The organism is Planococcus sp. 1R117A (genome assembly GCF_051417975.1).
In the GTDB taxonomy this organism is placed as follows: domain Bacteria; phylum Bacillota; class Bacilli; order Bacillales_A; family Planococcaceae; genus Planococcus; species Planococcus shenhongbingii.
In genome coordinates, this window is record NZ_JBPRLO010000009.1 from 1 (window position 1) to 56,843 (window position 56,843).

The window sequence follows — 56,843 nt, forward strand, 5'->3', positions numbered from 1 at the left end:
GTAGTGTTTTGCTCGGATCGCTTTGCGACGATCCTCGCAGAAAATTCGTTGTCGCGCCAAGGCGCTTCAACAATTTTTGTTGACGTTTTGCTGTTCAGTTTTCAAGGTTCATTGTGCGTCGCCGTCTTTGTTTGTGTTGTTCGTTGTTGCTTGGCGACTTTTATTATATTAAAGCATGTTTATATTCCTGTCAACACATTTAAGAAAGTTTTTTCTGAAGTTCTATTTTCTTTTTTCTTTCCTTTCACTTACCTGCCGTGAAAGCCCGTCCTTATGCGCTTCTCCAACAAATCCACACCCAACGTTTCTCTTCTATAATTCCATCATCTGTGAGCTTTATCGTTTTCTAAAAATTCATTCTTTATTGCATTTTTATTATTACTTTTCTTATTCACTTCCCCTTGCAACTTAGCAAACAATAAAAAAGCCTTAAACTTCTCTAATATAGAAGAAGTTTAAGGCATACTTTTATTTTTTCACTTTTGCTTGCATCCCAGCTTTACGTGCCGCTCGTCTTTCTTCCAGTCTCTGACGATCAACATCTGACTGTGCATTGTATTTCGGCAAAACTAATAACTGATAAGCGTTGACTGCTAAAAATGGGAACAGCAATAATGTAACCCAGCTATCAATATTTCCTTCCTCAACCATTAATGCCGGAAGCCATTCAACTGTCGTAATTACAATCATGAAGAATAGAGCCGAGATAAACGTTTCTTTATTGGTCCATTTCGCTTTGAAGTACGCTGTTGTAAATGCGGTAATAAGCAAAATCGCCAACAGCACTCCATACAGCCAAACCTGTCCAACCGTTTCTGCGTTTGGTGCAAATCGGAAGACAATTAAATCCAAAACCACTACCACGATAATCAAAACTTGAACCCAGTTCCACAGCCGCAGCGTGCGGAAAATATTCATCCCGATTTGATGCACCGTCAAATAGGCGAAAAAGCACAGTTGACTGATAATGCTCATTGTTAGTCCAATAATGACCATCCAGACAAACCCAGCAATTACCTCTCCCCACTCTCCATTTGCCACCGGTTTAGAAAATATATCGTTCCAGCGGATGAATATGCCAAGGATACCGGTTACTCCTCCACCGATTAAAAGTGCTTTAAAGAAAAACTTAACCCAATTTCGTATTGTCACGTTAATGCCTCCATTGTTTGAAATCCTCTTAAGATTGTATCAACCCGCAATAAAAAAATCCATCGGCCGCACAAGTTTGATGTGAACAATGCTTGAAAGTCGTGACAATTTGTCAAATATCAAAGAAAAGCCCGGAAGTCGACTCCGACTCCGGACTTCTAATTTTATTTTTTAGCGAATTGAGCGAGAATCTGTTCAGCAATTTCACCGTAAATTTTTCCTGTTGGATGGTCTTCCAAGTATACCGACGGAGCAAAGTCTGCTTCATTCCAATCCGGTTGTCCTAAAGGAATTTGTCCAAGCAAAGGCACTTGCAGTTCTTCAGCAAGTTTCGGTCCTCCGCCTTGGCCAAATAGGTATTCTCTCTTGCCTGTTTCTTTGCTTTCAAACCAAGACATGTTCTCGATGACGCCAAGTACTTCGTGATCTGTTTGAATTGCCATAGCACCAGCACGCGCAGCTACAAAAGCAGCTGTCGGGTGAGGAGTGGTAACGACGATTTCTTTGGATGCCGGAAGCATCTGGTGAATGTCTAGCGCCACATCCCCTGTTCCTGGCGGCAAGTCCAATAACAGGTAGTCAAGATCTCCCCATTCCACATCACGGAAGAATTGATCCAGAACTTTCCCTAGCATTGGGCCACGCCATACTACGGGCATATTGTCTTCAACGAAGAAGCCCATCGAAATAACTTTCACACCAAAACGCTCTACCGGAATAATCGTTTCTCCACGGACTACAGGGACTTTATCAATACCCATCATATCCGGAACACTAAAACCGTAAATGTCAGCATCAATCAAGCCGACTTTCTTGCCAAGGCGCGCTAGTGCAATCGCCAAGTTAACGGAAACCGTTGATTTTCCGACGCCGCCTTTTCCGCTCGCGATCGAAATGAATTCCACTTTATTCAAGGGTGAAAGCAAGTCCTGCGCTTCCGATTCGCTTGCTGTTCCGCGGAACTGAGCCAGCGTCTCCGGTGCCAGTTCTTCAAAACGGATGCCGACAGAGTCTGCTCCCGCTCCTTTCAGCACATCAACCACTTTCATTTGCAATTGCATTTGTTCAGGTGTATTGGTTTTTGCAATCGCCAATTTAACACTCACGTGGTTTTTTTCTTCTTTTATTTTCACAGACGTTATGCCGTTTGTTTCCGTCAGCGATCTATGTAAAAACGGATCTTGTAACTCTCCGAGTACTTCGCGAACTTGAATTTCAGTTAACATATCCTACACTCCCTATCACTTTTGCTCACCCTAAATTATAACATAGACGTTTTCATTTTAAATCTATTCTGTCTTTTATAGAAAAGCGGAAGGGCTTGCTCCATTTCAAAGCCATATAAACAAACAAAACCCCTTTTCTCCAGAGAGAAAAGGGGTTTCTGTAAAATTAACGTTTTGAGAACTGAGGTGCACGACGAGCTGAACGAAGACCTGGTTTCTTACGTTCTTTCATACGTGGGTCACGAGTTAAGAATCCAGCTGATTTCAAAGCAGCACGGAAAGCAGGATCTACAGTAAGTAGAGCGCGTGCAATTCCGTGGCGTACTGCTCCAGCTTGACCTGTGAAGCCTCCGCCTCTTACGTTTACAAGTACGTCATAGCTACCTAGAGTTTCAGTAGTTACTAGTGGTTGTTTGATGATTTGTTCAAGTGTTTCGTATGGAACGTAATCCGATACGTCACGGTTGTTGATTGTAATTGTGCCGTCTCCTGGTACTAAACGTACGCGAGCTGTAGAGTTTTTACGGCGACCTGTACCAATATATTGAACTTGTGCCAAAGGTGTATCCTCCTCTTATTTACTAATTATTATCCGCGAAGTGTGTAAGCTTCTGGTTGTTGTGCTTGGTGGTTATGATCTGGTCCAGCATAAACGTGCAATTTTTTGAACTGTTGGCGACCTAAAGTGTTTTTAGGAAGCATCCCTTTAATAGCCAATTCAAGCATTTTTGTCGGGTATTTTGTACGCATTTCAAGAGCTGTACGTTGTTTCAAACCACCTGTGTATTGAGTATGGCGGTAGTAAATTTTGTCAGCTAATTTGTTACCAGTAAGGTGAATCTTTTCAGCGTTGATGATGATCACGTGGTCACCTGTATCAACGTTTGGTGTGAATGTTGGTTTGTATTTACCGCGTAGGATTGAAGCGACTTCAGAAGCCAAACGACCAAGAGTTTGCCCTTCTGCATCGACAACCAACCATTTACGCTCTACTTCGTGACCTTTAGCCATGAATGTTGTACGCATGTATATTGTCCTCCTAAAATATCATCTCTTTTATAATCATGTTCCGTTGTTCCTTTGTTGCATGTTCGTTCCGTTGTTCCGTTTTTTCGTTATCCCTTAACACTAATAACCTTCCGGGGCATATCGTGGGGGTAATGAAAATACCATACATCATCATATAACGAATGGTGTCTAAAGTCAAGGGTTTTTCCAAAAACACCTGGAAAAGTTGCTTCAGCTTTCGTACTCCACATTTTCCAGGTATAAACCATGTGCAGCTGCCGTTTTCCCAGCTCTGCTCCGGTCCGCCGCTCCAACGATTTCCGCCAGCTCTGAAGCGTCTCTTCTGCCGATTCCCACTTCCATCAAAGTGCCGGCAATAATACGGACCATATTATACAAAAACCCGGAGCCTTCAATGACCATATGCAGTTCTTCGCCATGTTCTTCAAACTCCAAGTGACGGATGGTCCGGACTTTGTCCACTACTCCGGTATTCGCTGCACAAAAACTTGAAAAATCATGCGTACCAAGAATCGCTTTTGAAGCAATCCTCATTTGAGCAACATCCGGCAGCTGCTTTACATGCACCAGATAGTTCCGCGTAAATGGGCTGATGACTTTGCTGCGGTCCCATTTATAGCGATAAGTTTTTCCGCTGGTATGATACCTGGCATGAAATGCGGGGGCCGTTTCTTCAATATCATGTACCCGGATATCTTCAGGCAGAAGCACATTGAGCGCTTTCAGCCAACCGTTCAACGGAATATCAAGCGGACTGTCAAAATGGATCACCTGTCCTGTAGCATGCACTTTCGCATCGGTGCGGCCGCTCGCCACCACTTGAATGGCTTCGCCTTTATGGATTCTCTTTAACACCGTCAACAATTCCTGCTGAACAGTACGTGAATCAGGTTGGATCTGATATCCTGCAAATCCAGAACCATCATAAGCAATTTTCGCTTTATATCGTTTCATACATTCTCTCCTTACGTGCGGAAATACCAGAGCACTGCCGTTAATCCGACCAGCAGCATTAAGCTCAGTGTATCTTTCATCCGCCAATCTAGCTGGCGGTATCGCGTTCTGCCGGCACCGCCGCGGTATCCCCTTACTTCCATCGCCGTTGCCAAGTCTTCGGCCCGCTTAAAGGCGCTGACGAACAACGGGATCAATAGCGGCACTACTGCCTTAATGCGTTCTTTTACTGGACCTGAGCCAATATCCGATCCTCTCGCCATTTGCGCTTTTAAAATCTTGCCCGTTTCATCCATTAACGTTGGGATGAATCGCAGCGAAATGGACATCATCAGCGCCAGCTCATGGACCGGCAGCTTAAACCGCTTAAATGGACCAAGCAGTACCTCAATGCCATCTGTAATTGATATCGGTGAAGTTGTGAGCGTTAAAATACTGGTAATGAACACCAGTACCAAAAACCGGATGGAAATAAAAATCCCTTGCCGCAAACCTTCTTCATAAATTTCAATAAAGCCAAAATCAAGTAAGATTTCCCCTTCTTTTGTAAAGAAAATGTGCAGGAGGAATGTAAATATCAATAGAATGAAGACCGGCTTTAACCCATTTACAAGGAAGTATAAGCGAATCTTTGATAAAAACACGATAAAAAACGTGAATGACAGCAAAACTAGATAAGTTAAAGTGTTATTCGCGACAAAGACAATCGCAATAAAAATAAAAACAAATAAGATTTTCGCTCGAGGGTCCAGTCGATGAATAAACGAATCCCCTGGTATAAAGCGGCCAAAAATCATTTTTTCCATCATTCGGATTCACGTCCTTCCGAAAGCGCCAGCGCCAAGTTTTTTGCCAACGCTTCTTCTGTCAGGGAAATCCCGTCCAGTTTAATGCCCATCTTTTCTTCGAATTTCCGCTGAAGCCGAACTGTACGAGGAGGCTCTAAGCGATAATCCAATAATTGTTCTTCATTGGCAAAAATATCTCTAGGCTCTCCCGTCGCTACACATTTCCCATTGTGCATGATAGCCACTTGGTCTGCGTAGCGGGCTGCGTCTTCCATGCTATGAGTAACGAGCACCGTCGTTAAACCTTTTTGTATATGAAGCTGATGAAACAGGTCCATAATCTCCCGGCGCCCTTTAGGATCCAGACCTGCAGTCGGTTCATCAAGTACCAGAACTTCAGGATCCATGGCCAGTACACCCGCAATTGCGACACGGCGCATTTGCCCTCCTGATAAATCAAATGGCGATTTCTGCAATACTTCCGGCGGCAAACCAAGCTGTTCGACCAATTCATGAGCGCGTCGGCTTGCTTCTTCTTCAGAAACACCGTAATTCAATGGACCAAACATGATATCCTTCAAAACGGTTTCGTCAAACAACTGCTGCTCTGGAAACTGAAAAACGATGCCTACTTGCCGGCGGATTCCACGTAGATTTTTAGCTTTTGTCTTCGCTTCAATCTGCTGTTCCCCGATGACAACGGACCCTTCAGTCGGTTTTAACAAAGCATTCAAATGCTGCAAGACGGTTGATTTTCCAGACCCCGTATGGCCAATGATCGCTGTATAGGAGCCTGACGGAATATGCAAACTGACATCATGCAAGGCTCTTTTCTCAAAAGGTGTATTAACTGCATAACTGTATCCTACTTCTCGGAGTAAAATGTCCATAAATCCTCCACTAGCTCGTCTTCTGTCATATGTTCTCCATGAACTTGAATTCCTGCTTCTCTCAGCAAATGCGTCATGCGCATCGCAAAAGGCAAATCCAAGCCGAGCTTTGTTAATTCGTTGCCAGTTAAAAATACTTCTTCCGGCGTACCTTCTTTATGCTTATGCCCTGCATTCATCACAATAATGCGGTCTGCAAGTGCAGCTTCTTCCAAATCATGGGTAATCGAAATAACCGTTAGACCTGTTTCTTCCCGCAATTCACGGATCGTTTCTATAACTTCCATGCGTCCCTGCGGATCAAGCATCGAAGTCGCTTCATCCAGAATTAGAAGCCTTGGCCTTAAAGCTAGGGCACCTGCTATCGCTACTCGCTGCTTTTGTCCGCCGGAAAGGTGGTGTGGCTCATGATCCAAATAATCTTCCATTTTTACTTGGCGCAGAGACTCTTTGACGCGAACCACCATTTCCTCGTGCGGTACTCCATTATTCTCTAAGGCAAAAGCTACGTCATCCTGGACAGTAGCCCCTACAAACTGGTTGTCAGGATTCTGGAATACCATTCCCATCTGAGAACGGATACTCCATAGACTTTCTTCCGACATCGTTTGGCCCATCGCTTCAACTTTGCCTTTCCCAGGAAACAACAATCCGTTCATTAACTTGGCAATTGTCGATTTTCCAGAGCCATTGTGGCCAACCAGAGCAATCCATTGTCCTTCTACAATTGTAAAAGACAGATCTTCTACTGCGGGTCTTACCGTTTCATCTTCTGGCATATATGTAAATGTCACATCTTCAAATGACATAATAATCGAATTCATCTCAGCTAACCTCCTCTAATCCTACTCTATTCTCTACTCTACTCGGTTTTATAAGCATATGTAAAATAAATAAAAAAAGCGCGCACCTCATTCAGAGAAATGCGCTTTTCTGTCTATGGCTCCCCCGATTGCTTAAGCCGGGGTTGAATGAGGTGCGTAGAGCTAGACAAGACGCCGCCAGTAAAGGCTCGCTCATCATAACACTCAGCTTTTCATATATTGTCGTATAAATCATGATGCTAAAAGAAGAGGGTGTTTACCCTCTTCAAGTGATTAAACTAATTCAATAATTACGATTGGTGCGCCGTCTCCGCGACGAGGCCCCATTTTCATGATGCGAGTATAACCGCCTTGGCGTTCTGCGTAGCGTGGTGCAACGTCATCAAACAATTTTTGCAAAGCAAAGATTGTGTTTTCGTTACCTTCTGCATCCGTAGATGTTACTAGCTCACGACGAATATATGCTGCAGCTTTACGGCGTGCGTGAAGATCTCCACGTTTGCCAAGCGTAATCATTTTTTCTACCGTTGAACGCACTTCTTTCGCACGAGCTTCAGTCGTTTGAATGCGCTCATGTACGATTAAGTCTGTTGTAAGGTCACGTAATAGTGCTTTACGTTGAGAACTTGTACGTTGAAGCTTTCTCATTGAAGTTTCCCTCCTTTGTTAAATAGTTCGGATCAGATTACTAGTGTTCAGTCTTCTTTGCGAAGCCCTAGCCCTAGATCTTCTAACTTCACTTTAACCTCTTCAAGTGATTTGCGTCCGAGGTTGCGTACTTTCATCATGTCGTCTTCCGACTTGCTTGCCAGTTCGTGTACCGTATTGATACCCGCACGTTTTAAGCAGTTGTAAGATCGAACCGAAAGATCAAGTTCTTCGATAGTCATCTCTAAAACTTTTTCTTTTTGGTCTTCTTCTTTCTCAACCATGATTTCAGCCGTTTGTGCCTCATCTGTCAATCCTACGAAGATATTTAAATGCTCAGTAAAGATTTTAGCACCAAGTGCAATTGCCTCTTTTGGACCAATGCTGCCATCTGTCCAAACATCAAGAGATAATTTATCGAAATTAGCGAGTTGACCCACTCGTGTATTTTCTACTTGGAAGTTAACACGTGAAACAGGAGTATAAATAGAATCAATCGGGATAACACCAATTGGCAAATCATCACGTTTGTTTTGATCAGCCCGTGCATATCCACGGCCTCTATTCGCATACATGCGCATACGGAGGTGGCCGCCTTTAGCGATTGTTGCAATATATAAATCCGGATTCAGAATTTCAACGTCACTATCGTGCGTGATATCTGCAGCCGTAACCGTTCCATCACCTTTGACATCAATTTCAATGACTTTTTCTTCGTCAGAGTAAATCTTCAGAGCCAGTTTCTTAATATTCAAAATGATAGAGGCCACATCTTCTTCTACACCTTCAACAGTGGAGAATTCGTGTAATACACCGTCAATTTGAATCGAAGTAACAGCAGCGCCTGGTAAAGATGAAAGTAAGATTCGACGTAAGGAGTTCCCTAAAGTGGTTCCATATCCACGTTCAAGCGGTTCAACAACAAATTTTCCAAACTTGGAATTGCTGTCGATCTCGACCGTTTCAATTTTCGGTTTTTCTATTTCGAGCATTCATTTTACCCTCCTTCAAAACGTCGGTGTTTTTTTCGTTTCATCAAGAATTCGATAGTCACAGACTTTCGCTACAATTCGGAACACATTCAGTAAGTCGTGATGTTCAAAAATCCTATTCAGATTAACGATTACACGCGGCGGCGTTTCGGTGGACGGCAACCGTTATGAGGTACTGGAGTTACATCTTTGATAGCTGTAACTTCTAGTCCGGCAGCTTGAAGCGCACGGATTGCAGCCTCACGACCTGAACCAGGACCTTTAACTGTAACTTCTAAAGTTTTAAGACCGTGTTCGATTGAAGTTTTAGCAGCGGTTTCAGCAGCCATTTGAGCAGCGAAAGGTGTAGATTTACGTGAACCTCTAAATCCTAATGCACCTGCACTTGACCAAGATACTGCGTTACCTTGCATATCTGTAATCGTAACAATTGTGTTGTTAAATGTTGAGCGGATGTGAGCAATACCAGATTCGATATTCTTTTTCACACGACGCTTACGAGTTTGTTGTTTACGTGCCATGTTAAGAAGAAACCTCCTTTACTGATTATTTTTTCTTGTTCGCAACTGTTTTACGAGGACCTTTACGCGTACGCGCATTGTTCTTCGTATTTTGACCGCGTACAGGCAGTCCACGACGGTGGCGGATTCCCCGGAAGCTAGCAATTTCCATCAAGCGTTTGATGTTCATAGATACTTCACGGCGAAGGTCACCTTCGATTTTGTATTGGTCTAATTGTTCACGGATATTGTTCAACTCGTCTTCAGTAAGATCGCGTACGCGAGTATCTTCAGAGATACCAGCAGAAGCAAGTACTTTCTGAGCAGTAGTTTTACCAACACCAAAAATGTAAGTTAATGAAATAACAACGCGTTTGTCGCGCGGAATGTCAACACCAGCAATACGTGCCATGTGTATGATGCACCTCCTTCATATTAGCCTTGTCTTTGTTTATGTTTCGGATTTTCACAGATTACCATTACTTTACCGTTTCTGCGAATAACTTTACATTTTTCACAGATCGGTTTTACAGATGGTCTCACTTTCATCTAACCCAACCTCCTTAGTAGTCCGGAGTGCAAAAGATTATTTAAAACGGTATGTGATACGACCGCGTGTTAAATCATAAGGAGAAAGTTCCACTGTTACTTTATCTCCTGGCAGAATGCGGATGAAGTGCATGCGAATCTTGCCTGATACATGTGCAAGAATCGTATGGCCGTTCTCCAATTCCACTTTAAACATCGCGTTAGGCAAAGTCTCAACGACTGTTCCTTCAATTTCAATTACATCGTCTTTCGCCATCGACCCAGTCTCCCTTCTGTATACAAATCAGGTTCTCATCTTCAAACAGTATTTGCTGATTGAATAGTTGTATTATATTCATTCACCAGGAATGCATGAGTGACATTCGAAAGACAGGCTCCGAGTTCCACTGCCCGCAAAATGCGGAGAGGGGGTAATCCGGTTTATCCAGTCTGACTCATGTTTCCTCGACCGTCCGGACTGCCTTGGATGAGTTCCAAACCCGTTACACAGATGCTTCCACGAAACCCATTATACTATTTCCAGTGCTTAAATGCACTTTATGCACTCGGCACCGGACTTCATATAATAAGCCTTGTTTGCTTTTGCAGCTCTCGAAAATTCATATCTCCGGTGCTCCTTAAAGCCACATGGAGGCAACTAACTGCGCCCGGCGCCGGGGATTAGCCTCGGTCGCCCTTTAGAAGAGCATCAATGTCAGCAAATACTTTTTGAATGTCCTGCTGTCCATCTATATTTTTCAACACGCCTTTGTTTTCATAGAAATCAAGAAGCGGCTGTGTTTGTTTAATGTTTACTTCTAAACGGTTTGTGACGGTTTCAGGATTATCATCTTCGCGCTGGTATAGTTCGCCGCCGTCTTTGTCGCACACACCTTCAACTTGAGGCGGGTTAAACACTAGATGGTAAGCAGTTCCACACACTTTGCAAATCCGACGACCTGTTAAGCGTTTAACAAGTTCATTTTGTTCAACTTGGATGTTTACGACATGCTCGATTCTTTTGCCAAGATCGGCAAGAAGAGATTCTAGCGCTTCAGCTTGTGGGACTGTACGCGGAAAGCCATCTAACAGAAAGCCTTCGTTACAATCCACTGCGCTAAGACGCTCACGGACGATACCGATAGTCACTTCATCGGGCACTAATGCCCCTTGATCCATGAACGATTTTGCTTCCAAGCCTAGTTTCGTACCACCTTTGATAGCAGCACGGAACATATCACCTGTAGAAATATGAGGGATGTCGTACTTCTCAACAATTCTGTCTGCTTGAGTGCCTTTTCCGGCACCTGGTAGACCCATTAATACGGTATTCATACGGTTTTGCCCCCTCAGACAAGTAGCAAGGAACGTTTTACTGTTCCCAAGACCCTTGATTATTTCATAAAGCCTTTATAATGACGTTTAACAAGTTGTGATTCCAGTTGTTTCATTGTTTCGAGCGCTACCCCTACGATGATCAATAAACTAGTACCGCCGATTTGAGCCGATTGGGGCAAGCCCGCAAGGTTGATGAAGAAAATTGGCATAACTGAAATGACTGCAAGGAAAATCGCCCCGACGAATGTCAAACGATATAGCACACTTGTTAAATAATCTTGTGTATTTTTTCCCGGACGGATTCCTGGAATATAAGCACCTTGCTTTTTCAAGTTATCCGACATGTTTTCAGGATTTACCTGAATGAATGCATAGAAGTACGTGAATGCAACAATCAAAGCGACATAAATAATCATGCCGACAGGACGAGTGTAATCAAACGTATTCTGTACTGCATCCGTAAACGCGTTGGCTCCAAAGAAAGAAGCAATGGTTTGTGGTGTAATGATAAACGCCACTGCGAAGATTACCGGAATGACCCCAGCCGAGTTCACTTTCAAAGGTAAATGCGTTTGTTGTGCACTTGTTGTTTGGCCACGGCCAGCAACACGTTTTGCATACTGAATTGGAATTTTGCGCAGCGCTTGCTGAACGTAGATAACCAAAACCGTAACAGCAACAACTGCTAATGCGAGCAATGCCATGATGGCAAGATTGATTGGAAGTTGATCTCCAGCTCCTTCAATCTGCTGTGCATATAATTGGTTGATAGCTCCAGGTATTGCAGCGACAATCCCAGCGAAGATGATAATCGAAATACCGTTCCCCACACCTTTTGCCGTAATCTGCTCACCAAGCCACAGTAGAAAAGCTGTACCGCCCGTTAAAACAATCGCGATGACTGCATAAGTTGCAATCGTATCGTTTTGTATTAATGTTCCACCATAAATTTGGTTGAAACCGTAAGACATTCCGATCGCTTGTATAAAAGCAAGTACAATTGTGAAGTAGCGAGTGAATTGAGCAAGTTTCCGTCTTCCGACTTCGCCTTGTTTCGCCCACTCTGCAAATTTCGGTACAACGTCCATCTGCAATAATTGCACAATGATTGACGCTGTAATGTATGGCATAATTCCCATTGCTAAAATCGAAAAGTTAGCAAGGGCGCCACCACCGAAAGTATTTAAGAATCCAATCAAGCCAGCTTGATCGGTAGCTTGCAGTACATCCGCATCGACATTCGGCACCGGAATGAAAGTTCCGAGACGAAAAATGACGAGCATCAGTAATGTAAAGAAAATTTTATTTCGAATATCAGTCACGCGCATAAAATTGGAGATTGTCTGAAACATTAAAGCACCTCGGTTTGTCCACCGGCAGCTTCGATCGCTTCTTTAGCTGATCCAGAGAATTTGTGAGCTCTAACAGTCAGTTTCTTCTCTAAGCTACCATTGCCTAGAATCTTGATTCCAGAACGTTCGTTGCTCACAACACCTGATTCAATAAGCAATGCAGGTGTAATTTCTGTGCCTTCGTCGAAACGGTTCAATACATCAAGGTTCACAATAGCGTAGTCTTTGCGGTTTATGTTCGTAAATCCGCGTTTAGGCAAACGACGGAACAATGGGTTTTGACCACCCTCGAATCCAGGGCGAACTCCGCCGCCTGAACGTGCGTTTTGACCTTTATGACCTTTACCTGCTGTTTTACCAGTACCTGAACCGATACCGCGTCCGATACGCTTTCTAGAACTGCGTGAACCTTCTGCTGGTTTTAATTCATGAAGTTTCATTTGGTTGGCACCTCCTTCTATAGAAATCAGGGATTAAACTTCTTTAATAGTTACTAAATGAGCGACTTTATCAAGCATACCGCGAACGGCTGCATTGTCTTGCTGCTCAACTGTTTGATTCATTTTGCGTAGTCCAAGTGATTGAACAACTTTACGTTGTGTCGGTTTTGCGCCGATCACAGATTTTGTGAGGGTAATTTCTAGTTTAGTAGCCATGTAATTTTCCCTCCTTATCCTAATAGCTCTTCTGTAGTTTTGCCGCGTAGTTTTGCAACTTGTTCAGCACTTTTCAGTTGAGTTAAACCGTTGATAGTTGCACGCACCATGTTGATTGGTGTGCTTGAACCTAAGGATTTAGACAAGATGTCTTGTACTCCAGCAAGTTCAAGTACCGCACGGACAGGTCCGCCTGCAATTACTCCGGTACCCGGTGAAGCAGGTTTGATAAGAATCTGGCCAGCACCAAAGCGGCCGATTACTAGATGTGGAGTTGTACCTTTAACCATAGGTACTTCAATTAGGTTTTTCTTCGCATCTTCAATAGCTTTACGGATTGCATCTGGAACTTCTTGTGCTTTACCAGTACCAAAGCCGACATTACCATTTTTGTCGCCTACAACAACTAATGCGGAGAAACGGAAACGACGTCCACCTTTTACAACTTTCGCTACGCGGTTAATCGTAACTACGCGTTCTTCAAGTTCAAGTTTGTTTGGATCAATACGACGCATGAAATGTGTCCCTCCTTCTTTTAAAATTGTAAACCATTTTCACGTGCAGCTTCTGCAAGAGCTTTAACACGTCCATGATATAAATAACCACCGCGGTCAAAAACAATCGATGTAAATCCTTGTTCAACAGCGCGTTTTGCGATAGTTTCGCCAACTTTTGCTGCAGCTTCAAGATTTCCTTTTGAACCTTCGAAGTCTTTTTCCATTGATGATGCGCTAGTTAGTGTTACACCATTTACGTCATCGATCAATTGTGCATAAATGTATTTATTTGAACGGAATACGTTTAAACGCGGGCGTGATGCTGTACCCGTGATTTTAGAACGTACACGAGCATGACGCTTTTTACGAGATGCGTTTTTATCGAGTTTCGTAATCACTGAGGTCACTCCTTTCAGACTGCCTAAGCAGCATTATTTACCTGTTTTACCTTCTTTGCGGCGAACTTTTTCCCCTTCGTAACGAATCCCTTTGCCTTTATATGGCTCTGGCGGACGTACTTGGCGGATGTTTGAAGCAAGTGCTCCAACCCGTTCTTTGTCAATACCTCTAACGATAACGCGAGTGTTAGCTGGAACTTCAACCGAAACTCCTTCTTCCGGAGTAAATTCTACCGGATGTGAGTAACCAACGTTAAGAACCAATTTTTGTCCTTGTAATTGCGCACGGTAACCAACACCAACTAATTCAAGCACACGCTCGAATCCTTCAGAAACTCCATGAACCATGTTCGCTAGCAAAGCACGAGTTGTACCGTGAATTGTGCGGTGTTCTTTTGAATCTGAAGGACGTGTTAGAGTTAGCACGTTTTCTTCTTGTGTAATTGCGATATCTTTGTTAAATGTGCGAGTCAACTCGCCTTTAGGACCTTTAACAGTTACGACGTTGTTGTCTCCAACCGTGATCGTAACGTTTGCAGGAACCTCGATTGGTTTTTTACCTACACGTGACATTCTGTTGCACCTCCATTCGTTTGTTGTCTATTACCAAACGTATGCTATGATTTCTCCGCCGATTTGTTTCGCGCGGGCTTCTTTATCAGTAATTAATCCTTGGGATGTCGATACTAAAGCGATTCCTAGACCGTTTAGTACACGTGGCACCTCATTAGTTTTAGCGTATACACGCAATCCTGGTTTTGAAATACGTTTCAATCCAGTAATAACGCGTTCGTTGTTAGCTCCGTATTTTAAGAAAATCCGGATCATGCCTTGTTTGTCGTCTTCAACATATTCAACGTCACGGACGAAACCTTCACGCTTAAGAATTTCAGCGATGTCTTTTTTCACGTTAGAAGCCGGAAGCTCTAATTTCTCGTGACGTACCATATTCGCATTACGAATGCGTGTCAGCATATCTGCAATCGGATCTGTCATTGTCATTACTTTTACCTCCTTCCCAAATTAGGGGATTACCAGCTGGCTTTTTTGACGCCAGGAATTTGTCCCACATATGCAAGTTCACGGAAACAAATACGGCAAAGTTTAAATTTGCGTAATACAGAATGCGGACGTCCGCATCTTTCACAGCGTGTGTACTCTTGTACTTTAAACTTTGGCGTGCGTTTTTGTTTTGCGATCATAGATTTTTTAGCCACGTTTACGCCTCCCTCACGTTTACTTTTGGAACGGCATTCCGAATTGTGTTAATAACTCACGAGCTTCTTCATCAGAGTTCGCAGTTGTTACAATTACGATGTCCATACCGCGTACTTTAGAAACTTTATCATAATCGATTTCAGGGAAGATCAATTGTTCTTTCACGCCAAGTGTGTAGTTACCGCGTCCGTCGAAAGATTTTTTCGAAACGCCACGGAAGTCACGTACACGTGGAAGTGAGATAGCAATTAATTTATCCAGGAAGTCGTACATACGCTCTCCGCGTAGTGTAACTTTACATCCGATTGGCATTCCTTCACGAAGACGGAAACCAGCGATAGATTTCTTAGCTTTAGTAATAACTGGTTTTTGACCAGTAATCGTTTGTAATTCTTCAACAGCCGAGTCAAGAGACTTAGTGTTTTGAACAGCTTCACCCACACCCATATTGACAACAATTTTATCAACTTTAGGAGTTTGCATTACTGATTTATATTCAAACTTGCTCACTAGAGCAGGAGTGATTTCATTCACATATTTTTCTTTTAGGCGGTTCATGTGTGTACCTCCCTTCATTCAGGAATTTTATTTATCTAATTTTTCACCGGATTTTTTTGCAACACGAACTTTTTTACCATCTTCAACCTTATATCCTACACGAGTCGGCTCGCCGGATTTAGGGTCAAGTAACATAACGTTAGAAACGTGAATTGCTGCTTCTTGGCTGACAATTCCACCTTGTGGGTTTGCCTGGTTCGGTTTTGTATGCTTCTTGATGATGTTGACACCTTCAATAAGCACGCGGTCTTTCTTAGGTAGAGCAGCTAAAACAACACCTGTTTTGCCTTTGTCTTTACCTGAGATCACCTTAACTGTATCGCCTTTTTTAACATGCATTCTGTCGCACCTCCTTGGTATGGCACATTGATTTATTAAAGAACTTCAGGAGCAAGTGAAACGATCTTCATGAAGCTGTTGTCGCGTAGTTCGCGTGCAACAGGTCCGAAAATACGTGTTCCGCGTGGACCTTTGTCGTCACGAATGATAACACATGCATTTTCATCAAATTTGATGTAAGTACCGTCTTTGCGGCGAGCTCCGCTTTTCGTGCGAACGATGACAGCCTTAACGACTTCACCCTTCTTAACAACGCCACCTGGTGTTGCTTTCTTCACGGTACAAACGATTACGTCACCGATGTTTGCAGTCTTACGACCAGAACCACCAAGTACTTTAATCGTTAGTACTTCACGAGCACCCGAGTTGTCTGCAACTTTTAAACGACTTTCCTGTTGGATCACTTAGGTTACCTCCCTCCGGAATTTCTTAGGTTCCGAACTTATTTAAATTAGATAATAACCGCTTTTTCTACAATTTCCAATACGCGGAAACGTTTTGTAGCTGATAGCGGACGAGTTTCCATGATACGAACGATGTCGCCCATTTTCGCTTCGTTTAGCTCATCATGAGCTTTAAATTTCTTAGAGTATTTTACACGTTTGCCATAAAGTGCATGCTTCTTTTGAGTTTCAACCATTACTGTAACGGTTTTGTCCATTTTGTCAGACACAACACGGCCTGTGTATACTTTGCGTTGGTTACGCTCAGTCATACTTGCAAACCTCCTCTCGAATTATCAGTTATTGCCACTGATTTCTCTTTCATGAATCACAGTTTTCATACGCGCGATCGCTTTACGCACTTCGCGGATGCGAGCAGTGTTTTCTAATTGACCAGTAGCCAATTGGAAGCGAAGGTTGAAAAGCTCTTCTTTCAGTGATTTCACTTTTTGTTCGATTTCAGCAGTGGTTAAGTCACGGATTTCATTAGCTTTCATTCGATTCACCACCAATTTCTTCACGTTTTACGAACTTCGTTTTGATCGGAAGTTTGTGAGATGCAAGGCGCAATGCTTCGCGTGCCACTTCTTCAGATACTCCTGCAAGTTCAAACATAATTTTACCTGTTTTAACAACCGCTACCCAGCCTTCAGGCGAACCTTTACCGGATCCCATACGAACCTCAAGAGGCTTTTTCGTATATGGTTTATGCGGGAAAATTTTAATCCATACTTTACCGCCACGTTTCATGTAACGAGTCATGGAAATACGTGCTGCTTCGATTTGGCGGTTTGTGATCCAAGATGATTCTAAAGCTTGGAGACCAAATTCACCGAATGCGATTTCTTTGCCGCCTTTAGCTTCTCCGCGCATTTTTCCGCGGTGCTCACGACGATATTTAACGCGTTTAGGCATTAACATATTATTTGCCTCCTTCCTCAGATTTCTTCTTAGTTGGAAGGACTTCACCGCGGTAGATCCATACTTTTACGCCAAGCTTACCATAAGTAGTGTCTGCTTCAGCATGCGCATAATCGATGTCAGCGCGTAGCGTATGGAGCGGAACAGTGCCTTCACTGTAGTGTTCAGCACGCGCAATGTCAGCGCCGCCTAGACGTCCAGATACTTGAGTTTTGATTCCTTTAGCGCCAGAACGCATAGTGCGCTGGATTGCTTGTTTTTGTGCACGACGGAAAGACACGCGGTTTTCCAATTGACGTGCTACGCTTTCAGCAACTAGTCTCGCATCAAGGTCAGCTCTTTTGATTTCGATGATGTTGATGTGTACACGCTTGCCAGTCATAGTGTTAAGCTGTTTGCGAAGTACTTCTACTTCAGAACCACCTTTACCAATTACCATACCTGGTTTCGCAGTGTGAATTGTTACGTTTACACGGTTTGCAGCGCGTTCAATTTCAATTTTCGAAACTGATGCTTCTTTCAAACGTGCTTCGATGTATTCACGGATTTTAATATCTTCGTGAAGAAGTGTCGCATAGTCTTTTTCAGCGTACCATTTGGACTCCCAGTCACGAATGATTCCGATACGCATTCCTATTGGATGTATTTTTTGTCCCACGAATTATCCCTCCTTCTTCTCAGATACCACTAATGTGATGTGGCTTGTACGTTTGTTGATTGCGCTTGCGCGTCCCATTGCACGTGGACGGAAACGTTTTAATGTTGGACCTTCATCAACGAATACTTCGCTAACGATCAAGTTGTCCAGGTTCATTTCGTAGTTGTGTTCAGCGTTAGCAGCTGCAGATTTTAATAACTTCTCAATAACAATCGATGATGCTTTTGGAGTGTGTTTTAAAATCGCAACGGCTTCGCCAATTTGCTTGCCTCGGATTAAATCTACTACTAAACGGACTTTACGAGGAGCAATACGTACTGTTCTAGCAACAGCTTTTGCTTGCATGGGGAAATCCTCCTCTCAATTAACGTCTTGTTTTCTTATCGTCTGCACCATGACTAGCGTATTTGCGCGTTGGAGCAAATTCACCTAGTTTATGGCCTACCATATCTTCAGTTACGTATACAGGGATGTGCTTACGGCCATCGTATACTGCAATTGTTTGTCCGATGAATGTCGGGAAAATTGTAGAACGGCGAGACCAAGTTTTAATCACTTGTTTTTTCTCAGAATCCTTTTGCGCTTCAACTTTTTTCATAAGATGATCGTCAGCAAAAGGTCCTTTTTTCAAGCTGCGGCCCATTTGGGATCCTCCCTTCGTGATCGCACCACGGTTCTTATGCTGAACCGTAGCGGAATCAAATTATTTTTTACGACGACGCACGATGAACTTGTCTGACTTGTTCGTTTTCTTGCGTGTTTTGTATCCAAGAGTTGGTTTGCCCCATGGAGACATTGGTGATTTACGTCCGATTGGCGAACGTCCTTCACCACCACCGTGTGGGTGATCGTTAGGGTTCATTACAGATCCGCGGACTGTTGAGCGTTTGCCTAACCAGCGGTTACGGCCTGCTTTACCAATGTTAATCAATTCGTGTTGTTCGTTCCCTACAGCACCGATAGTTGCACGGCAAGTAGCAAGAATCATGCGAACTTCACCTGATTGCAAACGCACAGTTACGTATTTGCCTTCTTTACCAAGCACCTGAGCTGAAGTTCCTGCAGAGCGTACTAATTGTCCGCCGCCGCCTGGCTTCAATTCAATGTTATGGATTGTAGAACCCATAGGGATGTTTGAAAGTGGCAAAGCGTTACCCGCTTTGATATCAGCTTCGATTCCTGACATGATTTGAGTTCCAACTTCAACGCCTTTTGGAGCCAAGATGTAACGTTTTTCTCCATCAGCGTAATGAATCAATGCGATGTTTGCAGAGCGGTTTGGATCGTATTCGATCGTAGCAACGCGTCCTGGAATGCCATCTTTGTTACGTTTGAAATCGATGACACGGTATTGGCGTTTATGTCCACCACCGTGATGGCGTACAGTTATTTTACCTTGGTTGTTACGGCCGCCTTTACGCTTCGTTGGTTGTAGAAGCGATTTCTCTGGCTTGTTCGTAGTGATTTCAGCGAAATCCGAACTAGTCATGTTACGACGACCGTTAGTGGTAGGTTTATATTTTTTAATCCCCACGTTGTTTCCCTCCTTCTTTGATTAGTTCTATCAGAACTTTAGAAAATTAAATTTCGAACAATTCGATGTCTTTTGAGTCAGCAGTCAATTTAACAATCGCTTTACGGCGTTTGTTAGTGTAGCCTGCATGTTTGCCCATGCGTTTGAATTTCCCTTTGTAGTTCATGATGTTGACTTTCTCAACTTGAACTCCGAAGATGTCTTGAACTGCATGTTTTACTTGTGTTTTATTAGCGCGAGTGTCCACTTCAAAAGTGTACTTCTTATCTGCCATTACTTCAGAAGAACGCTCAGTAATGACCGGACGCTTTAGAATATCACGTGCTTCCATTAACTAAGCACCTCCTCAATTTTCTCTATTGCCGCTTTTGTCATAACAACTTTGTCATGTCCAAGCAAATCTAAAACGTTAATACCAGTTGCTGCTACCACTGTCATACCTTGAATGTTACGAGCAGATAATGCTACGTTTTCATCCGGGTCAGCAGTTACGAACAAAGCTTTTTTACCAATTGAAAGGTCTTGGATCAATTGAGTAAATGCTTTTGTTTTTGGTGCATCAAATGTCAAACCTTCAAGTACCATCAAGCTTCCTCCAACTACAGTTGATGAAAGTGCAGAGCGAAGTGCTAAGCGACGGACTTTCTTAGGCAATTTATAGCTATAGCTACGCGGTGTCGGGCCGAATACGATTCCGCCTCCACGCCATTGTGGTGAACGGATCGAACCTTGACGGGCACGTCCAGTTCCTTTTTGGCGCCATGGTTTTTTACCACCACCAGCTACTTCAGAACGATTTTTTACTTTATGGTTACCTTGGCGAAGTGAAGCGCGCTGCATCACAACTGCGTCGAATAACACCGCTTCATTTGGCTCGATACCGAATACATAGTCATTCAATTCGATGTCGCCCACTTGTGAACCAGTTTGATTTAATAAAGCTACTTTAGGCATTCGTGTTTCCTCCTTCCTCTAAAAAATATTATTTCGATTTGATCGCTGATTTTACGCGAAGCAATGCTTTACGTGAACCAGGAACATTACCTTTGATTAGAAGCAAGTTACGTTCAGTATCAACCTTAACGATTTGAAGGTTTTGAATCGTAATTGTTGTTCCACCCATTTGACCAGGCAATTTCTTCTGTTTGAATACGCGGTTAGGAGCAACCGGACCCATTGAACCAGGACGACGGTGGTAACGTGAACCGTGAGCCATTGGCCCGCGTGATTGTCCGTGGCGTTTGATAACACCTTGGAAACCTTTACCTTTTGTTGTTCCTGTAACATCTACTACATCGCCTTCTGCGAATACATCTACTTTGACTTCCTGACCAATCTCGTAATCAGCTAAGTTTACATTGCGAAGTTCGCGAATGAAGCGCTTAGGAGCAGTGTTCGCTTTTGCTACGTGTCCTTTAGCTGGTTTGTTAGAAAGCTTTTCGCGCTTGTCTTCAAAACCTAACTGGATCGCTTCGTAGCCGTCAACCTCAACTGTTTTCTTTTGAAGTACTACGTTTGGAGCAGCTTCAACTACAGTTACAGGGATTAAATCACCGTTCTCAGCAAAAACTTGCGTCATACCGATTTTTCTACCTAAGATTCCTTTGGTCATGTTGTCACACCTCCTGTGATTATTTGTGTTTTTTATTTCGTTTGCCGATTAAAGTTTAATTTCAATGTCGACGCCAGATGGTAAATCTAATTTCATTAACGCGTCAACTGTTTGTGGAGTCGGGTTAACGATATCGATCAAGCGTTTGTGTGTGCGCATTTCGAATTGCTCACGTGAATCTTTATAGATATGCACAGAACGCAAGATTGTGTAGACTGACTTTTCAGTTGGCAACGGGATCGGACCCGATACGCTTGCACCTGAACGTTTTGCAGTTTCTACAATTTTCTCAGCAGACTGATCTAAAACTCTGTGATCATATGCTTTTAAACGGATACGAATTTTTTGTTTTGCCATTACTTTCCCTCCTTTTCGCCTATTTTGGATAGACATTCTCCACGAAAATTTTCCAATCACTCGCCATGGCAAAGCGGCCGGGTGTATCGGTAACCTCTCGCTTCATCGCAGTCAAAGACCAACATTCACCATTATACATAATAAAAAAGAATTCCGCAAGGCTTTCCACGAAATTCTTTCTGATTCGCTTTTATTAGTATAACAGGATATTTTAGATATTCAACTCATACGGGAATAGTCCGAACATTTTTTTCTTAAGCCAAAAACATTACAGCCAGCCAGCCAAAAACAACAAGTGGAATATTGTAATGAAGGAACGTTGGCACACACGTATCCCAAATGTGATTGTGTTGTCCGTCGATATTTAAACCTGCAGTCGGACCCAGTGTCGAGTCCGAAGCAGGTGAGCCAGCGTCCCCTAGTGCACCTGCTGTACCGATCAAAGCAATAATGGCAATTGTCGAGAATCCGAATTCCATACTTAATGGAACAAAGATTGCTGCAATAATTGGAATGGTCGCAAACGAAGACCCGATTCCTATAGTCACTAACAGTCCCACCACTAACATGAAGAAAGCTGCAATGCCTTTATTGCCATTAAATGCATCAGCGACACTGACAACGAGAGGCTCGACTGCTCCTGTAGCTTGAATAACAGAAGCAAAGCCGTTAGCTGAAATCATAACAAAACCAATGAATGCCATCATACGCATTCCGGCGCTCAGGATATCGTCCGCTTCACGCCACTTCATTGCGCCGAAGACATACAGCACCAGAATACCTGAAAGTGCTCCGATAATCATCGAATCCGTTTGGATCTGGCCGTACAAGGCAGCAAACAAAGCGATAATCGTCACGATGACATCTTTTTTCGAAGCCATCTTTTTTGGAGTTTCTTCTATAGTAGTATTAATTTTTGAATGGTAGTCTCTCGGTTTCCGATAAGCGATGAAAACAGCAACCACTAATCCGATGACCATGCCCGCAACCGGAATCGCCATTGCTTTCGGAATATCCGCCATATCAATTGGCAATCCCGCAAGTTCCATCTGCGTTGCCACAATTTCATGGAAGATTAACCCAAAGCCATACGGCAATAAAATATAAGGCGCTGTTAAACCGAATGTTAACACAGAAGCAATCAAGCGGCGATCAATCCGCAGCTCATTTAAAATGTGCAAAATCGGCGGCACTAACAACGGGATAAATGCAATGTGAATCGGGATTAAGTTTTGCGAAAAAATCGCCATGACAAGCAAAGCAAAAATGATTAAAGCCTTCGCTAAATTCTCTCTTGTCGCTTCCCCTTCTTTATTGACCAACTTCAAAACTTTTGACACCAGCAATTCAGGAATGCCCGTGCGCGATATTGCTACTGCAAATCCTCCAAGCATGGCATAACTGAGCGCAATGGTCGCCCCTGCCCCCAATCCATCTGTATACGCTGAAACGGTATCTATAAATGATAAGCCGCCGCTTACTCCTCCAGCAAGCGCGCCGATCAATAAGGCGAAAACCACATTGACGCGCATCAAGCTTAAAACCAACATCACTAAGACAGCAATAATTACTGCATTCATATTATAAAATCTCCTTTAGTTTGCTAAAGCGTTAAAGTACACACTTAAAATTAACAAAACCCAAAAAGGATGTCAACCGCAAAAGCCGGTATTGCTGAAAGTAGAAAAACTCAGAAAATAGATGAACCAGAAAGACATGAATTTTACTGCAATAAAAAATCCCTCGCTGAATGCGAAGGATTTCCACTACATATGAATCGGTATTAAGTTTGTTGCTGTTTTTGTTCATACGCTGCGATGTAGTCATCGTATTGAAACGTCAAAGCAATCTCATCCCAGCCTTTGAGCAGCATTTCTTTCCAATACGGATCAATTGTGAATTCATAATGGCTTCCGTCTTGCGCGGTTACCGTCTGCTCTTCCAAATTGACTTCCAGCTGAAAGCTTTCTTTTTGCCCTTTTTGAATCAATTCATCGACTTCCTGATCCGTTAAGCGAATAGGCAGAATGCCGTTTTTCACACAGTTATTATAGAAGATATCTGCATAGCTTGGTGCTATAACAACATTAAATCCATAATCTTGAATTGCCCACGGAGCATGTTCGCGTGAAGAGCCGCAGCCAAAATTCTCTTGTGCGACCAAAATTTCGGAGCCCTTGTAACGCGGTTCGTTGAGGACAAAGTCTTCTCTCGGTGTGCCATCCTGATGGAAGCGCCAATGATAAAACAAATATTTCCCGAACCCTGTACGTTCGATGCGCTTTAAAAACTCTTTAGAAATAATTTGGTCTGTATCCACATTTTTTCGGTCAAGCGGCGTCATAATGCTTGTGATTTTGTTGATTGGCTTCATGTACTTTGCCTCCTTGTCCACTTTATCTATGCTGTTGGCACTGGTTCTTTCATAAAATTACGAACATCTGTCAAATGCCCTTCAATTGCAGCAGCTGCTGCCATGACTGGACTGACCAAATGCGTCATAGAACCCGCTCCTTGGCGCCCTTCAAAGTTCCGGTTTGAAGTGGAAGCACAGCGTTCTCCTGCAGGCACAGAATCTTCGTTCATTGCCAAACACATACTACATCCTGTTTCCCGCCATTCGAACCCAGCTTCCAGGAAGATTTTATCCAATCCTTCTGCTTCTGCTGTCCGTTTCACCGATTCTGATCCTGGAACAACTATGGCAGTTACCGATGGATGCACTTTTTTCCCTTCGACAATTGCACTCGCAGCTCTCAAATCTCCAATACGTGCATTGGTACAGGAACCGATAAAGACATGTTGGATATCGATGGAAGATAATGGTGCACCTTGTTCTAGCTGCATATACGCTAAAGCCTGCTTTAATGCATCGCGGTCCGCTTGTTTGTCATAGTCTGCTTCGTAAGGCACATGGCCTGCGATGCCTGATCCCATCGAAGGGTTCGTTCCCCAAGTAACAAAAGGAGAAATTTCATCCGCATGAATGCTGAGCGACACATCGTACGTAGCTCCTTCTTCAGTTGCTAATGCTTTCCACCTAGCGGCTTCCTGTTCAAACGCTTCACCTTTTGGCACATGTCTGCGGCCTCTCAAGTATTCGACGGTCGTTTCATCCGGACTGATCAATCCGGCACGAGCACCAGCTTCAATTGACATATTGCAAATAGTCATGCGTTCCTCCATAGAAAGTTTGCGAATGGCATCTCCTGTGTATTCCACAATATGTCCAGTCCCCATATCAACACCGAACTTCGCGATAATCGCTAAAATTACATCTTTAGCAGAAACTCCGAAGCCCAGTTCGCCGTCAATGCGGATTTCCATCGTTTTTGGTTTTGATTGCCAAAGAGTTTGAGTTGAAAGGACATGCTCTACTTCACTGGTGCCAATTCCAAATGCCAAAGCGCCAAACGCTCCGTGAGTGGAGGTATGGCTATCTCCGCAGACAATTGTTTTGCCTGGCTGTGTAAGCCCCAGCTCTGGTCCGATGACGTGGACAATTCCTTGGTCTGGGTGATTGATGCCGGCAAGCGGAACGCCGAACTCATCACAATTTTGCTGGAGAGTCTTAATTTGCTTGCGGGAAATTGGATCTGTGATCGTTTCTCGGTTTCTCGTCGGCACATTATGGTCCATCGTCGCAAAACACAAGTCCGGCCGGCGCACTTTGCGGCCATTTAGCCGAAGCCCTTCGAATGCCTGAGGCGAAGTGACTTCGTGCAATAAATGAAGGTCGATGTAAAGGAGATCCGGCTTTCCTTGCTCTTCGTATACAATATGCTGTTCCCAAATCTTTTCGATAATCGTTTTCGCCATGCAAAACTCTCCTTTCAATCAAACATAAGAATACATGATATGTTCTGAAACAAATTCTCTTTCCAACTCTTCAATCACTTTTGTAACGAATCGATCAGTTGATACAACATGCTTGCCTTCAACCGACAAATCACCTGTGCAATAACCATCCTCCAACACACTCATAACCGCTTCTTCGATTGCCGCCGCTTCCGTATGCATGCTGAACGAATGTCGCAGCATCATCGCTGCCGATAAAATAGCAGCGGACGGGTTAGCTTTGTTCTGCCCTGCGATATCAGGAGCCGAACCATGTACCGGCTCATATAGACCAAATCCATCTGAACGAACACTTGCTGAAGGTAGCATACCAAGTGAACCTGTGATAACTGAAGCTTCATCGCTTAGAATGTCACCAAACATATTTTCAGTAACTACGACATCAAACTGGCGTGGATCCGTGATCAGTTTCATCGCTGCTGAATCGACCAGCATATGTTCTACTTCAACATCCGGATAAGCTGCTTTCCGTTCTTCCACTACTTCGCGCCATAGTTTGCTTGTTTCCAGCACATTTGCTTTATCAACTGAAGTTACTTTCCCTCTTCGTGTGCGGGCAATTTCAAACGCCTGATCGACAATCCGTTCAATTTCTTCGCGTGTATAAACGAGTGTATCGATTCCCGCCTTTTCTGTCCGGCGTTTAGGTTCGCCAAAATACAAGCCGCTTGTCAGCTCACGCACAATTACCATGTCCACTTCTTTTGCCACTTCTTCTTTTAATGGAGAAGATCCAAGCAAAGCAGGAATTGCCTTGACCGGCCGGATATTTGCAAACAAATCGAAATGCTTCCGGATGTTCAGCAAACCTTTTTCCGGGCGAAGATGCCCTGGATTTTGGTCCCACTTCGAACCTCCGACAGCGCCGAGGAGAATCGCGTCGCTCGCCGTGCATGCGGCAATGGTTTCGTCAGGCAGCGGATTGTTATGCGCATCGACTGCACTGCCTCCGATCAACGCGTGTTTCAAATGAAAAGTATGTCCATAACGCATTGCAATGGATTGCAGCACTTTTACTGCCGCATCTGTTACTTCTGGTCCGATTCCGTCTCCTGGCAATACCGCTATTGTTTTTTTCATTTTAAATTCCTCCTCTTTCGATTGCTTTGCTTTTTATATCGCTGTGACTTTTAATTTTTGCCCTGATTTAACCAATTGACGATTGACTGTGTTCAAATAAGCTTTTGCTGTTGCTTCCAAAACATCTTGTGCCACATCGCGACCCGTTACCGTTTCGCCATCATACGTCATATTGATGACCGCTTCGCCAAGTGCATCGCGCCCTTTGCCGATTGACGTTACCCGATAATCCAGAATATGGACTTCGCCGGCTACAATGCGCTCTAACGTATTGAATATCGCTTCCACCGATCCTGCGCCTGTTGCAGCTTCTGTTACCAATTCGCCGCTCGGCTGATAAGCAGAAACTGTAGCTGTCGGGATATTTGCTGTACCATAATGAACTTGTACATTTTCCAATTTATAGACCGGTATTTCGCTGTCATTAATTTGCTGATCGGTTAACAAAACTAGCAAATCATCTTCCACTATTACTTTTTTGCGATCCGCTAGTTTCTTAAATTCCACAAAAGCTTTTTTCAGCTTTTCATCACTCAACTCAAAGCCCATTTTAAGTGCGCGGTCTTTGAAGGCATGTCTGCCGGAATGTTTACCGAGCACCAATTCAGTTTTTGCATCACCAATCAATTCCGGCGTAATAATTTCATACGTCAACGGATTTTTTAGCATGCCATCCTGATGTATGCCTGATTCGTGGGCGAAAGCATTTTTTCCGACAACAGCTTTATTCGGCTGAATCAAGCTGCCTGTCAACTGGCTTACCAATTGACTTGTGCGCTTAATTTCTTTTAGCTGAATGCCGGTTTCAGTTTCATAAACTTGCTTGCGAATATGAAGAGCGACTGCAATTTCTTCAAGAGCTACGTTTCCGGCGCGTTCTCCAATGCCGTTAATCGTGCCTTCTATTTGAGTTGCACCATTTTCAATAGCAGCTAGTGTATTTGCTGTAGCCATTCCTAAATCGTTATGGCAATGCGCTGAAAGCTTGACGTTTTCAATACCGATAACATTTTCCGATATATAGCGGAATAGCGCACCGTATTCATGTGGTGTGGCGTAACCTACTGTATCCGGCAGATTAATTGTAGTGGCGCCCGCTTTAATAACTTCACGGATGATGCGTGCCAGAAATTCCGGTTCGGAACGGGAAGCATCTTCTGCCGACCACTGGACAAGCGGGAAAAACTGCTTGGCGTATTTGACAGAAGCTACAGCGGTTTCAATTACTTGTTCTGGTGTTTTCATCAATTTATGTTCCATATGAATCGGTGAAGTTGCCAAGAAAATGTGGACATGGGGCTGTTCGCCGCCTTTTAATGCTTCCCATGCAGTGGAAATATCACTTTCAACCGAACGGGCCAAGCCCGTCACGATTGAATTTTTCACTGTGCCTGCGATGCGTTGAACTGCATCGAAATCTCCTGGTGAAGCTGCTGGAAATCCTGACTCAATGATCGTAGCCCCAAAACGTTCGAGTTGGCGGGCGATTTCGATTTTCTCAGCAGTATTCAAGTTGATCCCGGCCGACTGTTCTCCGTCCCTTAGCGTTGTATCAAAGATGTCAATTTTGCGCACTAGCAACCACCTCTTTTGTTTTTGTCTTCTTGCCTTCATTTACAAACGGCATCATCTCACGAAGCACTCGGCCTACTTGCTCGATTTGATGATTTTCTTCCGCTTTTTCGATAGCTGTGAATTCCGGACGATTCAATTGATTTTCAAGCAACCAGCCTTTTGCGAATTTTCCTGTTTGGATGTCAGTCAAAACATCTTTCATGCGTTCTTTAGTTGCTGCATCGACAATGCGAGGGCCTGAAACGAAATCTCCCCACTGAGCTGTATCAGAGATTGAATAACGCATTCCTGAAAGTCCGCCTTCATACATCAAATCAACAATCAATTTCAGTTCGTGCATGCATTCGAAGTAAGCCACTTCCGGCTGATAGCCTGCTTCCACTAATGTTTCAAATCCAGCTTTCACAAGTGATGTCACACCGCCACAAAGCACTGCTTGTTCACCAAATAGATCTGTTTCTGTTTCTTCTTTAAATGTTGTTTCAAGAACACCAGCGCGCGCAGCACCAATTCCTTTTGCGTAAGCAAGAGCCACTTCTTGCGCTTGTCCTGTAACGTCTTGGTGGATGGCGATCAATGCCGGAACCCCTGCTCCCGCTTCGTATGTACGGCGAACAAGATGACCTGGACCTTTTGGTGCTACCAAGAATACATCTACATCTTCCGGAGCAACGATTTGGTTGAAATGAACATTAAAGCCGTGAGCAAAAACAAGTGATTTTCCAGCAGTCAATGCCGGTTTGATTTCTTCATTGTAGATTTTCGTTTGTTTTTCGTCCGGCACCAAAATCATGATGACATCTGCTGCTTGTGCTGCTTCTGCTACTGTTGTTACGTTCATGCCGTCTTCTTGTGCTTGGTTAAAAGATTTCCCTGGTCTTACGCCAACAACTACATCAAATCCTGATTCTTTTAAGTTTTGTGCGTGTGCGTGTCCTTGAGAACCATATCCGATAATTGCGATTGTTTTTCCTTCTAATACCTGCTCGTTTACGTCTTGGTTATAATACATTTTTGCCATTTTTAATTTCCTCCTCGAGTGTTTGGGTTTTTATATAATAGACATTTGCTCGGTTTGTGCTTTTTGCGTTTCCCGGACAAATGCTGATACACCAGTTCTAGTAATTTCCTTAATGCCATATGGTCTCATTAAATCAATAAATGCTTCAATCTTCTCTGGATCGCCTGCTACCTGGAAGGTAGTCACATTCTTGCTCATATCTACCACTGTTGCACGGAAAGGTTCAACAATGGTATAAATTTCATTCCGGGCCGCAGGTGATGATGCCACTTTTACGATTGCCAGTTCTCTCAGCACCATGGCTTTGTCTGTAATATCGTGCACTTTAATGACATCAATTTGTTTTTGCAGCTGCTTTAACAACTGTTCCAGCTTCCCTTCATTGTCGACATTTACGATAAAGGTCATTTTCGACATTCCAGGTTGTTCCGTATGTCCGACAGATATGCTTTCGATGTTGAATTGCCGTTTCATTAACAGGCCGGTCACCCGGTTCAACACGCCGCTTTGATTAAGTACCGTTGTTGTTATAACTCGTCTCATTCACCTTTCACTCCGATCATTTCATTCAACCCCTTGCCTGGCGCGACCATTGGATAAACATTTTCCATTTGCACCACCCGGCAATCAATCAATACCGGACCGTCGGAAGCAAATGCTTCTGCAAATACTTTTTCGGCTTCTTCCATAGTTTCCACTTTGTAGCCTTCAATGTCATAAGCTTGCGCCAGCTTCACAAAGTCCGGCTGTACATGAATCAACGATTGGGAATACCGCTCTTCGTAGAATGTTTCTTGCCACTGTCTTACCATTCCGAGGCTTTGGTTGTTCAAAATCACCACTTTCACCGGAAGGCGCAGCTCCTGCAGTAGCGATAGTTCCTGCAGCGTCATCTGAAAACCGGCATCTCCGACAACCGCTACGACGGTGTCACTCGGTTTTGCCAGCTGCGCTCCAATCGCTGCCGGGAATCCGAATCCCATCGTCCCTAAACCGCCTGATGTTACCCAATTATGCGGATGATTGAATTTGTAATACTGAGCTGTCCACATTTGATGTTGTCCAACATCTGTCGTAACGACTGCATCCCCTCCTGTTAAGCGATGGATCAATTCCACTGCCTGCTGCGGAAGAATTCCCCGTTCCTTGTCGGCTTTGTAATGGAGTGGATATTTCACTTGATTGGCCGACAGATGCTTCAACCAGTCGGTTGTATCCGGTGATTCCAGGTGCTGATTTAGCAATTCCTTCAATGCTTCTTTAGCATCTGCCACAATTGGAATAGCTGTCGGAACGTTCTTTCCAATTTCCGCAGGATCGATATCGATATGAATTACTTTTGCATTTGGTGCAAAACTTGCGAGATTGCCGGTGAGCCGGTCATCAAACCGGGCACCGATGTTCAAGAGAACATCGCATTCGCAAATTGCGGTATTGGCTGTATACGTTCCGTGCATGCCAGCCATTCCAAGAAACAGAGGATGTTCGCCTCCAATTGATCCAAGCCCCAGCAATGTATTCGTAACCGGAATTTCATGTCTTTCTACAAACGCTTGAAGCTCTGCTGTTGCTTGAGCTGCTAAAACTCCGGCTCCAGCTAGGATCAGCGGTTTTTTAGATTCCGCCAACGCTTGCACGGCTTTTTGGATCTGCAGATAATTCGGGTTAGTTGTAGGCTGATAACCTGGCAAGTAAACTTCCTGATCTTGCGGGTGGTCTGCTATAAACATTTCTGTCGAAATATTTTTTGGAATGTCTACAACAACCGGTCCAGGCCGTCCTGTTGAAGCGATGTAAAATGCTTCTTTGATTATTCTTGGGAAATCTGCCACACTTTTTACTTGATAATTATGTTTTGTAATCGGCTGGGTGATACCGATGATATCTGCTTCCTGAAAAGCGTCTGTTCCGATTACGGTACTGGCAACTTGTCCGGTAAACACTACGAGCGGCAGCGAATCAAGCATAGCATCCGCGATACCGGTCACGAGGTTCGTCGCCCCCGGCCCCGATGTTGCAATCACAACTCCTGTTTTGCCTGACACCCGAGCATATCCTTCGGCTGCGTGTATGGCACCTTGCTCATGTCTCGCAAGCACGTGCCGGATTGGATTTCTATGCAACGCATCGTAAATGGGTAGTACAGCCCCTCCCGGATAACCGAAAATCACTTCAACACCCTGCTCTTTCAATGACTGAATCAGGACATCAGCCCCACTGCCTTGCAACTTCTGCTTCGTTTCTTCTCTTACTTCAACGTTTACGCCCAATCTGTCCGCCTCCTTTTGGATTATGTCTTTGGTAGAATAAAAAAAGCTTTTTCATCCTACACAAAGAAACTTGTTCTTTGTATAGGGATGAAAAAGCTTCATGGTACCACCCTATTTCGCCGCGCAACCGCAGCCTCACAGATAAGCTATGCTTATCCTTTGCTAACGGTAACCTAATCGAGCCGGCTACCGGGAATGCCTAAACGGTAAAAACCTTTCAGCACTCCACTCAGAGGGGATGTCGTAAATGGGAGTATTGCCGGCTTCCACCTATACCGGCTCTCTGTGAATACAATTTCCATTTACTTTAACCTCGTCATTGAGTTGACGTTATATAATTTTAGTTGTTTTGATGGCTTTTGTTTAAACTACATTCAAGTGTTCTGCATATACCTTTACTCCATCTTGCTGAACTAATTCACGGAAAGATACGAGCAAATCGTTTGTCACAGGACCTGGTTTTCCGTCTCCTATCACTCGTCCATCCACTTTAACGACTGCAATCACTTCTGCAGCTGTTCCAGTTAAGAAAACTTCATCAGCGACATAAACATCGTGTCTTGTGAAAACAGCTTCCTGTACTTCATAACCTTTTTTAGCTGCAATCTCCATAATAGCGTTTCGGGTAATTCCCTCAAGCGCTCCTACATAACCAGGTGGTGTGAGCAATTTTTTCTTGCGTACGATGAAAATATTATCCGCTGATCCTTCAGCTACATATCCTTGATCATTAAGCATGAGTGCTTCTGATACGCCAGCTAAGCTCGCTTCTATTTTAACTAGGATATTGTTCATATAATTTAATGATTTAACTTTTGGACTTAGGACATCTGATCGGCTCCGTCTTGTCGCAACGGATACAATTTCAATTCCTGAATCATATAGAGCTTTTGGGAATAAAGATAATGGTTCTGCAATTACAATGACATTAGGTGTTCCACAACTTAAAGGATCAAGACCAAGATTTCCAACTCCTCTTGAAACCACCAGACGAATGTAAGCATCTTTTAATTTATTCTGGCGGAGAGTCTCAACAACCAAGTTGGTCATTTCTTCGAAAGTGTGTGGAATTTCAAGCATCACTGATTTTGCTGAATCATAAAGACGTTCTAAATGTTCCTCTAATCGAAATACGTTTCCGTTGTAAGAACGAATTCCTTCGAACACTCCGTCTCCGTATAAAAACCCATGATCGTAAACCGAAACTTTAGCGTCTTCTTTTCTAACAAATTCACCGTTCATATAGATTACTTGTTGTTCCATACTTCCCACTTCTTTCTCCAAAAGTTTATTCTTGCTCCTTAAATTCTTATTTACTTTCTGTAAATTGTTGTTATCATATCGCCTATTTTGAAAGGTGTCAACAGCGTTTGTTGGACTTTTTAGTCTATTTTGAACATTATCCAAAAATGTATCCGCTTCCAATGTTGCAACATCAAGGTTTTGAGAGTATTTAAAAAAATATGAATTTTTTTGAATGCAGTATATTACATTCTACCGAAGAACAAAATAAAAGTCGATATTTACTTGCTTTCCTTCCACAAAAAAATCCCCTGACTCATAAAAATGAGTCAGGGGATTTGAAATTCAAGCAAAAATTACTTCTGAATTGAAGCAACTACTCCAGCGCCTACAGTACGGCCGCCTTCGCGAATAGAGAATTTAGTTCCTTCTTCAAGAGCGATTGGAGAAATCAAAGAAACTGTCATTTCGATGTTGTCTCCTGGCATAACCATTTCTACGCCTTCAGGAAGGTTACAAACGCCAGTTACGTCAGTTGTACGGAAGTAGAACTGCGGACGGTAGTTTGTAAAGAATGGAGTGTGACGTCCACCCTCTTCTTTTGAAAGAACATAAACTTCAGCAGTGAATTCAGTGTGTGGAGTGATTGTGCCTGGTTTAGCCAATACTTGTCCACGTTGTACGTCGTCACGAGAAACCCCGCGAAGAAGAGCACCGATGTTGTCGCCAGCTTCAGCGTAGTCTAACAATTTACGGAACATTTCTACACCTGTTACAGTTGTAGATTTTGGTTCTTCAGTAAGACCGATGATGTCAACAGTGTCACCGATTTTAACTTGTCCGCGTTCAACGCGTCCAGTAGCAACCGTACCACGGCCAGTGATTGAGAATACGTCCTCAACTGGCATCATGAATGGTTTGTCAGTGTCACGTGGTGGAGTTGGAATGTACTCATCAACAGCGTTCATCAATTCCATGATTTTTTCTTCCCATTCCGCTTCTCCTTCAAGAGCTTTAAGAGCAGAACCTTTGATAACAGGAATGTCATCGCCAGGGAAGTCATATTCAGTAAGGAGATCGCGAACTTCCATTTCAACAAGCTCAAGAAGTTCTTCGTCGTCTACCATATCACATTTGTTCATGAATACTACTAGGTAAGGAACACCAACTTGACGTGAAAGTAGGATGTGCTCACGAGTTTGTGGCATTGGGCCGTCAGCAGCAGATACTACTAGGATCCCGCCGTCCATTTGTGCAGCACCAGTGATCATGTTTTTAACATAGTCAGCGTGTCCTGGGCAGTCAACGTGTGCGTAGTGACGACTAGCAGTTTCGTACTCAACGTGTGAAGTATTGATAGTGATACCGCGTTCTTTTTCTTCAGGTGCGTTGTCGATTTGGTCATAAGAACGAGCTTCTCCACCTGATGCTTTAGCAAGAACTGTAGCGATTGCAGCAGTTAAAGTTGTTTTACCATGGTCAACGTGACCGATTGTACCAATATTCGCATGTGTTTTAGAGCGATCAAATTTAGCTTTTCCCATTAGAAAAATCCTCCTCAAAATATAAGTTGATTAGTTGTTTGAAGCGCCGGAATAACAGGGCCCTATTATTCCAGGCATACAAACTATTTATACTTTATTAAAGATCAAAATTCAATTATTGACCTTTATTTTTTTTGATAATTTCTTCAGAAATTGATTTTGGTACTTCTTCATAATGATCGAAGTGCATTGAGAACACACCACGGCCTTGCGTGTTAGAACGCAATGAAGTTGCATAACCAAACATTTCTGCAAGAGGAACCATAGCACGGACAACTTGCGCGTTTCCGCGAGCATCCATACCTTCTACACGGCCACGGCGTGACGTGATGTCACCCATGATATCTCCAAGGTATTCCTCAGGGATAACAACCTCAACGCGCATAATTGGCTCAAGAAGAACTGGGTTAACTTTAGAAATAGCGTTTTTAAGAGCCATTGAAGCAGCTACTTTAAAGGCCATTTCGTTGGAGTCAACATCATGGTAAGAACCATCGAACAATTTAGCTTTGATATCAATCAATGGATATCCGGCAATAACACCGTTGTCTAGAGAGTCGCGAAGACCCGCTTCAACAGCTGGGATGTATTCACGTGGAACAACACCACCAACGATCGCATTTTCAAATTCAAAACCTGCTCCTTCTTCGTTTGGAGAAAATTCAATCCAAACGTGTCCGAATTGTCCGCGTCCACCAGATTGGCGTACAAATTTACCTTCGACTTGTGCAGAGCTGCGGAATGTCTCACGGTATGATACCTGAGGAGCACCCACGTTAGCTTCTACGTTAAACTCACGGCGCATACGGTCAACAAGGATATCAAGGTGAAGTTCACCCATACCAGCGATGATTACTTGACCAGTTTCCTGATCTGTATGTGCACGGAAAGTCGGATCTTCTTCTTGCAGTTTCGCAAGGGCTTGACCCATTTTGTCTTGATCCGCTTTTGATTTCGGCTCTACTGACAATGAGATAACTGGTTCCGGGAATACCATGCGCTCTAGGATTACTTGGTTTTTCTCGTCACTTAAAGTATCTCCAGTAGAAGTATCTTTTAAGCCGATTGCAGCAGCGATATCTCCACAATACACTTCAGAGATCTCTTCACGAGAGTTCGCGTGCATTTGCAGGATACGACCTACGCGTTCACGCTTGCCTTTTGATGAGTTCTGAACATATGATCCAGATTTAAGAGATCCAGAATATACGCGGAAGAATGTTAGTTTCCCTACGTATGGATCTGTCATAACTTTAAATGCTAGCGCAGAGAACGGCTCATCTTCGCTAGGGCGGCGAATTACTTCTTCTTCTGAATCAGGAAGAACACCAGTCATTGGTGGTACATCAAGAGGTGATGGCAGGTAATCAATTACTGCATCAAGCATTAATTGAACACCTTTGTTCTTGAATGCAGTTCCGCATACCACTGGGTAAAACTCAACTGCCAACGTTCCTTTACGGATTGCTGCTTTAAGTTCTTCTACAGTGATTTCTTCCCCACCAAGATATTTTTCCATCAAATCTTCATCTAGCTCAGCAACAGCTTCCACTAGTTTAGTGTGCCATTCTTCAGCTAACTCTTTATAATCTTCCGGAATTTCTCCGTCAGTGATTTCAGTTCCCAAATCGTTTGCATAGAAACGCGCGCTCATTTCAACAAGGTCAATAATCCCTGTGAAATCTTCTTCTGCACCGATTGGTAATTGAATTGGGTGAGCATTTGCTTGCAGGCGGTCATGTAATGTACCTACAGAATAAAGGAAATCTGCACCGATTTTATCCATTTTATTGACGAATACAACACGTGGTACGCCGTATGTTGTTGCTTGACGCCATACTGTTTCAGTTTGTGGTTCAACACCCGATTGAGCATCAAGAACTGTAACAGCACCATCAAGTACACGCAATGAACGTTCAACTTCAACAGTGAAGTCTACGTGTCCAGGAGTATCAATGATATTGACCCGGTGTCCTTTCCATGAAGCAGTTGTAGCAGCAGAAGTAATCGTGATTCCACGCTCTTGCTCTTGCTCCATCCAGTCCATTTGAGAAGCACCTTCATGCGTTTCACCGATTTTGTGAATACGGCCTGTGTAGTATAAAATACGCTCCGTAGTAGTCGTTTTACCGGCATCAATGTGTGCCATGATTCCGATATTACGTGTTTTGTCTAAGGAGAACTCTCTAGCCATGTTGTTTTTCTCCTTCCATTTCGGATTAAGATTTTAACATCTTGAAAGAAATTACCAGCGGTAATGAGCAAACGCTTTGTTCGCTTCTGCCATTTTGTGAATATCTTCACGTTTTTTAACTGAAGCTCCAGTGTTGTTTGCAGCATCAAGAATTTCGTTAGCCAAACGCTCTTCCATTGTTTTTTCTCCACGCAGGCGTGAATAGTTTACAAGGTAGCGAAGACCTAAAGTTGTACGGCGTTCAGGGCGAACTTCAACCGGTACTTGATAGTTAGCTCCACCAACACGGCGTGCGCGAACTTCAAGAACTGGCATTACGTTTGTTAACGCTTGTTCGTATACTTCAATTGGATCTTTACCGCTGCGTTCTTTAACTAATTCAAACGCTCCGTATAGAATCTTTTGTGAAGTACCTCTTTTTCCGTCAACCATCATTTTATTAATTAAGCGTGTCACCAATTTGGAATTATAAATCGGATCTGGCAACACGTCACGTTTCGATACAGGACCTTTACGAGGCATGTGTGTTCCTCCTTTCAACGAAATTACTTCGTTATTTCAAATAATTATTTTTTTACTTTTGGACGTTTTGTTCCGTATAAAGAACGGCTTTGCATACGGCCGTTAACTCCAGCAGTATCAAGTGCTCCACGTACGATATGGTAACGCACACCCGGTAAATCTTTTACGCGTCCGCCGCGTAGAAGAACTACACTGTGCTCTTGAAGGTTGTGGCCTTCTCCAGGGATGTAAGCATTAACCTCAATTTGGTTTGTTAACCGTACACGTGCGTATTTACGCAAGGCAGAGTTAGGTTTCTTTGGTGTCATTGTACCAACACGTGTACAAACTCCGCGTTTTTGTGGAGAGCTTACATTAGTCTGAGACTTTTTGAAGCTGTTATATCCTTTGTTCAACGCTGGTGAGTCTGATTTAGTGCTTTTTGGTTTACGAGGCTTGTTAACTAATTGGTTAATTGTAGGCATCGATTTTTCCTCCTCTCAAAAGGTGTTCTAATTCCACATATCCAGGTGGATCATTTTTTGGGTAAAAACAAAGTCTTTGTGTTTTCTACACAAAAACTGTCATCCAGTAATCGCTACAGCAGCTGCTCCGACATGAATGCCGTATGCTTTGCCAAGCTTTAAGCGTGATTCTGCAAATTCGACCGGAATACCTTTTTCTCTAGCTAGCTGAATAATCTGTTCGGTCATTCGATCGTCCGCGTCCTTTGCCACTATTACCTCTCGGACAATACCGCTTTTTAAAGCTTTTACTGTTTGCTTTGTACCTATGATTGTTTTACTTGCCTGCTTTACTTTTTCATAAGACATTTGCATATCCTCCAAAGTGTCAGACGGTTAAACCATCAACCCTCAACATATTATCATTGTATGAATTTGATGTCAACAATATTCTTAAAAAATTCCGGGGAGTTTGGAAAAGGCTCCCCGGAAAAGATTAGTTTATGACTCTGTGCCGACGATTTCTTGTTGTGCTTCTTTTTCACTTCGCGCAATTTTAATTTGGCGATAACGCTGCATTCCTGTTCCAGCTGGAATAAGTTTGCCGATGATGACGTTCTCTTTAAGACCTAACAACTCATCACGTTTCCCTTTAATCGCTGCATCTGTGAGGACACGTGTCGTTTCTTGGAATGATGCGGCTGATAGGAATGATTCTGTTTCAAGAGAAGCTTTGGTAATACCAAGAATAACTGGGCGGCTCGTTGCTGGCAAATTGCCTTCTAAAACTGCCTTTTTATTCGCTTCTGAGAACTGGTGAATATCCAAAAGTGAACCTGGCAACAAGTCGGTATCGCCGGCTTCAATAACACGGACTTTACGGAACATTTGACGGACCATAACTTCTACGTGCTTATCGCCGATTTCAACCCCCTGCATACGGTATACTTTTTGAACTTCTTTCAGTAAATACAGTTGAACAGATTGAACATCTTTTACTTGAAGCAATTGTTTCGGATCAATCGAACCATCAGTTAATACTTCACCTCGGCGGATAACATCATCCACTTGGACTTTTAGGCGGGCATTATATGGCGCCAAGTACTTACGTGTTTCGACATCTCCTTGAATTGTGATCTCTTTTTGGCCTTCGCGAATTTCATCTACTTCGGTAACGGTACCGTTAATTTCAGAAATTACTGCTTGACCTTTTGGATTCCGCGATTCAAAAATTTCCTGGATACGTGGAAGACCTTGTGTAATATCGTCTCCCGCAACCCCACCTGTATGGAAAGTACGCATTGTAAGCTGAGTTCCCGGTTCACCGATTGATTGAGCAGCAATGATTCCAACTGCTTCGCCCACTTCAACTTCGTCACCAGTCGCTAAGTTAGTGCCGTAACATTTCTTACATACGCCGTGTTTCGTATTACATGTAAACGCTGAACGGATTGTTACTTCCTTGATTCCTGCCTCCATAATCAAGCGAGTCAAGTCCTGAGTAATCAATTCGTCTTTTGCTACAATTACTTCTTTTGTTTCAGGATGGCGGATTGTTTTCTTCGCATGGCGGCCTACAATACGCTCGTCCAGTTCCTCGATTACTTCCGTACCTTCCATCAATGCCCCAACAAGCAGCCCTCGGTCTGTTCCACAATCGTTTTCTCGGACGATAGCATCTTGTGCCACGTCAACCAAACGGCGCGTCAAGTAACCTGAATCGGCAGTTTTCAATGCAGTATCGGCCAGACCTTTACGTGCACCGTGAGTAGAGATGAAGTATTCGAGTACCGTCAGACCCTCACGGAATGAAGATTTAATCGGAAGTTCGATAATGCGTCCAGCCGGGTTGGCCATAAGTCCGCGCATACCAGCAAGCTGAGTAAAGTTGGATGCGTTACCTCGGGCTCCGGAATCACTCATCATGTAAATTGGGTTCAATTTATCAAGAGAAGCCATCAGTTTTTCCTGAATGATATCTTTTGCGCTGCTCCAATGTGAGATGACGCGTGCATAACGTTCTTCCTCAGTAATCAATCCACGTCGGAACTGTTTCATAACTTTATCTACGTTTGCTTGCGCTTCAACAAGGATTTCATTTTTATCAGGAAGTACGACAATATCTGCAACTCCAACTGTAATACCAGCTTGTGTTGAGTATTTGAATCCAAGTGTCTTCATACGGTCAAGCATTCTTGAGGTTTCAGTAATATGGAAACGTTTGAATACTTCAGCGATGATTTCTCCAAGAATTTTTTTCTTGAATGGCGTTACCAGCTCAGCTTCCGCAATATGAGTACGGATATCTGTTGTAGTTGGCACGAAATATTTAGCTGGCGTTTCCACCTGCAAATTATAATCGGTTGGTTCGTTAATATACGGGAAAGACTCCGGCAGAATTTCATTGAAAATAATTTTACCGACAGATGTCAATAAAAGCATTTTGTTTTCTTCTTCTGTAAACGTCGGATTCTTTAAAGAACCAGCAAGAATTGCAATTCTTGTGTGCAAGTGAACATGTCCTGTCTGGTAAGCGACAAACGCTTCTTCAGGCCCAGAGAATGTTGCACCTTCACCTGTAGCACCTTTGCGCTCAAGAGTCAGGTAATAGTTTCCTAGAACCATATCCTGAGATGGAGTTACAACGGGTTTCCCGTCTTTCGGGTTCAAGATATTCTGAGCAGCAAGCATAAGAAGTCGAGCTTCAGCTTGTGCTTCAGAAGAAAGCGGTACGTGAACAGCCATTTGGTCACCGTCGAAATCGGCGTTGTATGCAGTACATACTAACGGATGTAGACGGATTGCTTTACCTTCGACAAGTGTTGGCTCAAATGCTTGAATACCAAGTCTGTGAAGAGTCGGGGCACGGTTCAATAGAACCGGATGCTCCTTAATTACGTCTTCAAGTACATCCCAAACCTCTGAATGCAAACGCTCAATTTTACGTTTCGCGCTCTTAATATTATGCGCAAGACCTCGCTCAACAAGTTCTTTCATTACAAAAGGCTTGAATAACTCAATTGCCATTCCTTTCGGTAATCCGCACTGATACATCTTCAAGTTCGGTCCAACCACGATAACGGAACGGCCGGAATAGTCAACACGTTTACCAAGAAGGTTTTGACGGAAACGCCCTTGTTTCCCTTTCAACATATGAGAAAGAGATTTTAACGGACGGTTACCCGGTCCAGTAACAGGACGGCCGCGGCGGCCATTGTCGATCAATGCATCTACAGCTTCTTGAAGCATACGTTTTTCGTTTTGAACAATGATGCTTGGTGCACCAAGATCCAACAATCGTTTAAGGCGGTTGTTCCGGTTGATTACCCGGCGGTACAAATCATTCAAGTCAGAAGTTGCAAAACGTCCGCCATCTAATTGAACCATTGGGCGAAGTTCCGGTGGAATTACCGGCAAAACGTCCAGAATCATCCAATCCGGATTATTTCCGGAGTTGCGGAATGATTCCACTACTTCAAGGCGTTTGATTGCACGAGTACGGCGTTGGCCTTGAGCAGTTTTCAACTCTTCTTTTAACGAATCTGTTTCGCGTTCAAGGTCAATTTCCTGTAGAAGTCGCTTGATTGCTTCAGCACCCATTGCTGCTTGGAATTTTTTACCGAACTTATCGCGATAAGCGCGGTATTCTTTCTCAGAAAGAAGCTGTTTCTTTTCAAGCGGTGTGTCAGCAGGATCGATTACTACATAAGAAGCAAAATAAATAACTTCTTCCAACGAGCGCGGGGACATATCTAATATAAGGCCCATGCGGCTCGGAATTCCTTTGAAATACCAAATATGTGATACAGGAGCTGCAAGTTCAATATGGCCCATGCGTTCACGGCGTACTTTTGAACGAGTGACTTCAACGCCACAACGATCGCAGACTACACCTTTATAACGGACACGTTTGTATTTACCGCAATGGCATTCCCAGTCTTTTGTAGGACCGAAAATACGTTCACAGAACAAACCGTCTTTTTCTGGTTTTAACGTACGGTAGTTAATTGTTTCTGGCTTTTTGACTTCTCCATAAGACCATGAGCGGATTTTATCGGGTGACGCTAATCCGATTTTCATATACTCAAAATTGTTAACATCTATCAAGGAGCCTACCTCCCTTTTGTCTCGAGTTTCTGTACGGCTTGTCCTCGTTTAAGACCAAGTGATTGGAAGCCGGACGGTAGGCTTGGACCGTCCGCTTCCAAATTTTATCAATCAACTGTTCCAACAGGTGCTTCTGTATCTGCAATTGGCAAGATATTTAATGAATCAGCAGGCTGAAGGTCTTCTTCTTCGTCCAAATCACGCAATTCAATTTCTTCATCATCAATTGTCAGCATCTTAACATCCATACCTAAACTTTGAAGTTCTTTGATTAAAACTTTGAACGACTCGGGAACGCTTGGTTCTGGAACACTCTCACCTTTAACAATTGCTTCATAAGTTTTGACACGTCCAACTACATCATCCGATTTCACCGTTAAGATTTCCTGAAGGGTATGAGCTGCACCATATGCTTCAAGCGCCCAAACTTCCATCTCTCCAAAACGCTGTCCACCAAATTGCGCTTTACCACCAAGTGGCTGCTGCGTAACTAGTGAATAAGGACCTGTAGAACGAGCATGCAATTTATCATCGACCATGTGCGCAAGTTTGATCATGTACATGATTCCTACAGACACACGGTTATCAAATGCTTCCCCTGAACGGCCATCATAAAGAATAGTTTTTCCGTCGCGAGGCATGCCAGCTTCTTCCATCGTTTCCCATACGTCTTCTTCATTGGCGCCATCAAATACTGAAGATGCCATATGAATTCCAAGTGAACGGGAAGCCATACCTAAGTGAAGCTCAAGTACTTGTCCAATGTTCATCCGTGATGGTACACCAAGCGGGTTAAGCATTACGTCAACAGGAGTTCCATCCGGCATAAACGGCATATCTTCTTCTGGAAGGATGCGGGATATTACACCTTTGTTTCCGTGACGTCCAGCCATTTTATCTCCGACTTGGATTTTGCGTTTTTGAACGATATAAGCACGCACCAATTGGTTTACACCAGGCGGCAACTCATCGCCATCTTCACGGTTGAAAATTTTCACATCAAGCACGATTCCGCCAGCGCCATGAGGCACTCTTAATGACGTATCGCGGACTTCACGCGCTTTTTCACCGAAAATCGCATGCAAAAGACGTTCTTCAGCTGTAAGTTCAGTAACCCCTTTAGGCGTAACTTTTCCTACCAAGATATCTCCATCTTTTACTTCTGCGCCGACACGGATAATTCCACGGTCGTCGAGGTTGCGAAGAGCATCTTCTCCGACATTCGGAATGTCGCGTGTGATTTCTTCCGGTCCGAGCTTTGTATCACGTGAGTCTGATTCATATTCTTCGATATGGACAGATGTGTAAACATCATCTTTTACCAGACGTTCACTCATGATGATTGCATCTTCATAGTTGAAACCGTCCCATGTCATGAATGCCACTAATACGTTGCGTCCAAGCGCCATTTCCCCGCGTTCCATTGAAGGACCGTCTGCTAAGATATCACGAGCTGATACGCGGTCACCCACTTTAACAATTGGACGTTGGTTATAGCTTGTTCCTTGGTTTGAGCGAACGAACTTCTGCAATTTGTAAGATGTAACATCGCCTTTTACTTCCCGGCCATCTACTTCTTCAATGTGGCGAACTTTAATCTCTCTTGCTTCTACAGACTCAACAATACCATCATGTTTAGCGATTACTGCTGCGCCTGAATCTCGTGCCGCCAAATGTTCCATTCCTGTCCCAACGAAAGGTGCTTCAGGATTTAACAACGGAACTGCTTGACGCTGCATGTTTGCTCCCATCAACGCTCGGTTGGAGTCATCGTTTTCAAGGAACGGAATACAAGCTGTCGCTACTGAAACTACTTGTTTCGGAGAAACATCCATGTAGTCAATACGTTCGCGTTTAATTAAAGTGTTTTCTCCGCGGAAACGTGCCACTATCTCTTCTTCTACGAAAGAGCCGTCATCAGTCAATCGAGAGTTAGCCTGAGCTACTACATAATTATCTTCTTCGTCGGCTGTCAGATAGTCGATTTGAGGTGTCACAATTCCCGTTTCCGGATCGACACGACGATAAGGTGTTTCAATAAATCCGAATTTATTCACTTTCGCAAAAGTGGAGAGCGTATTAATCAATCCGATGTTAGGACCCTCAGGCGTTTCAATCGGACACATACGGCCATAATGCGAATAGTGAACGTCACGTACTTCAAAACCAGCACGTTCACGCGTCAGACCCCCAGGCCCTAAAGCTGATAGACGGCGTTTATGCGTCAATTCACCGAGAGGGTTTGTTTGATCCATGAACTGGGAAAGCTGAGAACTACCAAAGAACTCTTTAATTGATGCAATAACTGGACGGATATTGATCAATTGCTGAGGCACGATAGCTTGCGTATCATTAATTGACATACGCTCACGAACCACGCGTTCCATACGGGACAAACCGATACGGAATTGATTTTGCAGCAACTCCCCTACTGAACGTAGACGACGGTTACCCAAATGGTCGATATCATCTGTGTTTCCTACTCCATAAAGCAGGTTAAAGAAGTAACTAATAGACGAAATGATATCAGCAGGCGTCACGTGTTTGATTTTGTCTTCCACGTAAGCATTGCTAATTACATTGATTTCTTTTTGATTCTCATCGTTCGGAGCGTAAATTTTAACTGACTGCAATGTAACGTCATCTTCAAGAACGCCACCTGTTTGAGAAACGGTGTGGAAATTCACTCCACTTTCCAAATATGGAATCAAACGATCCAATACCCGACGATCAATAACCGTTCCTGCTTCAACCAAAATTTCGCCAGTTTCTGGATCAACTAATGTTTCAGCGATTGTTTGATTAAAGAGACGATTTTTAATGTGGAGTTTTTTGTTCATTTTATAGCGGCCAACATTTGCTAAATCATAGCGTTTCGGGTCGAAGAACCTTGAGTACAAGAGACTCTTAGCACTTTCAACTGTCGGTGGTTCACCTGGGCGCAAGCGCTCATAAATTTCAAGCAACGCTTTTTCTGTGCTCTCTGTATTATCTTTTTCAAGCGTATTTTGCAGGTATTCGTTATCTCCAAGCAAATCAATGATTTCCTGGTCGGATCCAAAACCAAGTGCTCTTAAAAGAACAGTTACTGGCAATTTACGTGTGCGGTCGATTCGGACATACACTACATCTTTTGCATCTGTTTCATATTCAAGCCAAGCACCACGGTTTGGAATAACCGTAGCTCCAAAGCCTTTTTTACCATTTTTGTCGGTTTTGTCGTGGAAGTAAACACTTGGCGAACGTACTAATTGAGAAACGATAACGCGTTCAGCGCCATTGATCACAAAAGTTCCGGTTTCAGTCATTAATGGGAAGTCACCCATAAAGACATCCTGTTCCTTCACTTCGTCTGTTTCTTTGTTGTGAAGACGCACTTTTACACGAAGCGGAGCTGCGTAAGTAACATCCCGTTCTTTCGATTCAGAGACTGGATACTTTGGTTCTGCGAGACTGTAATCAACAAACTCAAGCGATAGATTTCCAGTGAAATCTTCAATCGGCGAGATATCTCGGAACATTTCGCGCAATCCTTCTTCGAGGAACCACTCATAAGACGCTGATTGGATTTCAATCAGGTTTGGAAGATCGAGCACTTCTTTAATTCTCGAAAAACTTCTACGTTGACGATGTTGCCCGTACTGAACTAGTTGACCTACCAACTTATTCACCCCTCAATAAAACGATTATAGGTCTTTGCGATTTCCACCAAATGGTGTATGATATCGAAAAGACAAAAAGAAAACGAGTCTAAATTTAGCCCATTTTCGGTTTACCCGTGATTGTTTCTGCCGCCATGCCATGCCCAAAAAAGGGCAAACGACCTCAAAATAATAAATTTTGCATTTAATTATAATAACATAGTCGTTTTGTCAAGTCAAACTTTTCTCGCTTCAAAAATAAAGTAACCTTTCTTTTTGTCAACTGTGCGACAATTCCCAAAAAGTTCTTCTAATTTTTGCTGAGTCGAAGGAGCCCCTTGCTTTTTTTGAATAACTACCCACAACGAACCGTTATCCTCTAATTTTCCATAAGCCTCTTCATAAAACCGGAATATCGTTTCTTTCCCCGCGCGAATTGGCGGGTTGGTCAATATTGCGGAAAAACCTTCTGTTTTAACCGAAGCCAGTCCATCACTTTCATAAACGAGAACATTTGAAATGCCATTCTTTTCGGCATTTTTTTTTGCCAATTCAATTGCCCGAGTATTTACGTCTACCATATGAATTTCTTTTTGAGGAAATGATTTTGCGATCGCCATTCCGATCGGTCCATATCCACATCCCACATCTAAAATCGGCCCAGCAAGCTGTGAGTCTTCAAAGGTTTCAATCAATAATCGCGAACCGAAATCGACTTCACCTTTACTGAATACCCCTGCATCTGTTCGAAAGTGGAATTTCTCGCCTCGCAATGTGTACGTCCATTCTTGAGGTTTACTTGCTGTCTGAGGATTTTTGGAATAATAATGCTGCGACACCTGAAAGCCCTCCTTACATTTATCAACTTACCCCGGATTTGCTTGGCATTATCAAATTTAGAAAGAAGAAAAAGCCCGCCGATATATACGGACGAGCTTTTTTCTTATTCACAAATTGATGAAATTACTTAACTTCTACAGAAGCGCCAACTTCTTCAAGTTTGCCTTTGATTTCTTCAGCTTCTTCTTTAGTAGCGCCTTCTTTTACTGCTTTAGGAGCTTCGTCAACTAGTGCTTTAGCTTCTTTCAAGCCTAGGCCAGTTACTTCGCGTACTGCTTTGATAACTTTGATTTTTTGATCTCCAGCAGAAGCTAGGATTACGTCAAATTCAGTTTGTTCTTCTTCAACAGCACCGCCAGCAGCAGCTGCAGCAACTGGAGCAGCAGCAGTAACGCCGAACTCGTCTTCAATTGCTTTTACTAGGTCGTTAAGTTGAAGAACTGTCATTTCTTTGATTGCGTCTAAGATTTGTTCTTGTGTCATTATAATTTCCTCCTAGGAAAGGTATTTTTTTGGTCGTGCTTTATCCGGCTAACTTATTAAGCGCCTTGTTCTTCTTTGCTGTCTGCAACTGCTTTTGTAATAGCAGCGAAGTTGCGGACTGGAGCTTGTAGTACGCTGAGTAGCATAGATAGTAGACCTTCGCGTGACGGAAGTTCTGCCAATGCTTTTACATCTTCAGCAGATGCTACAGTTCCTTCGATAACACCCGCTTTAATTTCAAGGGCTTCGTTCTTTTTAGCGAAATCATTGATGATTCGCGCTGGCGCTACTACATCTTCGTTTGAAAATGCAATCGCGTTTGGTCCTGTAAAGTGTTCGTTGATTGCTTCAAGTCCGTGCATTTCTGTTGCACGACGAGTCATCGAGTTTTTGTAAACTTTGAACTCAACGCCTGCTTCACGAAGCTGTTTACGAAGTTCTGTCAATTGAGCAACATTCAAACCACGGTAATCAACAACTACAACAGAAGCTGCAGCGTTAAATTTATCAGCGATCGTTTGCACAACTACTTTTTTCGTTTCAACTGCTTTAGTCATGTGGGCACCTCCTATAGATATTTTCATTCGTACCGTACGTCCATAAGAAAAGCCTCTGGTCTTTTAACAGACACAGAGGCATAAAGTCAGCATCAAAAAGATGTTCACTGAATTCATCATGTCCTCGGCAGGGATAAATTAAGCGGCTGGCGCCCCTGCTGTCTGCGGTACAAATATACATTTCACAACTTCGCCATTATAGCAAAGCCAGAACGATTTGTCAATCTCTTATTTACCTACAGTGTTAGCGTCTACTTTTACAGCAGGTCCCATTGTAGTTGTTACGTTAAGTGATTTGATATAAGTTCCTTTAGCAGCCGATGGCTTAGCTTTAAGGACTACATCGTAAATCGCTTCTAAGTTTTCAGCAAGTTTGCTGTCATCGAATGAAACTTTTCCGATTGGAGCATGGATAATACCTGTTTTGTCTGCACGGTATTCCACTTTACCTGCTTTGATTTCTTGAACAGCTTTTGTCACATCAAATGTAACAGTGCCTGTTTTTGGGTTTGGCATTAAGCCTTTTGGTCCTAAAACGCGTCCAAGTTTACCAACTTCACCCATCATATCAGGAGTTGCTACGATCACGTCGAAGTCAAACCATCCTTGTTGGATTTTTTGGATAAATTCAGCATCGCCAACGTAATCTGCGCCAGCTGCTTCAGCTTCTTTAATTTTATCGCCTTTTGCGAAAACCAATACGCTTTGAGTTTTACCAGTCCCGTTTGGAAGCACTACTGCTCCGCGGATTTGCTGGTCGTTCTTACGAGTATCGATTCCAAGACGGAAAGCTACTTCTACTGTTGCGTCAAAGTTAACTGTGCTAGCTTTTTTTGCAAGTTCGATTGCTTCTTTTGCTTCATATAATTTTGAACGGTCAATTAGTTTTGCTGCTTCTTGCAGCTTTTTGCCTGTTTTAGCCATTTTAAAACGTCCTCCTTGTTGTGGTCTAACGGAATGAACCTCCCACGATTAAAGGCTGCGTGGTTCATGTGAACTCACGCAACCCATCCAAAAACAACTGCTGTATTAGTCTTCGATTGTAATGCCCATGCTGCGAGCAGTACCTTCAACCATCAACATTGCAGCTTCTACTGAAGCAGCATTTAGATCTGGCATTTTAGTTTCTGCGATTTCGCGAACTTTATCGCGTTTTACAGTCGCTACTTTATTGCGGTTCGGTTCGCCTGAACCTGATTCAATACCGGCTGCCACTTTAAGTAGAACAGCTGCGGGTGGAGTTTTCGTAATGAAAGTAAATGAACGGTCTTCAAATACCGAAATCTCAACTGGAATGATCAGTCCTGCTTGATCTGCCGTACGCGCGTTGAACTCTTTACAGAAGCCCATGATGTTAACACCTGCTTGACCCAATGCTGGACCAACTGGTGGCGCTGGATTAGCTTTTGCTGCAGGGATCTGCAATTTTACAACTTTAATCACTTTTTTAGCCACGAAACACACCTCCTTAAGTCCGTGATGTGGTAATAGGGTTTCCCCTCCCACTCAATATCTCTGTCAACTATGTTGATAGAATTAGTTATCTTGTACAAATTGTCCTATGACAGTCTGACCTATGAAATAATACCACTTCCACGCTGGAATAGCAAGTGGCTTTTATACTTTTTGTACTTGCTCGAAATCCAGTTCCATTTTTGTTTCGCGCCCAAAGATATCAATCGATACTTTGACTTTACCTTTGGTCTCGTCGATTTCTTCCACTTTTCCTTGGAAGTTCGCGAATGGCCCTTCCATCACTTCTACTGTATCACTAACCGCAAAGTTGATTTCCACCTTGCGAGAAGTCATGCCCATCTGTTTCAAAATGAACTCGACTTCTTCATCCAGTAGAGGCGTCGGTTTCGCGCCACCGCCTGATGACCCGATAAAGCCGGTTACACCCGGAGTGTTTCTGACAACATACCAAGACTCGTCCGTCATAATCAATTCAACTAAAACATAGCCTGGGAAAGTTTTGCGCATGACTGTGCGTTTTTTGCCATCTTTAAAATCTGTTTCCTGCTCTTCTGGAATGATGACGCGGAAGATCAGATTTTCCATACCCATTGTTTCAACACGCTTTTCCAAGTTCGCTTTAACTTTGTTTTCGTAACCGGAATACGTATGGACCACATACCAATTTTTCTCCATAATCGTGCGGACTGTACGTCCATCCCTCCTTTTTTACAAATGAAAAAACCCGTTCTCAAAAACTGACGGGCTATTTTTTACGCGATATTCTTATTGACCGCATTAAAGCGCTAAGAACCATCGGAATAATTCCGAAATAACTGTATCAATCAATGCGAAGAAAAGAGCCATGAAGATTACAGTTGAAAGAACAACTATCGTATAACGAGTCAATTCTTTCCTTTTAGGCCAGCTTACTTTTCTCATTTCCGAAACGACGTTCTTAAAGAAACTGCCAATGTTGCCCATTGTTTAAAAAACCTCCGAAATTCAAAATTACTCTATATCGTTCGGCTTTCACTTAAAATTCATAACGTTTGTTTATGCACGGTATGCCCATTGCAATGAGCACAGAATTTTTTAAGTTCCAAACGTGTGCCAGATTCCTTTTTAGCCGGAATCGTATAATTGCGGGATGCACATTTCGAGCAGCTTAAAACGATTTTTTTAGCCATTTTTCTCACCCTATTCGAGTTTCCAGCTTTTTCAAGGGTATCACCTTAAAAGTCAACTGTCAACTGCACTCTAAGACATACGCGTCTCATCAAATTGCAGGTGCCGTTCCAACTTTCGCTTCACCCGCTGCAAGGCATTATCGATTGATTTTACATGGCGTTCCAGCTTCATGGAAATTTCCTGATAAGACTGACCATCCAAATAAAGGGCCAATACTTCCCGCTCAAGATCACTCAGAACTTCTCCCATTTTAGCTTCCATATACAAAAATTCTTCATTATTGATCATCATCTCTTCTGGATCATCAGCACCATTGCCCGTCAGGACGTCCATTAAGGTACGATCCGATTCTTCATCGTAAATCGGCTTATCAAGAGACACATAGGAATTTAACGGAATGTGTTTTTGCCTGGTGGCGGTTTTAATAGCTGTAATGATTTGACGAATGATGCATAGTTCAGCAAATGCCCGGAAAGAAGATAATTTTTCACTTCTAAAATCCCGGATGGCTTTATATAAGCCAATCATTCCTTCTTGGATGATATCTTCTTTATCAGCACCAATCAAAAAATAGGAACGGGCTTTCATACGGACAAAATGCCGAAACTTCGTAATTAAAAAATCCAAGGCTTCAGTATTTCCGCTGTGGACTAAACTAACAAGTTCTTCATCTGTCATTTCTGTGAATCGCTGGGCTTGAACTTGCTCATGATTTACCACGGCTATCCCTCCGGTTGCGCGAGCCTCGATATCAACAGTATACAGGAAGGAAAAATTGAGCGTCAACCTATCATTTCTGTCCTCGGCGCCATTTTTCGAAAATTTCAGCTATTTCGTCTGAAAGTGAAATCTTGGAAAATGCACGTTCCTCCTGAATTTCTTTCACTTTTTTTGAAATATTCTGTTGAATTTCATCCATTTCAATTTTTAATTCTCTAGCGGAAATTCGTAATGCTCCTTTGCCGAAAATTACTCTTTGTTCTGTCATGTCAGATGTAGCTACATGAATCTGATCCCGCCGGTTGCTCAGGCTAGTTGCCAATTTTTCAATTCGCTCATCTGCCGTTTCGCTTTCCTTGGTATAAATCACTTCAATATCATGTCGCATATTTTTCGCTTCGATTCCGGGAACCAAATGGGCATCAAATACAATAATGACACGCCAGCCCTTGTAGCTTTGATATTCGGCCATTTGTTCAATCAGCCGGTCCCTGGCATCTGCAAGCTTCTCTTTTTTCAGTTCTTTTAGTTCCGACCAGTCTCCAATGATGTTATATCCATCAACCAGTAGAATGTCCATGGCATCAACCGAGGGGATTGCGCTTCCGATAGACTTCATACATCAGAAGACTTGCTGCAACAGATGCATTCAATGATGTCACATGGCCAACCATCGGCAACTGGTAAAGAAAATCGCATTTATCGCGCAAAATTCGGCTCATGCCTTTTCCTTCACTGCCAATAATGATAGCGAGTGGCAAGCCAGCATCCATATTCCGGTAATCCATTGATTCCTTAGCGTCTGTTCCGGCAATCCACACTCCACGTTTTTTCAACTCATCAATAGTTTGCGACAGATTATTAACCCGAACGACTGGCACATGTTCAATCGCTCCAGTTGAAGACTTTGCCACAACGGCTGTCAGGCCAACCGCTCGCCGCCTTGGGATAATCAAGCCATGAACCCCAATGGCATCCGCAGTTCTCATAATGGAACCCAGATTGTGAGGGTCTTCCAATTCATCCAATATCAAAAAGAACGGATCTTCCGAACGTGCTGCTGCAGCGCTGAACAAATCATTCAATTCCGCATAATTATAAGCCGCCACTGCAGCCGCGATGCCCTGGTGATTTGAATCCGTCAAGCCGTCAATTTTCTTCTTCGGCACAAACTGGACCAAAACACCTTTTTCTTTTGCCAACTGCAATAATTCTGTTATTCCTTTTTTCTGAACACCTTCAGCTACCCAGATTTTATTAACATCCCGGTCGGCACGCAATGCTTCCAATACAGGGTTTTTGCCGCCAATAATTTCCGGTGTTAAATCCTCGCTCATTTGATCACTCCTCTCAGCTCTTCTACGATATTGATGGCATACGTAATAATTTCATCCACTCGCTCTTGCTGCTCTTTTAAATACAGCCAGCCAAGCACCGCTTCAAATGCGGTACTGAAATTATACGTTTGGACATCGGTGTTTTTTGGCACCGAACCCGACTTCGCGTTCCGGCCTCTTCTCATAACAGCCAGTTCCGCTTCCGTCAAAAATTCCTCCTCGGTCAACCGCTTCAGAACCATCGCCTGCGCTTTGGCAGAAACGAATGTCGTCGACTGGCGATGAAGAATATTCGGTTTGACGCGGCCCGAGCGAAGGAGGTGCTCCCGCACAGCCTGCTCATAAACCGCGTCTCCCATATAGGCAAGAGCCAACGCGTTTAATTGGTCAACGTCGCTGTTTCGTAAAACGTACACGCCGTTACCCCCTTTTCCAACGCGTGCCTTGCGCTGTATCTTCTAAAAGAATATTCTTTTCCTTAAATAAATCGCGGATTTCATCCGCTCTTGCAAAATCACGGTTCTTGCGTGCTTCAATTCGTTCGGCCATCAGCGCTTCTACTTCCGCATCCAGCAATTCCTCTTCCTGCTTGAACGGCAAACCTAATACGCCAGCCAGTTCATCAAACATCGAAATGAACGCTTCCAACACTCCCGTTGCTGTCTGCTTTTCTAATAGATAGGTATTAGACAATCGCGACAAATCGAATATCTTTGAAATACCGGCTGCTGTATTAAAATCATCGTCCATCGTTTCAATAAAAGCTTCTTTGATTTCGTTGATTTTTGACAGCCAAATATCCGAATGGTCACCTAAATCAGCAGACGTTTCCAGACGATGCTTCAAATTCGCATAAGCCGTGCGCAAACGTTCAAGGCCTGCAATCGCATCTTCCACTAAGTTCTGTGAATAATTGATCGGATGCCGGTAATGCACTGACAGCATAAACATGCGAAGAACTTGCGGATCCAGCTCTTTCAGAATGTCATTGACCAACACGAAATTATTCAACGACTTAGACATTTTCTCATTGTCGATATTGATATAACCGTTATGCATCCAGTAGCGGGCAAACGTCTTTCCAGTCAGCGCTTCGGATTGCGCAATTTCATTTTCGTGATGCGGGAATGTTAAATCTTGTCCGCCTGCATGAATGTCAATCGTATCACCTAAATGCTCTCGTGCCATGACAGAACATTCAATATGCCAACCTGGACGACCCGCTCCCCACGGGCTTTCCCATGAAATCTCACCTGGTTTTGCCGATTTCCACAAAGCGAAATCCAATGCATCTTCTTTCTTGTCGCCAGTTTCAATACGCGCACCAACTTTTAGTTCATCAACCGATTGATGCGACAATTTTCCATAGCCTTCGAATTTACGGGTCCGGTAATAGATATCTCCTTGCGATTCATAGGCATAGCCTTTTTCAATCAGCACTTCAATAAACTCGATGATTTGCGGAATATGATCCATCACACGTGGATGAATATCCGCTTCTGCACAGCCAAGCGCTTTCGTATCTTCAAAATAAGCTTTGATAAAACGTTCGGCAATTTGCGGAACTTCTTCGCCCAGTTCATTTGCCGCACGAATCAATTTGTCATCCACATCTGTAAAATTCGAAACGTAAGTCACATCATATCCGCGGTACATCAAATAACGGCGTACTGTATCATAAACAATTACCGGTCGCGCATTGCCAATATGGATATAGTTATAGACCGTAGGCCCACATACGTACATTTTTACTTTTCCCTCTTCTAACGGGATAAACTCCTCTTTTTGGCGCGTTAACGAATTAAAAACTTGAATCGTCATTTCGGGCATCCTTCTTTCTTCTGAGCATTTTTCAATTGTTCAATTTCCTGCTGCAGCGCAGCGATTTTCAATTCCATCGACTCGCATTTATCCATAACCGGGTCCGGCATATTTTGGTGATTCAAGTCCGGCTTCACTTTAATCCCGTCCTGAATGACCACTTTCCCCGGAACACCGACGACTGTTGCATTTGCGGGCACATTTTTCAAGACCACTGAACCGGCTCCCACTTTCGAATTGGCCCCAATAACAATGGATCCAAGAACTTTCGCTCCCGTTGCCACCAGCACATTATCTTCCAAGGTCGGATGGCGCTTCCCGCGTTCTTTGCCTGTCCCACCGAGCGTCACTCCTTGATACAGCGTTACGTTGTCACCGATGATACATGTCTCGCCAATGACAACCCCCATGCCGTGATCAATAAAAAAACGTCGGCCAATGACTGCGCCCGGATGAATTTCAATTCCGGTGAAAAAGCGGCTAATTTGCGAAATGACCCGTGCAATAAAGAATAATTTTTTCTTGAAAAAGAAATGCGCCAGCCGGTGTCCCCAAATGGCATGCAGGCCAGAATACGTCAGGATAACTTCTAAATAGCTCCGGGCCGCAGGATCTTGTTCGAAGATGACGTCGACATCATCTTTTAATAATTTCCACACAATTTCCGACTCCTTTCTTGGGCAAAATAAAAAGCGCCCCTGTCAACTTAATGACAGAGACGCATCGTTGCGCGGTTCCACTCTGATTAGAAAGGCACAAAAGCCTTTCTCTCTTGACACCTTTAACGCAGGCGATACGTCTGGTCTACTTGATTCGACTCAGCACTCGGAGAGGCATTTCGATGCAGCAGCGGCCCGGATCACTTTCAGCCGGTGATGATCCTCTCTTTAGAGCTTGCTGTATGTACTTCTTCTCGTCAACGATTTCCTAATAGTAAGTCCATTTTACACTTTTGGACCGATAAGTCAATTTATCTCACTTTACTCTGCAAGAACACTTGGCTTACGCTTTTACGAATTGAGAAACGCGGGCAATCGTTTTCTCTTTCCCCAGCAAAGCAATCGAATCCGGCAATTCAGGACCGTGTGTCTGGCCTGTCGTTACAACACGAATCGGCATGAACAAATTCTTTCCTTTATGCCCCGTTGCTTTTTGTACCGCTTTGATAGCCGCTTTGATTTCTGCCGGTTCAAAAGCTTCCAGCGCTTCAAGCTGCTCTTTGAATGCAGCCATCACTTCTGGCACTTGCTCTCCTGCAAGCACTTCTTTTTCCGCTTCGTCGTAAGACAGTTCATCGGCGAAGAATAAATCAGACAGTTCCACAATTTCAGCACCAAAGCTCATTTGATCGTGATACAACGCAATCAGTTTTTCTGCCCATACGGTTTGTTCTTCTGATAAGGTTTCAGGCAGTTTAGCCGCTTGCTGCAAATGAGGTAGCGATAATTTCACAACTTCTTCAAGCGGCAATTGCTTGATGTATTGGTTGTTCATCCACATTAATTTCTGCTTATCAAACATTGACGGTGATTTTGACAAACGGTCCACGTCAAAAATGCGAATCAGATCTTCTTTTGAAAAAATTTCTTCTTCGCCTTCCGGAGACCAGCCTAATAGCGCAAAGAAATTAAACAGCGCTTCCGGAATATAGCCAAGGTCTTTGTACTGAGAGATGAACTGCAAAATCGATTCATCGCGTTTTGACAGTTTCTTGCGCTCTTCATTAATGATTAACGTCATGTGGCCAAAAGTAGGGTAATCCCAACCGAAAGCATCAAATACCATCAATTGCTTCGGAGTATTCGACAAGTGTTCTTCGCCTCGGAAAACATGGGAAATCTTCATCAAATGATCGTCCACTACCACTGCAAAGTTATACGTCGGAATGCCGTTGGTTTTAACCAACACCCAATCGCCGACATCTTTTGATTCGAATGAAACTGTACCGCGCACCAAATCTTCAAACTCATACGTTACGTCAGTTGGCACTTTCATACGGAGTGTATACGGCAAACCAGCCGCTTCTTTTTCTGCAACTTCTTCAGCCGTCAGATTGCGGCAAGTACCAGCGTATTGCGGAGCGGCAATACCAGCCGCTTTTTGTTCTTCACGTTCTGCTTCCAGTTTTTCCGGTGAACAGAAGCATTTATAAGCCGTTCCGTTTTCAAGCATTTCCTGGGCATAGCCTTTATATAAATCCAAACGTTCCATTTGGCGATAAGGGCCATACTCCCCGCCGATATCCACGGATTCATCATAATCAATGCCCAGCCATTTTAGATTATCCAGCTGCGACAGCTCACCTGCTTCAATGTTCCGTGCAATATCAGTATCCTCGATGCGGACGATGAATTTGCCGTTATGATGGCGGGCAAACAAATAATTGAAAAGCGCAGTGCGGGCACCGCCGATATGTAAATGGCCAGTTGGGCTCGGTGCATAGCGTACTCGTACTTCTTGTGTCATCTTTTTTCCTCCTAAGTGAATAACAGTATCTCTTATTCTATCACTCTGGTACATCCAGCGAAAGCGGACGTTGTACCAATAAAATCACAGCAAGCGCTGCAATTCCTTCTTCGCGTCCTACAAACCCAAGATGTTCAGATGTCGTTGCTTTGACATTGACTTGGGAAACATCAGCTTCTAATAACTTGGCAATTGACTCACGCATTTCTTCAATATAAGGAGCCAGTTTCGGTTTTTGGGCAATCACTGTGCAATCCACGTTGCCCAATTCATAGCCTTGCTCCTTTACGTATTGCCAAATATGCGTCAATAATTTTTTTGAATCCGCATCTTTAAATTCAGGATCGGTGTCCGGGAAATGTTTGCCGATATCGCCGCCGCAAATCGCTCCGAGTGCGGCATCCGTAATCGTATGAAGCAGGACATCTGCATCCGAATGACCAAGCAACCCGCGGTCATGAGGAATTTCAATACCCCCTAAAATGAAAGGTCTCCCTTCCGCTAATTGATGTACGTCATATCCTTGTCCAATTCTAATCATCTTTGCCCCTCCTGTATCTGGCTTTCTAAAATAGCTTTGCCATAAATCAAATCTTCCGGCGTTGTCATTTTCACATTTTCATATGTGCTTTCTACAATTTGCACCGGATGGCCCAAGCGTTCTACAAGCATGGCTTCATCCGTTCCAAGAAAATTATCTTCAACTGCCGCTTTTGCAGCTTTTAAAATTAAGGCATAGTCAAACGCTTGTGGGGTTTGGACCATCCACAATTGATTGCGGTCAACTGTTTCAGTGATAATGCCATTTGTCGCTTTTTTGATGGTGTCTTTTACCGGCACTGCTGCGATCGCTGCACCGCAAGTTTTCGCGGTTTCAACTAATCGCGTAATAACATCACGTGAAATGAATGGCCGTGCCGCGTCGTGCACCAGCACAACGCCACAAGGCGGAATCGCTTCAAGACACGCTCTTACACTGTCTTGCCGCTCCATTCCGCCGTCTGCGTAGCCATGAACTTTGGTGATGCGATATTTAGTAACATAATGATCGATGATCGAACGTT

The 56,843-nt window shown here is 43.4% G+C and carries 70 protein-coding genes and 2 other annotated features (1 of these 72 running past the window's edge); all 70 genes read right to left on the bottom strand.

The features are described 5' to 3' along the window. Positions 1–468: 468 nt before the first annotated feature. Complete coding sequence (locus ACSFXN_RS18460) at positions 469–1,152, bottom strand: KinB-signaling pathway activation protein (protein ID WP_437151727.1); 684 nt, start codon at positions 1,150–1,152, stop codon at positions 469–471. Positions 1,153–1,316: 164 nt separating this feature from the next. Then, on the bottom strand, positions 1,317–2,378 hold the full coding sequence (locus ACSFXN_RS18465) for an Mrp/NBP35 family ATP-binding protein (RefSeq protein ID WP_300990980.1): 1,062 nt from the start codon (positions 2,376–2,378) through the stop codon (positions 1,317–1,319). Between the two features lie 166 nt (positions 2,379–2,544). After that, complete coding sequence (gene rpsI, locus ACSFXN_RS18470) at positions 2,545–2,937, bottom strand: 30S ribosomal protein S9 (RefSeq protein ID WP_300990979.1); 393 nt, start codon at positions 2,935–2,937, stop codon at positions 2,545–2,547. A gap of 29 nt (positions 2,938–2,966) precedes the next feature. Further along, positions 2,967–3,404, bottom strand: coding sequence for a 50S ribosomal protein L13 (rplM, locus tag ACSFXN_RS18475; RefSeq protein WP_301857724.1), 438 nt, complete (start codon positions 3,402–3,404; stop codon positions 2,967–2,969). Positions 3,405–3,617: 213 nt separating this feature from the next. After that, the gene (gene truA / locus ACSFXN_RS18480; protein WP_437151730.1) at positions 3,618–4,361 is read right to left on the bottom strand and encodes a tRNA pseudouridine(38-40) synthase TruA; all 744 of its coding nucleotides are present in this window, start codon (positions 4,359–4,361) and stop codon (positions 3,618–3,620) included. Between the two features lie 11 nt (positions 4,362–4,372). Further along, positions 4,373–5,170, bottom strand: coding sequence for an energy-coupling factor transporter transmembrane component T family protein (locus ACSFXN_RS18485; protein ID WP_437151732.1), 798 nt, complete (start codon positions 5,168–5,170; stop codon positions 4,373–4,375). Next, on the bottom strand, positions 5,167–6,039 hold the full coding sequence (locus ACSFXN_RS18490; protein ID WP_300990974.1) for an energy-coupling factor ABC transporter ATP-binding protein: 873 nt from the start codon (positions 6,037–6,039) through the stop codon (positions 5,167–5,169). The genes ACSFXN_RS18485 and ACSFXN_RS18490 overlap by 4 nt, the downstream gene beginning before the upstream one ends. Then, positions 6,015–6,863, bottom strand: a complete 849-nt coding sequence (locus ACSFXN_RS18495) for an energy-coupling factor ABC transporter ATP-binding protein (RefSeq protein WP_437151734.1) — start codon at positions 6,861–6,863, stop codon at positions 6,015–6,017. Before ACSFXN_RS18495 ends, ACSFXN_RS18490 begins: the two co-directional genes overlap by 25 nt. Before the next feature lie 273 nt (positions 6,864–7,136). After that, entirely contained in the window at positions 7,137–7,511 is a 375-nt protein-coding gene (gene rplQ / locus ACSFXN_RS18500; RefSeq protein ID WP_036803955.1) for a 50S ribosomal protein L17, read from the bottom strand. A gap of 47 nt (positions 7,512–7,558) precedes the next feature. Further along, positions 7,559–8,503 carry a DNA-directed RNA polymerase subunit alpha gene (locus ACSFXN_RS18505; RefSeq protein ID WP_437151736.1) on the bottom strand — a complete coding sequence of 315 codons (945 nt, stop codon included), beginning with the start codon at positions 8,501–8,503 and terminating at the stop codon, positions 7,559–7,561. A gap of 131 nt (positions 8,504–8,634) precedes the next feature. After that, positions 8,635–9,024, bottom strand: a complete 390-nt coding sequence (gene rpsK, locus ACSFXN_RS18510; RefSeq protein ID WP_006828953.1) for a 30S ribosomal protein S11 — start codon at positions 9,022–9,024, stop codon at positions 8,635–8,637. Positions 9,025–9,049: 25 nt separating this feature from the next. Beyond that, a complete protein-coding gene (gene rpsM, locus ACSFXN_RS18515; RefSeq protein WP_204893730.1) occupies positions 9,050–9,415 on the bottom strand; it encodes a 30S ribosomal protein S13 in 366 nt (121 codons plus the stop codon). A gap of 23 nt (positions 9,416–9,438) precedes the next feature. Continuing rightward, positions 9,439–9,552, bottom strand: coding sequence for a 50S ribosomal protein L36 (rpmJ, locus tag ACSFXN_RS18520; protein WP_006828951.1), 114 nt, complete (start codon positions 9,550–9,552; stop codon positions 9,439–9,441). Between the two features lie 37 nt (positions 9,553–9,589). Beyond that, positions 9,590–9,808 (bottom strand): translation initiation factor IF-1, encoded by a 219-nt coding sequence (infA, locus tag ACSFXN_RS18525; RefSeq protein WP_006828950.1) that lies wholly within the window; start codon positions 9,806–9,808, stop codon positions 9,590–9,592. A gap of 404 nt (positions 9,809–10,212) precedes the next feature. Next, positions 10,213–10,866 carry an adenylate kinase gene (locus tag ACSFXN_RS18530; protein ID WP_437151739.1) on the bottom strand — a complete coding sequence of 218 codons (654 nt, stop codon included), beginning with the start codon at positions 10,864–10,866 and terminating at the stop codon, positions 10,213–10,215. Positions 10,867–10,925: 59 nt separating this feature from the next. Continuing rightward, positions 10,926–12,221 carry a preprotein translocase subunit SecY gene (gene secY, locus ACSFXN_RS18535; protein ID WP_300990970.1) on the bottom strand — a complete coding sequence of 432 codons (1,296 nt, stop codon included), beginning with the start codon at positions 12,219–12,221 and terminating at the stop codon, positions 10,926–10,928. Beyond that, on the bottom strand, positions 12,221–12,661 hold the full coding sequence (rplO, locus tag ACSFXN_RS18540) for a 50S ribosomal protein L15 (RefSeq protein ID WP_300990969.1): 441 nt from the start codon (positions 12,659–12,661) through the stop codon (positions 12,221–12,223). The genes secY and rplO overlap by 1 nt, the downstream gene beginning before the upstream one ends. Before the next feature lie 33 nt (positions 12,662–12,694). Further along, positions 12,695–12,877 carry a 50S ribosomal protein L30 gene (gene rpmD / locus ACSFXN_RS18545; protein WP_437151741.1) on the bottom strand — a complete coding sequence of 61 codons (183 nt, stop codon included), beginning with the start codon at positions 12,875–12,877 and terminating at the stop codon, positions 12,695–12,697. A gap of 14 nt (positions 12,878–12,891) precedes the next feature. Then, on the bottom strand, positions 12,892–13,392 hold the full coding sequence (rpsE, locus tag ACSFXN_RS18550) for a 30S ribosomal protein S5 (protein WP_300990967.1): 501 nt from the start codon (positions 13,390–13,392) through the stop codon (positions 12,892–12,894). Positions 13,393–13,412: 20 nt separating this feature from the next. Continuing rightward, positions 13,413–13,772, bottom strand: coding sequence for a 50S ribosomal protein L18 (rplR, locus tag ACSFXN_RS18555; RefSeq protein WP_300990966.1), 360 nt, complete (start codon positions 13,770–13,772; stop codon positions 13,413–13,415). 33 nt (positions 13,773–13,805) lie between these two features. Then, the gene (gene rplF / locus ACSFXN_RS18560) at positions 13,806–14,345 is read right to left on the bottom strand and encodes a 50S ribosomal protein L6 (protein WP_437151743.1); all 540 of its coding nucleotides are present in this window, start codon (positions 14,343–14,345) and stop codon (positions 13,806–13,808) included. 30 nt (positions 14,346–14,375) lie between these two features. Beyond that, positions 14,376–14,774: a 30S ribosomal protein S8 gene (gene rpsH / locus ACSFXN_RS18565; protein WP_300990964.1), complete on the bottom strand. Its 399-nt coding sequence runs from the start codon at positions 14,772–14,774 to the stop codon at positions 14,376–14,378. 29 nt (positions 14,775–14,803) lie between these two features. Beyond that, positions 14,804–14,989 carry a 30S ribosomal protein S14 gene (gene rpsN, locus ACSFXN_RS18570; protein WP_006828941.1) on the bottom strand — a complete coding sequence of 62 codons (186 nt, stop codon included), beginning with the start codon at positions 14,987–14,989 and terminating at the stop codon, positions 14,804–14,806. Positions 14,990–15,008: 19 nt separating this feature from the next. Further along, positions 15,009–15,548, bottom strand: a complete 540-nt coding sequence (gene rplE, locus ACSFXN_RS18575; RefSeq protein WP_300990963.1) for a 50S ribosomal protein L5 — start codon at positions 15,546–15,548, stop codon at positions 15,009–15,011. Positions 15,549–15,575: 27 nt separating this feature from the next. Then, positions 15,576–15,887 (bottom strand): 50S ribosomal protein L24, encoded by a 312-nt coding sequence (rplX, locus tag ACSFXN_RS18580; protein ID WP_300990962.1) that lies wholly within the window; start codon positions 15,885–15,887, stop codon positions 15,576–15,578. A gap of 35 nt (positions 15,888–15,922) precedes the next feature. Then, on the bottom strand, positions 15,923–16,291 hold the full coding sequence (rplN, locus tag ACSFXN_RS18585; protein WP_006828938.1) for a 50S ribosomal protein L14: 369 nt from the start codon (positions 16,289–16,291) through the stop codon (positions 15,923–15,925). Positions 16,292–16,338: 47 nt separating this feature from the next. Continuing rightward, positions 16,339–16,602 carry a 30S ribosomal protein S17 gene (gene rpsQ, locus ACSFXN_RS18590; protein WP_036803914.1) on the bottom strand — a complete coding sequence of 88 codons (264 nt, stop codon included), beginning with the start codon at positions 16,600–16,602 and terminating at the stop codon, positions 16,339–16,341. A 24-nt stretch (positions 16,603–16,626) separates the two neighbouring features. Further along, on the bottom strand, positions 16,627–16,827 hold the full coding sequence (gene rpmC / locus ACSFXN_RS18595) for a 50S ribosomal protein L29 (protein ID WP_036803912.1): 201 nt from the start codon (positions 16,825–16,827) through the stop codon (positions 16,627–16,629). Continuing rightward, positions 16,817–17,251 carry a 50S ribosomal protein L16 gene (gene rplP / locus ACSFXN_RS18600; RefSeq protein WP_052654124.1) on the bottom strand — a complete coding sequence of 145 codons (435 nt, stop codon included), beginning with the start codon at positions 17,249–17,251 and terminating at the stop codon, positions 16,817–16,819. Before rplP ends, rpmC begins: the two co-directional genes overlap by 11 nt. A gap of 1 nt (position 17,252) precedes the next feature. Continuing rightward, positions 17,253–17,909, bottom strand: coding sequence for a 30S ribosomal protein S3 (gene rpsC, locus ACSFXN_RS18605; RefSeq protein WP_071152057.1), 657 nt, complete (start codon positions 17,907–17,909; stop codon positions 17,253–17,255). Positions 17,910–17,912: 3 nt separating this feature from the next. Then, positions 17,913–18,254 carry a 50S ribosomal protein L22 gene (gene rplV, locus ACSFXN_RS18610; RefSeq protein ID WP_300990961.1) on the bottom strand — a complete coding sequence of 114 codons (342 nt, stop codon included), beginning with the start codon at positions 18,252–18,254 and terminating at the stop codon, positions 17,913–17,915. Between the two features lie 19 nt (positions 18,255–18,273). Further along, positions 18,274–18,552 (bottom strand): 30S ribosomal protein S19, encoded by a 279-nt coding sequence (rpsS, locus tag ACSFXN_RS18615; protein WP_071152059.1) that lies wholly within the window; start codon positions 18,550–18,552, stop codon positions 18,274–18,276. Between the two features lie 60 nt (positions 18,553–18,612). After that, on the bottom strand, positions 18,613–19,443 hold the full coding sequence (rplB, locus tag ACSFXN_RS18620) for a 50S ribosomal protein L2 (protein ID WP_300990960.1): 831 nt from the start codon (positions 19,441–19,443) through the stop codon (positions 18,613–18,615). Positions 19,444–19,489: 46 nt separating this feature from the next. Beyond that, positions 19,490–19,774 (bottom strand): 50S ribosomal protein L23, encoded by a 285-nt coding sequence (rplW, locus tag ACSFXN_RS18625; protein WP_300990959.1) that lies wholly within the window; start codon positions 19,772–19,774, stop codon positions 19,490–19,492. Beyond that, positions 19,774–20,397 (bottom strand): 50S ribosomal protein L4, encoded by a 624-nt coding sequence (gene rplD / locus ACSFXN_RS18630; RefSeq protein WP_437151744.1) that lies wholly within the window; start codon positions 20,395–20,397, stop codon positions 19,774–19,776. Before rplD ends, rplW begins: the two co-directional genes overlap by 1 nt. A gap of 28 nt (positions 20,398–20,425) precedes the next feature. Then, positions 20,426–21,055: a 50S ribosomal protein L3 gene (gene rplC, locus ACSFXN_RS18635; RefSeq protein WP_036803897.1), complete on the bottom strand. Its 630-nt coding sequence runs from the start codon at positions 21,053–21,055 to the stop codon at positions 20,426–20,428. A 48-nt stretch (positions 21,056–21,103) separates the two neighbouring features. Next, positions 21,104–21,412: a 30S ribosomal protein S10 gene (gene rpsJ / locus ACSFXN_RS18640; RefSeq protein ID WP_036803896.1), complete on the bottom strand. Its 309-nt coding sequence runs from the start codon at positions 21,410–21,412 to the stop codon at positions 21,104–21,106. A gap of 254 nt (positions 21,413–21,666) precedes the next feature. After that, complete coding sequence (locus ACSFXN_RS18645; RefSeq protein WP_437151745.1) at positions 21,667–22,992, bottom strand: Na+/H+ antiporter family protein; 1,326 nt, start codon at positions 22,990–22,992, stop codon at positions 21,667–21,669. Between the two features lie 203 nt (positions 22,993–23,195). Further along, entirely contained in the window at positions 23,196–23,786 is a 591-nt protein-coding gene (leuD, locus tag ACSFXN_RS18650) for a 3-isopropylmalate dehydratase small subunit (RefSeq protein WP_437151746.1), read from the bottom strand. 26 nt (positions 23,787–23,812) lie between these two features. After that, positions 23,813–25,231 carry a 3-isopropylmalate dehydratase large subunit gene (gene leuC / locus ACSFXN_RS18655; protein ID WP_437151747.1) on the bottom strand — a complete coding sequence of 473 codons (1,419 nt, stop codon included), beginning with the start codon at positions 25,229–25,231 and terminating at the stop codon, positions 23,813–23,815. Positions 25,232–25,249: 18 nt separating this feature from the next. Continuing rightward, the gene (gene leuB / locus ACSFXN_RS18660) at positions 25,250–26,350 is read right to left on the bottom strand and encodes a 3-isopropylmalate dehydrogenase (RefSeq protein WP_437151748.1); all 1,101 of its coding nucleotides are present in this window, start codon (positions 26,348–26,350) and stop codon (positions 25,250–25,252) included. A 33-nt stretch (positions 26,351–26,383) separates the two neighbouring features. Continuing rightward, positions 26,384–27,925: a 2-isopropylmalate synthase gene (locus ACSFXN_RS18665; protein ID WP_437151749.1), complete on the bottom strand. Its 1,542-nt coding sequence runs from the start codon at positions 27,923–27,925 to the stop codon at positions 26,384–26,386. Continuing rightward, positions 27,912–28,946: a ketol-acid reductoisomerase gene (gene ilvC, locus ACSFXN_RS18670; protein WP_301857713.1), complete on the bottom strand. Its 1,035-nt coding sequence runs from the start codon at positions 28,944–28,946 to the stop codon at positions 27,912–27,914. The genes ACSFXN_RS18665 and ilvC overlap by 14 nt, the downstream gene beginning before the upstream one ends. A 30-nt stretch (positions 28,947–28,976) precedes the next feature. After that, a complete protein-coding gene (ilvN, locus tag ACSFXN_RS18675) occupies positions 28,977–29,489 on the bottom strand; it encodes an acetolactate synthase small subunit (protein ID WP_437151750.1) in 513 nt (170 codons plus the stop codon). Further along, positions 29,486–31,216 (bottom strand): biosynthetic-type acetolactate synthase large subunit, encoded by a 1,731-nt coding sequence (gene ilvB / locus ACSFXN_RS18680; RefSeq protein ID WP_437151751.1) that lies wholly within the window; start codon positions 31,214–31,216, stop codon positions 29,486–29,488. Before ilvB ends, ilvN begins: the two co-directional genes overlap by 4 nt. 363 nt (positions 31,217–31,579) lie before the next feature. Beyond that, complete coding sequence (gene ilvE, locus ACSFXN_RS18685; protein WP_300990949.1) at positions 31,580–32,479, bottom strand: branched-chain-amino-acid transaminase; 900 nt, start codon at positions 32,477–32,479, stop codon at positions 31,580–31,582. A 335-nt stretch (positions 32,480–32,814) separates the two neighbouring features. After that, entirely contained in the window at positions 32,815–34,002 is a 1,188-nt protein-coding gene (gene tuf / locus ACSFXN_RS18690) for an elongation factor Tu (RefSeq protein ID WP_437151752.1), read from the bottom strand. Between the two features lie 115 nt (positions 34,003–34,117). Then, positions 34,118–36,196 carry an elongation factor G gene (fusA, locus tag ACSFXN_RS18695; RefSeq protein WP_437151753.1) on the bottom strand — a complete coding sequence of 693 codons (2,079 nt, stop codon included), beginning with the start codon at positions 36,194–36,196 and terminating at the stop codon, positions 34,118–34,120. Positions 36,197–36,247: 51 nt separating this feature from the next. Continuing rightward, entirely contained in the window at positions 36,248–36,718 is a 471-nt protein-coding gene (rpsG, locus tag ACSFXN_RS18700) for a 30S ribosomal protein S7 (protein ID WP_036803872.1), read from the bottom strand. Positions 36,719–36,762: 44 nt separating this feature from the next. Next, positions 36,763–37,182, bottom strand: a complete 420-nt coding sequence (rpsL, locus tag ACSFXN_RS18705; RefSeq protein WP_300990945.1) for a 30S ribosomal protein S12 — start codon at positions 37,180–37,182, stop codon at positions 36,763–36,765. A 99-nt stretch (positions 37,183–37,281) separates the two neighbouring features. Then, positions 37,282–37,530, bottom strand: coding sequence for a 50S ribosomal protein L7ae-like protein (locus ACSFXN_RS18710; protein WP_437151754.1), 249 nt, complete (start codon positions 37,528–37,530; stop codon positions 37,282–37,284). A gap of 132 nt (positions 37,531–37,662) precedes the next feature. Further along, the gene (rpoC, locus tag ACSFXN_RS18715) at positions 37,663–41,268 is read right to left on the bottom strand and encodes a DNA-directed RNA polymerase subunit beta' (protein ID WP_437151755.1); all 3,606 of its coding nucleotides are present in this window, start codon (positions 41,266–41,268) and stop codon (positions 37,663–37,665) included. 107 nt (positions 41,269–41,375) lie between these two features. Further along, on the bottom strand, positions 41,376–44,930 hold the full coding sequence (gene rpoB, locus ACSFXN_RS18720; protein ID WP_300990942.1) for a DNA-directed RNA polymerase subunit beta: 3,555 nt from the start codon (positions 44,928–44,930) through the stop codon (positions 41,376–41,378). Between the two features lie 215 nt (positions 44,931–45,145). Continuing rightward, positions 45,146–45,748, bottom strand: a complete 603-nt coding sequence (locus tag ACSFXN_RS18725; RefSeq protein WP_437151756.1) for a class I SAM-dependent methyltransferase — start codon at positions 45,746–45,748, stop codon at positions 45,146–45,148. Between the two features lie 124 nt (positions 45,749–45,872). Then, positions 45,873–46,232 (bottom strand): 50S ribosomal protein L7/L12, encoded by a 360-nt coding sequence (rplL, locus tag ACSFXN_RS18730; RefSeq protein ID WP_300990940.1) that lies wholly within the window; start codon positions 46,230–46,232, stop codon positions 45,873–45,875. Positions 46,233–46,288: 56 nt separating this feature from the next. After that, positions 46,289–46,789, bottom strand: a complete 501-nt coding sequence (rplJ, locus tag ACSFXN_RS18735) for a 50S ribosomal protein L10 (protein WP_300990939.1) — start codon at positions 46,787–46,789, stop codon at positions 46,289–46,291. Positions 46,790–46,825: 36 nt separating this feature from the next. Further along, positions 46,826–46,975, bottom strand: a sequence feature (ribosomal protein L10 leader region). 42 nt (positions 46,976–47,017) lie between these two features. Next, positions 47,018–47,713 (bottom strand): 50S ribosomal protein L1, encoded by a 696-nt coding sequence (gene rplA / locus ACSFXN_RS18740; protein WP_300990938.1) that lies wholly within the window; start codon positions 47,711–47,713, stop codon positions 47,018–47,020. Between the two features lie 105 nt (positions 47,714–47,818). After that, positions 47,819–48,244: a 50S ribosomal protein L11 gene (gene rplK / locus ACSFXN_RS18745; RefSeq protein WP_033542812.1), complete on the bottom strand. Its 426-nt coding sequence runs from the start codon at positions 48,242–48,244 to the stop codon at positions 47,819–47,821. Between the two features lie 162 nt (positions 48,245–48,406). Beyond that, positions 48,407–48,940: a transcription termination/antitermination protein NusG gene (nusG, locus tag ACSFXN_RS18750; RefSeq protein ID WP_437151757.1), complete on the bottom strand. Its 534-nt coding sequence runs from the start codon at positions 48,938–48,940 to the stop codon at positions 48,407–48,409. A 102-nt stretch (positions 48,941–49,042) separates the two neighbouring features. After that, positions 49,043–49,228 carry a preprotein translocase subunit SecE gene (secE, locus tag ACSFXN_RS18755; RefSeq protein WP_300990936.1) on the bottom strand — a complete coding sequence of 62 codons (186 nt, stop codon included), beginning with the start codon at positions 49,226–49,228 and terminating at the stop codon, positions 49,043–49,045. A gap of 59 nt (positions 49,229–49,287) precedes the next feature. Beyond that, a complete protein-coding gene (gene rpmG / locus ACSFXN_RS18760; RefSeq protein WP_300990935.1) occupies positions 49,288–49,434 on the bottom strand; it encodes a 50S ribosomal protein L33 in 147 nt (48 codons plus the stop codon). Positions 49,435–49,504: 70 nt separating this feature from the next. Continuing rightward, entirely contained in the window at positions 49,505–50,155 is a 651-nt protein-coding gene (gene sigH, locus ACSFXN_RS18765; RefSeq protein WP_300990934.1) for an RNA polymerase sporulation sigma factor SigH, read from the bottom strand. Positions 50,156–50,225: 70 nt separating this feature from the next. Continuing rightward, the gene (locus tag ACSFXN_RS18770) at positions 50,226–50,735 is read right to left on the bottom strand and encodes an NYN domain-containing protein (RefSeq protein WP_300993210.1); all 510 of its coding nucleotides are present in this window, start codon (positions 50,733–50,735) and stop codon (positions 50,226–50,228) included. Between the two features lie 4 nt (positions 50,736–50,739). Then, complete coding sequence (gene rlmB / locus ACSFXN_RS18775) at positions 50,740–51,492, bottom strand: 23S rRNA (guanosine(2251)-2'-O)-methyltransferase RlmB (RefSeq protein WP_437151758.1); 753 nt, start codon at positions 51,490–51,492, stop codon at positions 50,740–50,742. Beyond that, positions 51,489–51,908 (bottom strand): Mini-ribonuclease 3, encoded by a 420-nt coding sequence (locus ACSFXN_RS18780; RefSeq protein ID WP_437151759.1) that lies wholly within the window; start codon positions 51,906–51,908, stop codon positions 51,489–51,491. The genes rlmB and ACSFXN_RS18780 overlap by 4 nt, the downstream gene beginning before the upstream one ends. Positions 51,909–51,912: 4 nt before the next feature. Further along, positions 51,913–53,313: a cysteine--tRNA ligase gene (cysS, locus tag ACSFXN_RS18785; protein WP_437151760.1), complete on the bottom strand. Its 1,401-nt coding sequence runs from the start codon at positions 53,311–53,313 to the stop codon at positions 51,913–51,915. Continuing rightward, entirely contained in the window at positions 53,310–53,972 is a 663-nt protein-coding gene (gene cysE, locus ACSFXN_RS18790) for a serine O-acetyltransferase (RefSeq protein WP_437151761.1), read from the bottom strand. The genes cysS and cysE overlap by 4 nt, the downstream gene beginning before the upstream one ends. A 52-nt stretch (positions 53,973–54,024) precedes the next feature. Continuing rightward, positions 54,025–54,242: a binding site (T-box leader), on the bottom strand. 73 nt (positions 54,243–54,315) lie between these two features. Further along, positions 54,316–55,779 (bottom strand): glutamate--tRNA ligase, encoded by a 1,464-nt coding sequence (gltX, locus tag ACSFXN_RS18795; RefSeq protein ID WP_437151762.1) that lies wholly within the window; start codon positions 55,777–55,779, stop codon positions 54,316–54,318. Positions 55,780–55,819: 40 nt separating this feature from the next. Continuing rightward, entirely contained in the window at positions 55,820–56,320 is a 501-nt protein-coding gene (gene ispF, locus ACSFXN_RS18800) for a 2-C-methyl-D-erythritol 2,4-cyclodiphosphate synthase (protein WP_437151763.1), read from the bottom strand. Beyond that, on the bottom strand, positions 56,317–56,843 hold the 3' portion of the coding sequence (gene ispD, locus ACSFXN_RS18805; protein WP_437151764.1) for a 2-C-methyl-D-erythritol 4-phosphate cytidylyltransferase. It continues 169 nt past the right edge of the window; only the last 527 of its 696 coding nucleotides appear in the window; its start codon lies off the right edge, out of view; it ends in the stop codon at positions 56,317–56,319. The genes ispF and ispD overlap by 4 nt, the downstream gene beginning before the upstream one ends.

Coding starts and splice junctions, on each gene's coding strand:
- rplQ (WP_036803955.1), bottom strand. CDS start 7,511: ATGAGAAAGCTTCAACGTACAAGTTCTCAACGTAAAGCACTATTACGT.
- infA (WP_006828950.1), bottom strand. CDS start 9,808: ATGGCGAAAGACGATGTAATTGAAATTGAAGGAACAGTCGTTGAGACT.
- secY (WP_300990970.1), bottom strand. CDS start 12,221: ATGTTTCAGACAATCTCCAATTTTATGCGCGTGACTGATATTCGAAAT.
- rplW (WP_300990959.1), bottom strand. CDS start 19,774: ATGGAAGCACGTGATATTCTAAAGCGTCCGGTCATTACTGAGCGTTCT.
- tuf (WP_437151752.1), bottom strand. CDS start 34,002: ATGGGAAAAGCTAAATTTGATCGCTCTAAAACACATGCGAATATTGGT.
- ACSFXN_RS18710 (WP_437151754.1), bottom strand. CDS start 37,530: ATGTCTTATGAAAAAGTAAAGCAGGCAAGTAAAACAATCATAGGTACA.
- rpsQ (WP_036803914.1), bottom strand. CDS start 16,602: ATGACTGAGCGTAACCAACGCAAAGTATACACAGGCCGTGTTGTGTCT.
- rpmJ (WP_006828951.1), bottom strand. CDS start 9,552: ATGAAAGTGAGACCATCTGTAAAACCGATCTGTGAAAAATGTAAAGTT.
- secE (WP_300990936.1), bottom strand. CDS start 49,228: ATGGGCAACATTGGCAGTTTCTTTAAGAACGTCGTTTCGGAAATGAGA.
- gltX (WP_437151762.1), bottom strand. CDS start 55,779: ATGACACAAGAAGTACGAGTACGCTATGCACCGAGCCCAACTGGCCAT.
- ilvE (WP_300990949.1), bottom strand. CDS start 32,479: ATGGAACAACAAGTAATCTATATGAACGGTGAATTTGTTAGAAAAGAA.
- ACSFXN_RS18770 (WP_300993210.1), bottom strand. CDS start 50,735: ATGGACATTCTACTGGTTGATGGATATAACATCATTGGAGACTGGTCG.
- rpsK (WP_006828953.1), bottom strand. CDS start 9,024: ATGGCACGTAAACAACAAACTCGTAAGCGTCGTGTGAAAAAGAATATC.
- rpmG (WP_300990935.1), bottom strand. CDS start 49,434: ATGGCTAAAAAAATCGTTTTAAGCTGCTCGAAATGTGCATCCCGCAAT.
- ACSFXN_RS18490 (WP_300990974.1), bottom strand. CDS start 6,039: ATGGACATTTTACTCCGAGAAGTAGGATACAGTTATGCAGTTAATACA.
- rplJ (WP_300990939.1), bottom strand. CDS start 46,789: ATGACTAAAGCAGTTGAAACGAAAAAAGTAGTTGTGCAAACGATCGCT.
- fusA (WP_437151753.1), bottom strand. CDS start 36,196: ATGGCTAGAGAGTTCTCCTTAGACAAAACACGTAATATCGGAATCATG.
- ACSFXN_RS18465 (WP_300990980.1), bottom strand. CDS start 2,378: ATGTTAACTGAAATTCAAGTTCGCGAAGTACTCGGAGAGTTACAAGAT.
- ACSFXN_RS18530 (WP_437151739.1), bottom strand. CDS start 10,866: ATGAATACCGTATTAATGGGTCTACCAGGTGCCGGAAAAGGCACTCAA.
- rpsG (WP_036803872.1), bottom strand. CDS start 36,718: ATGCCTCGTAAAGGTCCTGTATCGAAACGTGACGTGTTGCCAGATCCG.
- leuD (WP_437151746.1), bottom strand. CDS start 23,786: ATGAAGCCAATCAACAAAATCACAAGCATTATGACGCCGCTTGACCGA.
- ACSFXN_RS18485 (WP_437151732.1), bottom strand. CDS start 5,170: ATGATGGAAAAAATGATTTTTGGCCGCTTTATACCAGGGGATTCGTTT.
- rplF (WP_437151743.1), bottom strand. CDS start 14,345: ATGTCACGTGTAGGTAAAAAACCAATCGAGGTTCCTGCAAACGTTACG.
- cysS (WP_437151760.1), bottom strand. CDS start 53,313: ATGACGATTCAAGTTTTTAATTCGTTAACGCGCCAAAAAGAGGAGTTT.
- rplV (WP_300990961.1), bottom strand. CDS start 18,254: ATGCAAGCAAAAGCTGTTGCTAGAACAGTACGTATTGCTCCTCGTAAA.
- rplX (WP_300990962.1), bottom strand. CDS start 15,887: ATGCATGTTAAAAAAGGCGATACAGTTAAGGTGATCTCAGGTAAAGAC.
- rlmB (WP_437151758.1), bottom strand. CDS start 51,492: ATGAGCGAGGATTTAACACCGGAAATTATTGGCGGCAAAAACCCTGTA.
- rplO (WP_300990969.1), bottom strand. CDS start 12,661: ATGAAACTTCATGAATTAAAACCAGCAGAAGGTTCACGCAGTTCTAGA.
- ACSFXN_RS18645 (WP_437151745.1), bottom strand. CDS start 22,992: ATGAATGCAGTAATTATTGCTGTCTTAGTGATGTTGGTTTTAAGCTTG.
- rpsJ (WP_036803896.1), bottom strand. CDS start 21,412: ATGGCAAAACAAAAAATTCGTATCCGTTTAAAAGCATATGATCACAGA.
- rpmC (WP_036803912.1), bottom strand. CDS start 16,827: ATGAAAGCTAATGAAATCCGTGACTTAACCACTGCTGAAATCGAACAA.
- ACSFXN_RS18505 (WP_437151736.1), bottom strand. CDS start 8,503: ATGCTCGAAATAGAAAAACCGAAAATTGAAACGGTCGAGATCGACAGC.
- rplM (WP_301857724.1), bottom strand. CDS start 3,404: ATGCGTACAACATTCATGGCTAAAGGTCACGAAGTAGAGCGTAAATGG.
- ispF (WP_437151763.1), bottom strand. CDS start 56,320: ATGATTAGAATTGGACAAGGATATGACGTACATCAATTAGCGGAAGGG.
- rpmD (WP_437151741.1), bottom strand. CDS start 12,877: ATGGCTACTAAACTAGAAATTACCCTCACAAAATCTGTGATCGGCGCA.
- leuC (WP_437151747.1), bottom strand. CDS start 25,231: ATGGCGAAAACGATTATCGAAAAGATTTGGGAACAGCATATTGTATAC.
- ilvN (WP_437151750.1), bottom strand. CDS start 29,489: ATGAGACGAGTTATAACAACAACGGTACTTAATCAAAGCGGCGTGTTG.
- truA (WP_437151730.1), bottom strand. CDS start 4,361: ATGAAACGATATAAAGCGAAAATTGCTTATGATGGTTCTGGATTTGCA.
- leuB (WP_437151748.1), bottom strand. CDS start 26,350: ATGAAAAAAACAATAGCGGTATTGCCAGGAGACGGAATCGGACCAGAA.
- rpsL (WP_300990945.1), bottom strand. CDS start 37,182: ATGCCTACAATTAACCAATTAGTTAACAAGCCTCGTAAACCAAAAAGC.
- nusG (WP_437151757.1), bottom strand. CDS start 48,940: ATGGAGAAAAATTGGTATGTGGTCCATACGTATTCCGGTTACGAAAAC.
- ACSFXN_RS18495 (WP_437151734.1), bottom strand. CDS start 6,863: ATGAATTCGATTATTATGTCATTTGAAGATGTGACATTTACATATATG.
- rplC (WP_036803897.1), bottom strand. CDS start 21,055: ATGACCAAAGGAATCTTAGGTAGAAAAATCGGTATGACGCAAGTTTTT.
- rplL (WP_300990940.1), bottom strand. CDS start 46,232: ATGACACAAGAACAAATCTTAGACGCAATCAAAGAAATGACAGTTCTT.
- rplP (WP_052654124.1), bottom strand. CDS start 17,251: ATGTTAATGCCTAAACGCGTTAAATATCGTCGTGAGCACCGCGGAAAA.
- rpsM (WP_204893730.1), bottom strand. CDS start 9,415: ATGGCACGTATTGCTGGTGTTGACATTCCGCGCGACAAACGCGTTGTT.
- rpsE (WP_300990967.1), bottom strand. CDS start 13,392: ATGCGTCGTATTGATCCAAACAAACTTGAACTTGAAGAACGCGTAGTT.
- rplD (WP_437151744.1), bottom strand. CDS start 20,397: ATGCCTAAAGTAGCTTTATTAAATCAAACTGGTTCACAAGTGGGCGAC.
- rpsS (WP_071152059.1), bottom strand. CDS start 18,552: ATGGGCCGCAGCTTGAAAAAAGGACCTTTTGCTGACGATCATCTTATG.
- rplA (WP_300990938.1), bottom strand. CDS start 47,713: ATGGCTAAAACAGGCAAAAAGCTGCAAGAAGCAGCAAAACTAATTGAC.
- rpsH (WP_300990964.1), bottom strand. CDS start 14,774: ATGACAATGACAGATCCGATTGCAGATATGCTGACACGCATTCGTAAT.
- rplE (WP_300990963.1), bottom strand. CDS start 15,548: ATGAACCGCCTAAAAGAAAAATATGTGAATGAAATCACTCCTGCTCTA.
- ilvC (WP_301857713.1), bottom strand. CDS start 28,946: ATGGCAAAAATGTATTATAACCAAGACGTAAACGAGCAGGTATTAGAA.